Annotated in this window: 51 protein-coding genes and 1 pseudogene (1 of these 52 running past the window's edge); 26 read left to right on the top strand and 26 right to left on the bottom strand. The window is 73.7% G+C overall.

Annotated elements, in window-relative coordinates; translation table 11 throughout:
* Window positions 1-187 precede the first annotated feature (187 nt).
* The 8 genes from ACFVGO_RS13475 to ACFVGO_RS13510 all read right to left on the bottom strand — a co-directional run bounded on the left by ACFVGO_RS13475 (window position 188) and on the right by ACFVGO_RS13510 (window position 8,702).
* A complete protein-coding gene (locus ACFVGO_RS13475) occupies window positions 188-1,135 on the bottom strand; it encodes an ABC transporter substrate-binding protein (RefSeq protein WP_359900466.1) in 948 nt (315 codons plus the stop codon).
* A 45-nt stretch (window positions 1,136-1,180) separates the two neighbouring features.
* On the bottom strand, window positions 1,181-1,858 hold the full coding sequence (locus ACFVGO_RS13480) for an ABC transporter permease (protein ID WP_359900468.1): 678 nt from the start codon (window positions 1,856-1,858) through the stop codon (window positions 1,181-1,183).
* Complete coding sequence (locus tag ACFVGO_RS13485) at window positions 1,855-2,526, bottom strand: ABC transporter permease (protein WP_359900470.1); 672 nt, start codon at window positions 2,524-2,526, stop codon at window positions 1,855-1,857. Before ACFVGO_RS13485 ends, ACFVGO_RS13480 begins: the two co-directional genes overlap by 4 nt.
* The gene (locus ACFVGO_RS13490; protein WP_380631841.1) at window positions 2,513-3,727 is read right to left on the bottom strand and encodes an ABC transporter ATP-binding protein; all 1,215 of its coding nucleotides are present in this window, start codon (window positions 3,725-3,727) and stop codon (window positions 2,513-2,515) included. Before ACFVGO_RS13490 ends, ACFVGO_RS13485 begins: the two co-directional genes overlap by 14 nt.
* A gap of 214 nt (window positions 3,728-3,941) precedes the next feature.
* Window positions 3,942-4,328 (bottom strand): rhodanese-like domain-containing protein, encoded by a 387-nt coding sequence (locus ACFVGO_RS13495; RefSeq protein WP_359900474.1) that lies wholly within the window; start codon window positions 4,326-4,328, stop codon window positions 3,942-3,944.
* On the bottom strand, window positions 4,322-5,026 hold the full coding sequence (locus tag ACFVGO_RS13500; RefSeq protein ID WP_380631843.1) for a cysteine dioxygenase: 705 nt from the start codon (window positions 5,024-5,026) through the stop codon (window positions 4,322-4,324). The genes ACFVGO_RS13495 and ACFVGO_RS13500 overlap by 7 nt, the downstream gene beginning before the upstream one ends.
* A gap of 196 nt (window positions 5,027-5,222) precedes the next feature.
* Window positions 5,223-5,300, bottom strand: a complete 78-nt coding sequence (locus ACFVGO_RS13505; RefSeq protein WP_107086570.1) for a putative leader peptide — start codon at window positions 5,298-5,300, stop codon at window positions 5,223-5,225.
* Window positions 5,301-5,462: 162 nt separating this feature from the next.
* A complete protein-coding gene (locus ACFVGO_RS13510) occupies window positions 5,463-8,702 on the bottom strand; it encodes a hypothetical protein (RefSeq protein ID WP_380631845.1) in 3,240 nt (1,079 codons plus the stop codon).
* Between the two features lie 432 nt (window positions 8,703-9,134).
* Between ACFVGO_RS13510 and ACFVGO_RS13515 the strand changes: the two genes are divergently transcribed.
* The 4 genes from ACFVGO_RS13515 to ACFVGO_RS13530 all read left to right on the top strand — a co-directional run bounded on the left by ACFVGO_RS13515 (window position 9,135) and on the right by ACFVGO_RS13530 (window position 14,372).
* Window positions 9,135-9,977 (top strand): nitrilase-related carbon-nitrogen hydrolase, encoded by an 843-nt coding sequence (locus tag ACFVGO_RS13515; RefSeq protein WP_359900480.1) that lies wholly within the window; start codon window positions 9,135-9,137, stop codon window positions 9,975-9,977.
* A gap of 11 nt (window positions 9,978-9,988) precedes the next feature.
* Window positions 9,989-11,437, top strand: a complete 1,449-nt coding sequence (hydA, locus tag ACFVGO_RS13520) for a dihydropyrimidinase (protein ID WP_359900481.1) — start codon at window positions 9,989-9,991, stop codon at window positions 11,435-11,437.
* A gap of 155 nt (window positions 11,438-11,592) precedes the next feature.
* The gene (locus ACFVGO_RS13525; RefSeq protein WP_380631848.1) at window positions 11,593-12,606 is read left to right on the top strand and encodes a TIGR03842 family LLM class F420-dependent oxidoreductase; all 1,014 of its coding nucleotides are present in this window, start codon (window positions 11,593-11,595) and stop codon (window positions 12,604-12,606) included.
* Between the two features lie 209 nt (window positions 12,607-12,815).
* Window positions 12,816-14,372: an NCS1 family nucleobase:cation symporter-1 gene (locus ACFVGO_RS13530; RefSeq protein WP_359900485.1), complete on the top strand. Its 1,557-nt coding sequence runs from the start codon at window positions 12,816-12,818 to the stop codon at window positions 14,370-14,372.
* A gap of 142 nt (window positions 14,373-14,514) precedes the next feature.
* Here the strand turns inward: ACFVGO_RS13530 and ACFVGO_RS13535 are convergent, their stop codons facing one another.
* A complete protein-coding gene (locus tag ACFVGO_RS13535) occupies window positions 14,515-15,762 on the bottom strand; it encodes a glycosyltransferase (RefSeq protein WP_380631850.1) in 1,248 nt (415 codons plus the stop codon).
* Window positions 15,763-16,019: 257 nt separating this feature from the next.
* On the opposite strand from ACFVGO_RS13535, the gene ACFVGO_RS13540 reads away from it, so the two are divergent.
* Together ACFVGO_RS13540 and ACFVGO_RS13545 are read left to right on the top strand one after the other, a co-directional pair.
* Entirely contained in the window at window positions 16,020-16,286 is a 267-nt protein-coding gene (locus tag ACFVGO_RS13540) for a GlsB/YeaQ/YmgE family stress response membrane protein (protein ID WP_355254305.1), read from the top strand.
* A gap of 206 nt (window positions 16,287-16,492) precedes the next feature.
* Window positions 16,493-16,756 carry a GlsB/YeaQ/YmgE family stress response membrane protein gene (locus ACFVGO_RS13545; protein ID WP_359900491.1) on the top strand — a complete coding sequence of 88 codons (264 nt, stop codon included), beginning with the start codon at window positions 16,493-16,495 and terminating at the stop codon, window positions 16,754-16,756.
* Here ACFVGO_RS13545 and ACFVGO_RS13550 read toward each other — a convergent pair.
* The 5 genes from ACFVGO_RS13550 to ACFVGO_RS13570 all read right to left on the bottom strand — a co-directional run bounded on the left by ACFVGO_RS13550 (window position 16,743) and on the right by ACFVGO_RS13570 (window position 20,946).
* Complete coding sequence (locus ACFVGO_RS13550; RefSeq protein ID WP_380631853.1) at window positions 16,743-17,696, bottom strand: ADP-ribosylglycohydrolase family protein; 954 nt, start codon at window positions 17,694-17,696, stop codon at window positions 16,743-16,745. The two genes, ACFVGO_RS13545 and ACFVGO_RS13550, sit on opposite strands and share 14 nt — an antisense overlap.
* Window positions 17,697-17,803: 107 nt before the next feature.
* Window positions 17,804-18,391 (bottom strand): TetR family transcriptional regulator, encoded by a 588-nt coding sequence (locus tag ACFVGO_RS13555; RefSeq protein WP_359900495.1) that lies wholly within the window; start codon window positions 18,389-18,391, stop codon window positions 17,804-17,806.
* A gap of 84 nt (window positions 18,392-18,475) precedes the next feature.
* A complete protein-coding gene (locus ACFVGO_RS13560; protein ID WP_380538086.1) occupies window positions 18,476-19,411 on the bottom strand; it encodes an aldo/keto reductase in 936 nt (311 codons plus the stop codon).
* Window positions 19,412-19,707: 296 nt separating this feature from the next.
* Complete coding sequence (locus ACFVGO_RS13565) at window positions 19,708-20,010, bottom strand: GNAT family N-acetyltransferase (protein ID WP_359900498.1); 303 nt, start codon at window positions 20,008-20,010, stop codon at window positions 19,708-19,710.
* 9 nt (window positions 20,011-20,019) lie between these two features.
* Complete coding sequence (locus ACFVGO_RS13570) at window positions 20,020-20,946, bottom strand: class I SAM-dependent methyltransferase (protein WP_380631856.1); 927 nt, start codon at window positions 20,944-20,946, stop codon at window positions 20,020-20,022.
* Between the two features lie 197 nt (window positions 20,947-21,143).
* On the opposite strand from ACFVGO_RS13570, the gene ACFVGO_RS13575 reads away from it, so the two are divergent.
* The 8 genes from ACFVGO_RS13575 to paaE all read left to right on the top strand — a co-directional run bounded on the left by ACFVGO_RS13575 (window position 21,144) and on the right by paaE (window position 30,097).
* Window positions 21,144-22,493 carry a sensor histidine kinase gene (locus tag ACFVGO_RS13575; RefSeq protein WP_380631858.1) on the top strand — a complete coding sequence of 450 codons (1,350 nt, stop codon included), beginning with the start codon at window positions 21,144-21,146 and terminating at the stop codon, window positions 22,491-22,493.
* Entirely contained in the window at window positions 22,490-23,149 is a 660-nt protein-coding gene (locus ACFVGO_RS13580) for a response regulator transcription factor (RefSeq protein ID WP_359900504.1), read from the top strand. The genes ACFVGO_RS13575 and ACFVGO_RS13580 overlap by 4 nt, the downstream gene beginning before the upstream one ends.
* An 817-nt stretch (window positions 23,150-23,966) precedes the next feature.
* Window positions 23,967-25,643 carry a M20 family metallopeptidase gene (locus tag ACFVGO_RS13585; RefSeq protein ID WP_359900506.1) on the top strand — a complete coding sequence of 559 codons (1,677 nt, stop codon included), beginning with the start codon at window positions 23,967-23,969 and terminating at the stop codon, window positions 25,641-25,643.
* A gap of 186 nt (window positions 25,644-25,829) precedes the next feature.
* Window positions 25,830-26,987, top strand: coding sequence for a 1,2-phenylacetyl-CoA epoxidase subunit PaaA (gene paaA / locus ACFVGO_RS13590; RefSeq protein ID WP_380631861.1), 1,158 nt, complete (start codon window positions 25,830-25,832; stop codon window positions 26,985-26,987).
* The gene (gene paaB, locus ACFVGO_RS13595) at window positions 26,984-27,301 is read left to right on the top strand and encodes a 1,2-phenylacetyl-CoA epoxidase subunit PaaB (protein WP_359900510.1); all 318 of its coding nucleotides are present in this window, start codon (window positions 26,984-26,986) and stop codon (window positions 27,299-27,301) included. Before paaA ends, paaB begins: the two co-directional genes overlap by 4 nt.
* A gap of 13 nt (window positions 27,302-27,314) precedes the next feature.
* The gene (gene paaC / locus ACFVGO_RS13600) at window positions 27,315-28,253 is read left to right on the top strand and encodes a 1,2-phenylacetyl-CoA epoxidase subunit PaaC (RefSeq protein WP_359900512.1); all 939 of its coding nucleotides are present in this window, start codon (window positions 27,315-27,317) and stop codon (window positions 28,251-28,253) included.
* A gap of 44 nt (window positions 28,254-28,297) precedes the next feature.
* The gene (gene paaD, locus ACFVGO_RS13605) at window positions 28,298-28,873 is read left to right on the top strand and encodes a 1,2-phenylacetyl-CoA epoxidase subunit PaaD (RefSeq protein WP_359900527.1); all 576 of its coding nucleotides are present in this window, start codon (window positions 28,298-28,300) and stop codon (window positions 28,871-28,873) included.
* On the top strand, window positions 28,874-30,097 hold the full coding sequence (gene paaE / locus ACFVGO_RS13610; RefSeq protein WP_380631863.1) for a 1,2-phenylacetyl-CoA epoxidase subunit PaaE: 1,224 nt from the start codon (window positions 28,874-28,876) through the stop codon (window positions 30,095-30,097).
* 6 nt (window positions 30,098-30,103) lie between these two features.
* On the opposite strand, the gene ACFVGO_RS13615 is transcribed toward paaE, so the two are convergent.
* Both ACFVGO_RS13615 and ACFVGO_RS13620 read right to left on the bottom strand, forming a co-directional pair.
* The gene (locus ACFVGO_RS13615) at window positions 30,104-31,267 is read right to left on the bottom strand and encodes an NAD(P)-binding domain-containing protein (RefSeq protein ID WP_380348304.1); all 1,164 of its coding nucleotides are present in this window, start codon (window positions 31,265-31,267) and stop codon (window positions 30,104-30,106) included.
* A gap of 184 nt (window positions 31,268-31,451) precedes the next feature.
* Complete coding sequence (locus ACFVGO_RS13620) at window positions 31,452-31,823, bottom strand: YbjQ family protein (RefSeq protein ID WP_359900518.1); 372 nt, start codon at window positions 31,821-31,823, stop codon at window positions 31,452-31,454.
* Between the two features lie 124 nt (window positions 31,824-31,947).
* Here ACFVGO_RS13620 and ACFVGO_RS13625 point away from each other — a divergent pair, with 124 nt between their 5' ends.
* The 3 genes from ACFVGO_RS13625 (at window position 31,948) to ACFVGO_RS13635 (ending at window position 34,073) form a co-directional block, all read left to right on the top strand.
* A complete protein-coding gene (locus ACFVGO_RS13625; RefSeq protein WP_380348302.1) occupies window positions 31,948-32,877 on the top strand; it encodes a hypothetical protein in 930 nt (309 codons plus the stop codon).
* 94 nt (window positions 32,878-32,971) lie between these two features.
* The gene (locus ACFVGO_RS13630; RefSeq protein ID WP_380631866.1) at window positions 32,972-33,154 is read left to right on the top strand and encodes a hypothetical protein; all 183 of its coding nucleotides are present in this window, start codon (window positions 32,972-32,974) and stop codon (window positions 33,152-33,154) included.
* 148 nt (window positions 33,155-33,302) lie between these two features.
* The gene (locus tag ACFVGO_RS13635; protein ID WP_359900524.1) at window positions 33,303-34,073 is read left to right on the top strand and encodes a peptidyl-tRNA hydrolase; all 771 of its coding nucleotides are present in this window, start codon (window positions 33,303-33,305) and stop codon (window positions 34,071-34,073) included.
* Window positions 34,074-34,265: 192 nt separating this feature from the next.
* Here ACFVGO_RS13635 and ACFVGO_RS13640 read toward each other — a convergent pair.
* Together ACFVGO_RS13640 and ACFVGO_RS13645 are read right to left on the bottom strand one after the other, a co-directional pair.
* Window positions 34,266-34,541: pseudogene (locus tag ACFVGO_RS13640) on the bottom strand (DNA-binding response regulator); the annotation flags it as partial.
* 181 nt (window positions 34,542-34,722) lie between these two features.
* Window positions 34,723-35,226 carry a MarR family winged helix-turn-helix transcriptional regulator gene (locus tag ACFVGO_RS13645; RefSeq protein ID WP_380631868.1) on the bottom strand — a complete coding sequence of 168 codons (504 nt, stop codon included), beginning with the start codon at window positions 35,224-35,226 and terminating at the stop codon, window positions 34,723-34,725.
* Window positions 35,227-35,311: 85 nt separating this feature from the next.
* Between ACFVGO_RS13645 and ACFVGO_RS13650 the strand changes: the two genes are divergently transcribed.
* Window positions 35,312-35,818, top strand: coding sequence for a cupin domain-containing protein (locus tag ACFVGO_RS13650; protein WP_063352400.1), 507 nt, complete (start codon window positions 35,312-35,314; stop codon window positions 35,816-35,818).
* 44 nt (window positions 35,819-35,862) lie between these two features.
* The gene (locus ACFVGO_RS13655; protein ID WP_380631870.1) at window positions 35,863-36,282 is read left to right on the top strand and encodes a RidA family protein; all 420 of its coding nucleotides are present in this window, start codon (window positions 35,863-35,865) and stop codon (window positions 36,280-36,282) included.
* Between the two features lie 481 nt (window positions 36,283-36,763).
* Here the strand turns inward: ACFVGO_RS13655 and ACFVGO_RS13660 are convergent, their stop codons facing one another.
* Together ACFVGO_RS13660 and ACFVGO_RS13665 are read right to left on the bottom strand one after the other, a co-directional pair.
* Window positions 36,764-37,882 (bottom strand): acyl-CoA desaturase, encoded by a 1,119-nt coding sequence (locus tag ACFVGO_RS13660; RefSeq protein ID WP_359898638.1) that lies wholly within the window; start codon window positions 37,880-37,882, stop codon window positions 36,764-36,766.
* Between the two features lie 5 nt (window positions 37,883-37,887).
* Window positions 37,888-38,967 carry a ferredoxin reductase gene (locus ACFVGO_RS13665; RefSeq protein WP_380631873.1) on the bottom strand — a complete coding sequence of 360 codons (1,080 nt, stop codon included), beginning with the start codon at window positions 38,965-38,967 and terminating at the stop codon, window positions 37,888-37,890.
* 87 nt (window positions 38,968-39,054) lie between these two features.
* On the opposite strand from ACFVGO_RS13665, the gene ACFVGO_RS13670 reads away from it, so the two are divergent.
* Window positions 39,055-40,194 (top strand): helix-turn-helix domain-containing protein, encoded by a 1,140-nt coding sequence (locus ACFVGO_RS13670; protein WP_359898635.1) that lies wholly within the window; start codon window positions 39,055-39,057, stop codon window positions 40,192-40,194.
* A gap of 337 nt (window positions 40,195-40,531) precedes the next feature.
* On the opposite strand, the gene ACFVGO_RS13675 is transcribed toward ACFVGO_RS13670, so the two are convergent.
* The 3 genes from ACFVGO_RS13675 to ACFVGO_RS13685 form a co-directional block, all read right to left on the bottom strand.
* Window positions 40,532-41,275, bottom strand: a complete 744-nt coding sequence (locus tag ACFVGO_RS13675; protein ID WP_359898633.1) for a hypothetical protein — start codon at window positions 41,273-41,275, stop codon at window positions 40,532-40,534.
* A gap of 43 nt (window positions 41,276-41,318) precedes the next feature.
* Window positions 41,319-42,068, bottom strand: a complete 750-nt coding sequence (locus ACFVGO_RS13680) for a hypothetical protein (protein WP_380631875.1) — start codon at window positions 42,066-42,068, stop codon at window positions 41,319-41,321.
* A gap of 65 nt (window positions 42,069-42,133) precedes the next feature.
* Window positions 42,134-43,051: an ATP-binding cassette domain-containing protein gene (locus ACFVGO_RS13685; protein WP_380631877.1), complete on the bottom strand. Its 918-nt coding sequence runs from the start codon at window positions 43,049-43,051 to the stop codon at window positions 42,134-42,136.
* A 201-nt stretch (window positions 43,052-43,252) separates the two neighbouring features.
* Here ACFVGO_RS13685 and ACFVGO_RS13690 point away from each other — a divergent pair, with 201 nt between their 5' ends.
* Together ACFVGO_RS13690 and ACFVGO_RS13695 are read left to right on the top strand one after the other, a co-directional pair.
* A complete protein-coding gene (locus ACFVGO_RS13690; protein WP_380631879.1) occupies window positions 43,253-44,575 on the top strand; it encodes a sensor histidine kinase in 1,323 nt (440 codons plus the stop codon).
* A gap of 44 nt (window positions 44,576-44,619) precedes the next feature.
* A complete protein-coding gene (locus ACFVGO_RS13695; RefSeq protein WP_380349370.1) occupies window positions 44,620-45,279 on the top strand; it encodes a response regulator in 660 nt (219 codons plus the stop codon).
* 84 nt (window positions 45,280-45,363) lie between these two features.
* Here the strand turns inward: ACFVGO_RS13695 and ACFVGO_RS13700 are convergent, their stop codons facing one another.
* From ACFVGO_RS13700 to modA, 3 genes are all read right to left on the bottom strand, one after another.
* Window positions 45,364-46,440, bottom strand: a complete 1,077-nt coding sequence (locus tag ACFVGO_RS13700) for an ABC transporter ATP-binding protein (RefSeq protein ID WP_380631881.1) — start codon at window positions 46,438-46,440, stop codon at window positions 45,364-45,366.
* Between the two features lie 172 nt (window positions 46,441-46,612).
* Complete coding sequence (locus ACFVGO_RS13705) at window positions 46,613-47,428, bottom strand: ABC transporter permease (RefSeq protein WP_380349367.1); 816 nt, start codon at window positions 47,426-47,428, stop codon at window positions 46,613-46,615.
* 167 nt (window positions 47,429-47,595) lie between these two features.
* Entirely contained in the window at window positions 47,596-48,444 is an 849-nt protein-coding gene (modA, locus tag ACFVGO_RS13710) for a molybdate ABC transporter substrate-binding protein (RefSeq protein WP_380631883.1), read from the bottom strand.
* Window positions 48,445-48,888: 444 nt separating this feature from the next.
* Between modA and ACFVGO_RS13715 the strand changes: the two genes are divergently transcribed.
* From ACFVGO_RS13715 to ACFVGO_RS13730, 4 genes are all read left to right on the top strand, one after another.
* On the top strand, window positions 48,889-49,956 hold the full coding sequence (locus tag ACFVGO_RS13715) for an RNA ligase (ATP) (RefSeq protein WP_359898623.1): 1,068 nt from the start codon (window positions 48,889-48,891) through the stop codon (window positions 49,954-49,956).
* 119 nt (window positions 49,957-50,075) lie between these two features.
* Window positions 50,076-51,482 (top strand): cytochrome P450, encoded by a 1,407-nt coding sequence (locus ACFVGO_RS13720; protein WP_359898621.1) that lies wholly within the window; start codon window positions 50,076-50,078, stop codon window positions 51,480-51,482.
* Between the two features lie 378 nt (window positions 51,483-51,860).
* Entirely contained in the window at window positions 51,861-52,724 is an 864-nt protein-coding gene (locus ACFVGO_RS13725) for an MHYT domain-containing protein (protein ID WP_380349328.1), read from the top strand.
* 106 nt (window positions 52,725-52,830) lie between these two features.
* Window positions 52,831-55,415, top strand: the 5' portion of a protein-coding gene (locus tag ACFVGO_RS13730) for a nitrate- and nitrite sensing domain-containing protein (RefSeq protein ID WP_380631886.1). The gene runs 580 nt beyond the window's last position; 2,585 of the gene's 3,165 nt are visible here — the first part of the coding sequence; it begins with the start codon at window positions 52,831-52,833; its stop codon lies off the right edge, out of view.

Here is a 55,415-nt window from a genome sequence, read left to right on the forward strand (position 1 = left end):
GTTGGGGGGGGAGGTTCTTGTGGGTCCGCCGCGTTCATGATCCGCGGGCGTCCGCGGGCGTCCGCAGGTATCCGCGGGCGTCCGCGGGCGTCAGCAGGTATCCGCGGGCGTCCGCGGGCGTCAGCAGGTATCCACGAGCGTCCGCGCGCATGCACGGGCGTCCGGGGGCGTCCGCGCCGGACCGCCGTCAGCCGAGCCCGTTGGACTTCAGCCAGTCCTTGGCGACCGCCGACGGGTCCTCCTTGTCCACCGAAACGCGCTTCATCAGAGCCACCAGCCCGGCGGTGTCGAGCTTGGCCGACACCGCGTTGAGCGCCGCCGTCGCGGTCGCGTCCACGCCCGCCTTGTAGACCAGCGGGGTGACGTTCTGCGCGCCGAAGATGTTCTTCGGATCGGCCAGCGGGACGAGCTTGTACTGAGCGATCTTCGGGTCGGTGGTGAACACGTTGCCGACCTGGATGTTGCCGTCCTTGAGCGCGTTCGCGGTGGTGTCGGCGGTGGGCTTCCACTCCTTGAAGGTCAGTCCGTAGACGTCCTTGAGCTGCTGCTCGCGACGGTTCTTGAACTCCGGCGGCCCGCCGATGGTGAACTCGCCGGCCTTGGCGGCGAGGTCGGCGATGCTCTTGAGGTTGTCCTTGTCGGCCGTCTCCTGGGTGACGCTGAGCGAGTCCTTGTCCTCGGCCGGGGACGATTCGAGGAGGCCCAGCGAGGCGGGCAGCGTCGTGGTGAGCGCCGTGTTCACGTCCTGGGTGGTGGCGGCGGTGGACTTGGGGTCCAGGTAGGCGAGCAGCGAGCCGTTGTACTCCGGCAGGACGGTCAGGTTGCCGCTCTGCAGCTGTCCGTAGAGCACCTCGCGGCTGCCGATGTTGAACTTCTCCTGGACCTTGACGCCCTTGGCCTTGAGCGCCTGCGAGTAGATCGACCCGAGCAGGACGTTCTCCGGGAAGTTGGCCGAGCCGACCACGACCGTCGACCCTGAGCCGCCTGAGCCACCCGAGCCGCCTGCCGGGGCCGAGGCGCTCGACCCCCCGCCGAGCGGGTCCCCGCCGGAGGATCCGCAGGCGGTGGCGCCGAGGGCGAGCGCGGCGAGGGTGCCGAGGACGACGGCGCGACGGCTTCGGTTGATTGTCGACATGATGACAAATGTCCTTCCGGAACGGGAGGTGAGGGGAGACGGACGTCAGTGGGGCCGCTGCTGGGCGCGCACCCCGGGCGGGAGCGCGAACCGGGCGAGCAGGGCGAAGAACAGCTGGGCGGCGACCGCGAGCAGCACCACCAGCAGCGCGCCGCCCACGGTCACGGCGTACTGGCGGGTCGCCAGCCCGTCGATGACGTAGCGGCCGAGGCCGCCCAGACCGACGTAGGCGGCCACCGTGGCGGTCGCGATCACCTGCACGGTCGCCGTGCGGAAGCCGGCCAGCAGGGTCGGCGCGGCCGAGGGCAGGCAGACCTGCCGCAGCACCTGGGGGTGGGTCAGCCCGATGCCGCGGGCGGCGTCCCGGACGTCCGGGTCGGTGCCGCGCACCCCCTCGACGGCGGCCACCAGCAACGGCGGCGCGGCGAGGGCGACCAGCGGGATCAGCACGGCGGTGTCGCCGACCCCGGCGAGCAGCACGGCCAGCGTCACCAGGCCGAGGGTGGGCAGGGCGCGGGCGGCGCCCGCGAACGCGGTCACCACGGTGACGCCGCGCCCGGTGTAGCCGATCAACAGCCCGAGCGGGACGGCGAGCAGCGTCGCGCACAGCAGGGCCTCGCCGGAGAGCAGCAGGTGCTCGGCGACCCGGTGCGCGATCGAGTCCGGCCCGCTGAGGTGGTCCGGGGCGGTGAAGAAGTCGCCCAGCCAGTTCAGCCAGTTCACGAGCCGGCTCCCTTCTCCCGGACGGCCCAGGGCGCGAGCAGCCGCCGGGCGGTGACCAGCAGCAGGTCGACGGCCAGTGCCAGGACGGCGATCAGCGCGATGCCGGCCACGATCGGGGTCGGGAAGGTGCGCTGGAAGCCGTCGACGAACAGGTAGCCGAGCCCGCCGCGGCCGACCAGCGCACCCACGCTCGCCAGCGAGATGCTGGACACCGCGGCGACCCGCAGTCCGGCGATCAGGTACGGCACGGCGGCGGGCAGCTCGACCGAGGTCAGCCGGTGCCACGGCCCGTACCCCATCGCGGTCGCGGCCTGCCGGACGGCGTCCGGGACGGCGCGCAGTCCGTCCACGGTGGTCGGCAGCAGCACGGCGAGGGCGTAGAAGGTGAGCGGGATCATCACGGTCGCCTGGGTGGCGAGGCCGGTGTACGGGATCAGCACCACGAACACGGCCAGCGAGGGCAGCGCGTAGACGATGTTGAACACGGCGGACAGCGGCTGGTACAGCCGGGGGTAGCGGGCGCAGGCCAGGCCGAGCGGGACGGCCAGCAGCAGGCCGATGAGCACGGGGACGAGGGCGATCACGGCGTGGTCGGCGAGCAGGTGGCCGAGGTAGCCGAGGTGATCGCCGATCCAGTACCAGCGGACGATCGGTTCATCGTCCACCATCGGCTCCGTCCGTGCCGTCCGTGCCGTCCGTGCCGTCCGTGCCGTCCGTGCCGTCCGTGCCGTCCGTGAGGCCGGTGCCGCCCGTGCCGCCCGTGTCGCTCGCGTGGCTTCCGGCGATCGGGGACTTGTCGATGCGGACGGGGGCATCGGCGGGCGGCGAGCCGGAGGCGTCGGGCCGCAGCGCGGCGAGGACGGCCTCGCGGCTCGCGGTGCCGGTGACCCGGCCGTCGGCGTCCAGCGCCACGGCGACCCCGGCGGGGGAGAGGACGGCGGCGTCCAGCGCGGTGCGCAGGGTGTCGGTGTCCGGGTGGAAGCCGGCCGTCGGCTGGAGTTCGGCGACGACGGCGTCGCGGTCGATCCAGCCGATCGGACGGCGCTCGTCGTCCAGGGCCAACTCCCAGCCCCCGTAGCGGAGCCCGTCGCCCACCGGGCGGAGCTCGACGGCCCGGGCGGAGCGCAGGCCGAGGCCGCGCAGGCCCCGGTCGCGTCCGAGGAAGGCGGCCACGCCCTCGTCGGCGGGGGTGGTGAGCAGGGTGTGCGGGTCGGCCAGCTGGGCGATCCGTCCGCGCTCGCGGAGCACCACCACCTGGTCGCCGAGCCGGACGGCCTCCTCGATGTCATGGGTGACGAACAGCACCGTCTTGTGCAGCTCGGACTGGAGCCGCAGCAACTCCTCCTGGAGCCCGGCCCGTACCACCGGGTCGACCGCGCTGAACGGTTCGTCCATCAGCAGCACCGGCGGGTCGGCGGCCAGCGCCCGCGCCACGCCGACCCGCTGCTGCTGGCCGCCGGACAGCTGGAACGGGTACCGCTTGGCGGTCTCCGGTGCGAGTCCGACCAGTTCGAGCAGTTCGGCGGCGCGGGCGCGGGCCTTCTTGCGGTCCCAGCCGAGCAGGTAGGGGACGGTGGCGATGTTGTCGATCACCTTGCGGTGCGGGAAGAGCCCGGCCTGCTGGATCACGTACCCGATGCCACGGCGCAGCTTGGCGGGTTCCAGCTTCGCGACGTCCGTGTCGTCCAGCAGGACCCGGCCCGAGGTGGGCTCGACCATTCGGTTGACCATGCGCAGCAGGGTGGTCTTTCCGCAGCCGGACGGGCCGACCAGGACGGTTATCCGACCGGTCGGGACCTCCAGGTCCAGGCCCTCGACCGCGACGGTGCCGTCGGGGTGGCGCTTTCCGGCGCCCTCGAATCTGATCACGTGGGAGTTTCCTCGTCAGGGCGCCCCGGGGAGGCGGCGCCTGGGTCGTTCGGTCGTTCGGTCGGGTCGTTCGGTGACGGCGGTTTCAAGCGCCCGGGCGTACTTCCGCCCGCGTGGCTGCCCAGCTTTGGACCGGCGGAAACTCTGATCAGACTATGACCTGCATCATCTCCTGTCCTTGATTTACCGCCCGGCACGCGGTGTGACCGCGACCTCAGCCGCCCTGACGGGTCGGCAGACCGGAGGCCGCCCAGCCCACGAAACCGCCGTCCAGGTCGGTCGCCCGGTGCAGCCCCAGCTCGCGCAGGGAAGCGGCGGCCAGGCTGGAGGCGTAGCCCTCGGAGCAGACCACGATCACCTCGACGTCGTAGCCCGAGGCCTCGGGGATCCGGTGACTGCCCGTCGGATCGAGCCGCCACTCCAACACATTGCGCTCGATGATCAGCGAGCCGGGGATCTCCCCCTCGGCCGCCCGCTGCGCCGCCGGACGGATGTCCACCAGCAGCGCGCCGTCCAACTGGGCCTGGTAGGCCTCGCGGGCGCGCGGCCGGTGCACGCCCTGCCGGGCCCGCTCCACCAGGTCGTCGATCGTGGTCACCATTGTTCCGGTCCTTCCTCGGAGGTGCGGACGAGCCCGCCGGCCCGCAGGTCGTAGTGCGCCATCGAGCTCAGCGGCGGCGAGTAGGCGTGCAGGGTGACGGCAGGGCCGACGGCGGTGTTGCGCACGTCGTGCACGTACTCGGGGCCGAAGGCGCGGGCGGTGCCGGCCGGGATCCGCCGGATCAGCAGGCCCTGCTCCGGGCCGCCGAGGGACAGCTCCTCCAACTCGCCGAGGGCGACGGTGAAGGCGCCGCGCGAGCCGCCGTGGTCGTGGAAGCCGGTGGACTGGCCGGGCAGCCAACTGATCAGCCACACCTCGTGGTCCTCGTCGGCCGCCAGGCGGCGGTACCAGCGCTCCTCGGTGGAGAGGCGGACGTGGTGGATCCACTCGTCGGGCCGCTCGGCCAGCTCGCGGACGATGGTCCGCAGGGTGCTGGGGGTGAGCGGCGCGGGGGTGTCCCCGGCGGGCGGCGGCGGTGGTGGTGGCTCGGGGGCGCTCGCCGGGCTCGCGGAGCCGGCGGCGGTGGTTGTGCCGACGGTGTCGGCGGTGGTGATGCCGGCGGTGGTGATGGCAACGGCGTCGGCGTCGGCGTCGGCGTCGGTGCCGGTGGCGGTGCGGGTGTCGGAGCCGGTGTCGATGTCGGCTTCGGGGCCGGTGGTCGGGCGGGTGCGGCGGCTGATGCTCGGGCTCGGGCTCATGGGGCGTCCTCGGGTGCGGCGGGAACGTCGGCGGGAAGCGCCCGGCGTCCGGTGGCGTCGGACGGGCGCGGGCCGACGGAGCGGCTCGGCACGAACGGGTGCGCCGGGGCGGGGCAGGAGTCAGAACTGCGGGTGCGGGTGCGCGGCGCGGGACCTGGCGGACGTCACAGGGCGGGACCGGCGGGGGAGAGCAAGGTCAACAGGCACAGATGGAACTCGCCTGGCGTCGCAGATCGACGTGCAGGCGGCAGACCAGAGTGGCGCCGGAGTCCATGCGCCGGATCTTTCCCGAGCGAACCGGACGAAGTCAAGCCGAGCCGACGGCCCGCCGCCGTCCGTTGCCGGTGCCGGGCGGACCCGTCGGCCGCCGGTCGGACCGTCCTTCGAGCACTTCTCGACCGTCCTTCTCGACCGTCCCTCGTCCACTCCTCGGCCTCTATTCCTCGACCAGGTGGCGCGGAACCGGTGGACCCGTGGCGGGCGGCGCCGACGCGGTGTCGCCCGTCGGTTGCGCGGGCACCGACCCGCCGGCGCCCGGCGCCGGTCCGGCCAGTGCCTGGTCGGCCAGTGCCTGTTCGACCAGGGGCGCGGCCTGCTCGCCCAGGTGGCGGCCGAGTGTCTGGTAGGCGTCGAACTGCTGGTGGTCGAACCACTGGTCGCTGGTGCGGTCGTTCGGGAAGGCCCGGTTCGCCATCGCGTAGGCGTGCAGCTCGTACGGCATGTCGGGGGTCAGCACCGCCTGGAGGAGGACCAGCCGGCCGTGCCGGACTGCCCCGGGCCCCTCGTCCAGGTCCGGGTAGTGGATGTCCCCGGTGATCACCGCCCGGGCCGAGAGCCGGGCGGACAGCTGTGCCGCGAGCCCGCGCAAGGGAGGCCGGCGGCCCGCGCGGCCGTTCGTGCGGTCCTTCGCGCCGTCGTCCGCGCGATGGTCCGCGCCGTCGTCCGCACCGCCGCCCCCGGCGGGTCGGTCGGTGGGCCGGTCGGCGGCGCTGCCGGGGATCAGCAGTTCGGGCTCGTGCAGGGTGATGACGACGCCCAGCTCCTCGCGGGCCAGGGTGATCGCGGCGGCCAGCTTGACGGCGTAGCCCGCGTCCCCGCTGGCGTCGATGCAGACCGCCGTGCCCACCCGGTGCCGCAGCAGCTCGACCAGCCCGAGGTTCTCGTAGTGGCCGCCGTCGGTGGTGAGCAGGAAGCGGTCGTCGGCCGGGAACCGCCCGATCAGCTCCCGCAGTTGGTACGGGAGGCGGCGGACGGCCGGCTGCGCGGGGCGGCGCCAGTCCGGTGGGCCGGACCAGTCCGGGCCGAGCACCGCCGGGTTGGGCAGCCATGTGCCGAGGCGGGCGTTGGTCACCGCGAAGAGCCGCTGGTGGACCCGGGATTCCCGTCCCATCGCGGAGGAGAAGGCGGCGCCGGACACGGCCATCGCCGACTGCACGGTGAGGTCCCGGGCGATGTGCGGACGGGTGCGCCGCTCCAGCAGGTCGGTGCGCGCGTACCCGATGTCCGGACCGCCCACGTAGTCGTACGAGAGCGAGAAGGAGACTGCCGGACGACCCGGTGGCGTACGGGAGTTGCCCGACAGGTTGGCCGCCGCCGAGAAGATCACCTGGGGGAAGTCGGGGCGCCGGGCGCCATAGTGGCTCAGCCAGGTCTGCTCCCGGAAGAAGTGGTACGGGCGGGCCACCGACCCGCCGCTCTCGGTGGCGCGCCGGACCGCGAACGCCGAGGCCAGTCGCAACCGGTAGAAAGGGTGCAGGCTCATCCAGGTCTGGTCGAGGTTCAGCCCGACCGCGCCGAGCAGCAGCGGCAGCAGCACCTGGACGGCGGTCGGCCAGGCGTACCCGGTGGCGACCGCCCAGCCGAGGGCCAGCAGCGCACCGGCCGTCAGCGCCAGGAGGGCGGACCACACCACGAGGGTCCGGGGCAGGCCGGCGGCACGACCGTCGCGGGGACGGCCCGCGCCGTGACCGGTGCCGCCGTCCGCCGTGCCCGGTGGGGTGGCACCCCGGCCGGGCGACCGGCGGTCGCGCCAGAGTATGCCGAGCAGCAGCGCCAGGTAGCTGAGCGCCACGGTCAGGCCGAGACCCGCGCCGGTCAGCTGCGGCCCGGCCGCCAGCGCCTGCTGCAGCCGCACCGCGCCCCAGGCCAGCTCCGGCACCGCCAGTACCCCGACGGCCAGCAGGGCGGCCAGCCCGAGGAGGCCGAGGTTGGCCCGGCGCAGGGCGCGCGGCAGCACCGTCTGCCAGCCGAGCGACGGGAAGGCCAGCAGCCAGAGCAGCCAGCACCCGGCGGCCGTGGCCAGCAGCACGCCGAGGGCGGCGAGCGCGGGCACCCGGAACTCCAACGGGCCGGGTACGGCATCGGTGTGGCGCAGCCCGGCGGCCGCCAGCTGGCTCAGGTCGGTGAGCGGCACGGCCCGGTAGCAGCGGCTGAGCCCGAGGCCGAGCGTCAGGACGGCGGCCAGCAGCAGGGTGAGCGCGGACAGGACGCCACGCAGCAGCGTCCCGAGGGCGACCAGCCACTCGCCGGCGCCGTCGGCGACGTACTTGCCGTGCCGGCGGAGGTGGTCCTCCTCGGGGGAGCCGGGTTCCATCACGGTGTCGGCCGTCAGGCCCGAGGCGGCGTGCACGGGACTGCCGGGTGCCGAGTCGCTGAGCGCGAGCTGGAGCGCGCCGACGGTGTAGCCACCGCCCGAGACGGAGACGAGGTAGCGGGCCCGTTTCAGCCAGGGCCGCAGCGACTGGAGCGCGCCGAGGGTGACGCAGGCCGAGCGGATGCCGCCGCCGGAGGCGCAGAAGCCGAGTTCGGCGGGTTCGCGGCCGGGCGGCACCCGGGCGGCGTCGCGCCAGCGGGCGTGCCGGACCGGGGTGTCCCGGGCGCCCGGCGGGCCGTGGGCGTCCGGAGACGCGGCGGCGGCCGGTGGGGCGCCGTGCCGGGTGGCGATCGGCCAGGGCGGGATCAGCGCCGGGCGCTCGGGGGAGTCGGTGCCGTGGGCCTTCGCGCTCGCCCGCGCCGGTCGGAGCCCGCGTACGGCGCGGGTGGCGGTCACCACCAGGAGTCCTGCCGCGACCGCCCCGGCGGGCAGGAGCAGCAGCCATTTGACGGTGGCGAGCGCGGTGGCGGCGGCGAAGGGGGTGTCGGAGGGGGTGCCGGAGCCGCCCGCGCCGGGGCGGAGGCCGTCGAGCCCCGCGCGCAGCAACGCGTCCTCGCCGAGGTCGCAGCAGGCCGCCAGCAGTCCGGCGCCGCCGACCGCGAGCGCCGGCAGCCGTCGGCGTGCCGGTCCGAGCAGGTACCCACCGAGCAGTGCGGTGGCGAGCAGCGTCAGCGCGTAGCCGCCGATCAGCCAGCCGTCGGCGCGCAGTGCGGCCAGGTGGTCCGCGACGCGTCCCCCGACCACCGCCTCGGCGGCCGCACGGGAACCGGCCAGTTGGAGGGCGACGTCCTGTACCTGCGGTGCCAGGTGCCGGAACAGCAGCCCGCCGAGGACGACCGGGACCAGTGCGCCGAGGGCGAGCAGCAGGCCGGCCCAGGCGGGCAGTGCGGGCGACCGAGCCGCGGGGCTTCCGCCCGCCGCCGTACCGGCCGGAACCGTGCCTCCGGCCGCGCCTCCCGCCTCGCCTCCCGCGGTGCCTGCTGCTCCCGCACTTTCCGCCGTTTCCGCCGCGGAATTCCGCACCACCGTCATCGTCACCCCCGCTCGGTCGCCTCGATCCCCCGTGACCGAGCCGTCGAACTCGTATGAAACCAGCGAGGACTGACGGTCCATCGCGATCCACAGCGAAGTTCACGCGGCTCTTACCCGGCCATCGCCATGTGCGCACCCCGGGCGTTCGGTTTCACTCGAACGAGTAAGGAGGCGACTCTCGGGGTAGATCGTCTTTTCATCGCACCCGGGACCACCCGCGTGTCCGCGCAACAAGATCTCCCCAGACGCGTTTCCGTCAACGTATTGTCAGGCCACCGAGGCCGGGCCTACCGTCTACAGATCGCTTTCTACGCACGTAGACCCTGTGGTTCCCCGAGCGGAACCGCGGGTCAGACCCGCCCCGTCAACCCTCAGACCGCGGGCCCGACCGCACGGCCGGACCGCGGAGTTGCGGAGGTACCCATGTCGCAGATCGTCCGTGCCGCGCTCGTCCAGACCCGCTGGACCGGCGACCAGGAGAGCATGATCGCGCTCCACGAGCGGTACGCCCGCGAGGCCGCCGCCCAGGGCGCGAAGATCATCGGCTTCCAGGAGGTCTTCAACTCCCCGTACTTCTGTCAGGTCCAGGAGGCCGAGCACTACCGCTGGGCCGAGGCCGTTCCCGACGGCCCGACCGTGCGCCGGATGCGGGAACTCGCCCGCGAACTCGGGCTGGTGATGGTCGTCCCGGTCTACGAGGAGGAGCAGCCCGGCGTCTACTACAACACCGCCGCCGTCATCGACGCCGACGGCAGTTACCTCGGCAAGTACCGCAAGCACCACATCCCGCAGGTCAAGGGCTTCTGGGAGAAGTACTACTTCAAGCCCGGCAACCTCGGCTGGCCCGTGTTCGACACCGCCGTCGGCAAGGTCGGCGTGTACATCTGCTACGACCGCCACTTCCCCGAGGGCTGGCGCGCCCTGGGCCTGGCCGGCGCGCAGATCGTCTACAACCCCTCGGCCACCAGCCGCGGCCTGTCCGCCTACCTCTGGCAGCTCGAACAACCCGCCGCCGCCGTCGCCAACGAGTACTTCGTCGCCGCGATCAACCGCGTCGGCACCGAGGAGTACGGCGACAACGACTTCTACGGCACCTCCTACTTCGTGGACCCGCGCGGCCAGTTCGTCGGCGACGTCGCCTCCGACAAGGAGGAGGAACTCGTCGTCCGCGACCTCGACCTCGGCCTGATCGAGCAGGTCCGCCAGCAGTGGGCGTTCTACCGCGACCGCAGGCCCGACGCCTACGGACCGCTCGCCGAGGCGTGAGGAGCAGCGCGATGACCACCAACGACGTGCGGGCCGCCCGCGACCCGCACCAGCGCACCGTCGTCCGCGGCGGCCTCGTCATCACCGCGACCGAGGAGGTCCACGCCGACGTCCTGATCGAGGGCGAGCGCATCGCCGCCCTCGCCGCCACCGGCAGCTCCGCCGCCGGGGCCTGGACCGCCGACACCGTCATCGACGCCACCGGCCACTACGTCATCCCGGGCGGCGTCGACGCCCACACCCACATGGAACTGCCGTTCGGCGGCACCGCGGCCTCCGACACCTTCGAGACCGGCACCCGGGCCGCCGCCTGGGGCGGCACCACCACCATCGTGGACTTCGCCGTCCAGCCGGTCGGCGGCTCGCTGCGCGAGGGCCTGGACGCCTGGCACGCCAAGGCCGAGGGCAACTGCGCGATCGACTACGCCTTCCACACCATCGTCTCCGACGTCAACGACGCCGTGCTGAAGGAGATGGACGCCCTCGTGGACTCCGGCGAGTCCACCTCCTTCAAGCTCTTCATGGCCTACCCCGGCGTCTTCTACAGCGACGACGGCCGCATCCTGCGCGCCATGCAGCGCGGCGCCGCCAACGGCGGGCTGATCATGATGCACGCGGAGAACGGCATCGCCATCGACGTCCTGGTCGAGCAGGCGCTCGCCGCCGGGAGGACCGCCCCCCGCTACCACGGCGAGGTCCGCCGCGAACTGCTGGAGGCGGAGGCCACCCACCGGGCGATCAAGCTCGCCCAGGTGGCCGGCAGCCCGCTCTACGTGGTGCACGTCTCCGCCGCCGCCGCGCTCGCCGAAATCGCCCAGGCCAGGGACACCGGCCTCAACGTCTTCGGCGAGACCTGCCCGCAGTACCTCTTCCTCTCCACCGACAACCTCGCCGAGGAGGGCGCCGACGGCTTCGAGGGCGCCAAGTACGTGTGCAGCACGCCGCTCAGGCCGCGCGAACACCAGGAGGCGCTCTGGCGCGGGCTGCGCACCAACGACCTCCAGGTGGTCTCCACCGACCACTGCCCGTTCTGCTTCGTCGGCCAGAAGGAGCTGGGCCGGGGCGACTTCTCGAAGATCCCCAACGGCCTGCCCGGCGTCGAGAACCGGATGGACCTGCTCCACCAGGCCGTGGTGGACGGGCACATCAGCCGGCGCCGCTGGGTCGAGATCGCCTGCACCACCCCGGCCCGGATGTTCGGCCTGCACCCGCGCAAGGGCACGATCGCCCCGGGCGCCGACGCCGACCTGGTGGTCTACGACCCCACCGCGGTGCAGACCGTCTCCGCCGCGACCCACCACATGAACGTGGACTACTCGGCCTACGAGGGCCGCCGACTCACCGGCCGGGCAAGGACGGTGATGTCGCGCGGCACCGTCGTGCTGGACGACGGCGCCTGGCTCGGCCGGGCCGGCCACGGCGCCTTCCTGCGCCGGGACACCTGCCAGTACCTGGTCTGAGCCCTCTCCCGCTTCCCGCCCCTCCCGCCGTGCGGCGTCACCTGGCGCCGCCTGCTCGCCGTTCCACCGCTCGCCGTCCGACCGCTGTCCGCCCGCCGCTCCGATCCGGTCGGTGGCCGGTCGGCGGCGGGCAGAACCCTTACCTGGAGCCCTCCATGGACATCGGCCTCGTCCTTCAGACCGACCCGCCCGCCCGGCTGCTCATCGACCGGATGATCCGCGCCGAGCAGGCCGGTTTCAGCCACGGCTGGACCTTCGACTCCTGCGTGCTGTGGCAGGAGCCCTTCGTCATCTACAGCCGGATCCTCGCCGAGACCGAGCGGATGACCGTCGGCCCGATGGTCACCAACCCCGGAACCCGCACCTGGGAGGTGACCGCCTCCACCTTCGCCACGCTCAACGACATGTACGGCAACCGGACCGTCTGCGGCATCGGCCGCGGCGACTCCGCCATGCGGGTCGCCGGACGACGCCCCGCCACCCTCGCCCGGCTCTCCGAAGCCATGCACGCCATCAAGGAGTTGGCCGAGGGGCGCACCGCCGAGGTGGACGGAACCGAGATGCACCTGCCGTGGGTTCGCTCCGGCGCGTCGCTGCCGATCTGGATGGGGGCTTACGGCCCGAAGGCACTGAACCTGACGGGCCGTCAGGCCGACGGTTTCATCCTGCAGCTGGCCGATCCGTACCTCACCGAGTTCATGATCAAGGCGGTACGGGCCGCCGCCGTCGAGGCCGGCCGGGATCCGGGCTCGGTCACCGTCTGCGTCGCCGCCCCGGCCTACGTCACCGCCGACGACTCGCCCGAGGCGCTCGCCCACGCCCGGGAGCAGTGCCGCTGGTTCGGCGGGATGGTGGGCAACCACGTGGCCGACCTGGTCAGCCACTACGGCGAGCACTCCGACCTGGTGCCGGAGGCGCTCACCGAGTACATCAAGGGCCGGCAGGGCTACGACTACAGCCACCACGGGCGGGCCGGGAACCCGGACACGGCCTTCGTCCCGGACGAGATCGTCGACCGCTTCTGCCTGATCGGCCCGCCGGAGGCACACCGGGCCCGGCTGGCGGAGCTCCGCTCGCTCGGCGTCGACCAGTTCGCCGTCTACGCCATGCACGACGCCATCGAGGCCACCATCGACGCGTACGGGACGGACGTCATCCCGCACCTGTGACGCCGGCCCGCGCAGTTCCGTGTGAAGTCCTGCCCGTGCCGTCGATCGTGACCATCCTGTGCGCCTGTCTGTGAACCCGGCCGTGAAGCCGACCGTGTACCTGCCTGTGAACCCGGCCGTGTACCTGCCCGTGAAGCTGCCTGTGAACCCGCCCCTGACCCCAACCTGAGCCCGGCCGCTGATTCGGCCGCGGCGGACGGGAGTTGTCCGTGTCCGGAACCGAAACCAGTGGCAGCAGACAGCTGCACCACTCCGACGGCCGGGTCGAACTCGGCCCGGCCGACGGACAGTTGCCCCCCAACGGATTCACCAGCGACGACCTGCGGCCGGTCCCGGTGGCGCGGCGCACCTGGACCACGTACAACTTCCTCGCGCTCTGGGTCGGCATGGCCCACAACATCCCGTCCTGGACCCTGGCTTCGGGCCTGGTCGCGCTCGGCATGGACTGGAAGCAGGCGGTGCTGACCATCGCACTCGCCAACCTCGTCGTGCTGGTCCCGATGCTGCTCACCGGGCACGCCGGCACCAAGTACGGCATCCCGTTCCCGGTCTTCGCCCGCGCCTCGTTCGGGCTGCGCGGCGCCAACCTGCCGGCCCTGCTGCGGGCGGCGGTGGCCTGCGCCTGGTTCGGCATCCAGACCTGGATCGGCGGCGAGGGCATCTTCCTGCTGGCCGGCAAACTGCTCGGTGAATCCTGGCGCACCGCCGGTGAGTTCGGCGGACACCCGTGGACCCAGTGGCTCTCGTTCCTGCTGTTCTGGCTGATCGAGATGGCCATCATCGCGCGGGGGATGGAGGCCCTGCGGCGGTTCGAGAACTGGGCGGCGCCGTTCGTCATCGTCGGCGCGCTCGCGCTGCTGGTGTGGATCACCGTCAAGGCGGGCGGGCTCGGACCGCTGCTCGACCAGCCGTCCAGGCTGGGGTGGGGCGGCGGCTTCTGGAAGGTCTTCTTCCCGGCGCTGATGGGCATGATCGGGTTCTGGTCCACGCTCGCGCTGAACATCCCCGACTTCACCCGCTTCGGCGGCAGCCAGCGCGCCCAGATACGCGGGCAGGCGCTCGGCCTGCCGACCACGATGACGCTCTTCGCGTTCCTGTCCGTGCTGGTCACCTCTGGCTCCGAGGCGGTCTACGGGGTGCCGGTGTGGGATCCGATCCAGCTGGCCGCCAAGATGGAGAACCCGGTCGGCATCCTGTTCGCGCTGCTGACAGTGCTGGTCGCGACGCTGTCGGTGAACATCGCCGCCAACGTCGTGTCGCCCGCCTACGACCTCGCCAACCTGCTGCCCCGCCTCGTCGGCTTCCGGACCGGGGCGCTGATCACGGGGGTGGTCGGGATCGCGATCCTCCCGTGGCGGCTGATCTCCGACCCGCACGTGTACATCTTCACCTGGCTGGGCGTGGTCGGCGGCCTGCTCGGCACCGTCGGCGGAGTGCTGATCGCCGATTACTGGGTGCTGCGTCGCACCCGCCTCCGGCTCGCCGAGCTGTACCGGCCGGGCGGGGCGTACTGGTACGCGGCCGGTTGGAACTGGAGGGCCGTCACGGCGCTCCTGGTGGGCGGCGTGCTGGCGGTCGGTGGCTCGTACTCCACCCTTGACGCCGATGGGGCGAAGCAGGGTCCGTTCCCGGCGGACGGCCTGATCCCCGTCCTCAAGCCGCTCGCCGATTACGGCTGGGCCGTTGGGCTCGCGGCGGCGGCCGTGGTGTACCTGGGGCTGAGCGGGCTGTTCGGGAGGGGAGTTGCGCGGGCGGGGGAGGGCTGACGGATGACGGCGAACAGCTGACAGATTTTGAAATCTGTCAGCTGTTGGTTGTCGGCTGTTCGTCGTTCGCCGTCGTTCGCCTGTCGCCTGTCGCCTGTCGCCTGTCGCCTGCCGCCCGTCGCCCGCTGCCGCCGGTCGCTCCTCACCCGGCCGCTGCCGCCGCCCGGTCGACGGCGGCGAGGACTTTCGCGGTGCCGTCCTCGACGGCCAGGGCCGTCGCGACGGCCCTGGCGCGGGTGCGGTAGCGGGGGTCGTCGAGGGTCAGGCGGAGGGCGGTGGCGAGGCGGGCGGGGGTCAGGGTGCGCAGCGGGACGGGACCGGGGGAGACGCCGAGCAGGGCCAGCCGGGCGGACCAGAACGGTGCGTCGAGCTGGGCGGGTACGGGGACGGTGGGAGTCCCGGAGCGCAGGGCGGCTGCCGTTGTTCCGGCGCCCGCGTGGTGGACCACGACGGCGGTGCGGGGGAAGAGCCAGTCGTGCGGGGTGTCGCCGATGGTCAGGACGGAGTCCGAGTCCTCGGCGGCCAGTTCGCTCCAGCCGGACTGGAGGAGGAGGCGCACCCGGGCGGCGCGGGCGGCGGCGAGGACGGTGGCGGTGAGCCGCTCGGGGTCGGGGACGACCAGGCTGCCGAAGCCGACGAAGACCGGCGGCGGTCCGGCGGCGAGGAAGTCGAGCAGCCGGTCCGGGGGTGTCCAGTCCGGCCGCTCGGGCGGCCACCAGTAGCCCGCCACGTCCAGCCGGGGGTGCCAGTCGGCGGGCCGGGGCACCACCAGCGGCGAGAAGCCGTGCAGGACGGGGTGGTTGCGACGGGCCCGGGCGACGCCGAGCGGCGGCAGGCCGAGTCGCTGCCGCAGCCCGCGGACGGCCGGCCCGAAGAGCTGGTCCGTCGCGGCCTGGACGGCGTGCCCCGCCAGCAGGTTGCCGGACCGGCCGAGCGACCGGGTGCCGGTGACGGCGGGCGCGAACTCCCGGGTGGGGGAGAGGGGCTGGAGGTACAGCCCGATGCTGGGGATGCCGGCCGCCTCGGCGGCGACCTGGCCGAGCGCGCTGGTGGTGCTGGTGGTCAGCAGCAGATCGGTGCCGAGCGCCGTGGCATCGGCGATGCCCTCGCCGAGTGCGGGCATGAACCTCCTGGCGAGCCGCAGGAGTTGCAGGATTCCACTCGGTCCGCTGCCGGCCCGCAGCAGGCGCCGGCCCTCGGCGGAGGCGAGTTCGGCGCGCGGGTCGACCGGTAGCGGGCGGAACTCCAGCCCGGCGGCCCGTACGGGCCCGGCGAAGGTGTCGTGGGTCGCGACGGCCACCTGATGTCCGGCCGCCCGCAGGCGGACGCCGAGCCCGGTGAAGGGGGCCACGTCGCCCCGGGAGCCGGCGGTGGCGATCAGGATGCGCATGGTCGCAGTATTTCGGCGTCGGCGGCGGGCAGGAAGGGCGCCACGCGCGGGGGTGGCCCGGCCCCACCGACCGGTATCGAACGCCGGCCTGCAGGTGGCGGGCGCCGTGGCTGACCACGTGGCGGACCCCGTCCGATCCCTGCGGTGGGCCGGGCGGCCGAACCGGGCGGCGGAACCGGGTGGCGGGCGGAGGCGTCCTTCCGGGCAGAGCGCACGGGACGGGGCCCGGGGCGCCGCGGACGGGAGGGGATGTCGGAATGAGCATCGTCGCGTGGATCGTGCTGGGCCTGCTGGCGGGTGCGCTGGCCAAGCTGCTGCTGCCGGGGAAGGACCCGGGCGGCCTGATCGTGACCACCCTGATCGGCATCGCCGGATCGTTCGTCGGCGGCTGGATCGCGTCGCACTTCCTGCACCGCTCGGTCACCGCGCACTTCTTCGACGCCGCGACCTGGGTGTCGGCGATCGGCGGCGCCCTGGTGCTGCTGATCGTCTACCGGCTGCTGTTCGGCAACTCGCGCCGCTGACGGCCGGGTTCGTTCCGTCACCGGTACCCGGGAGGCCATGGGGCGGCCTGCCGTGAGGGGGTTCGCCGCCCGGAGCGGCCGCGCCCGGATGGCCGGTTCGCACCGGTCCTTCCGGGCGCTGGAACGGTGCGGGGCTCTCGTACGTCCTTCCGGTCGGACCCGGGGGCTCGACGGGGTCGTCACACCGATGACGCAAGGGGCGGCGGATGAGCTGGATGGCGTGGATCGTGCTGGGCCTGGTGTCGGGGACGCTGGCCAGGATGGCGATGTCGAGGGGTGAGCGCGGCCTGATCGGCAGCACCCTGATCGGGATCACCGGCTCCTACATCGGCACCTGGATCGTCTCGAACTGGATGCACGGGGCGGTGAAGGTGAGCTTCCTCGACATCACGACCTGGGTGTCGGCGATCGGCGGCGCGATGGTCCTGCTCCTCGCCTACAAGGTGTTCCGCTTCATCACCCGCCGCTGACCACCGGACCGCGGCCGGCGGCCCCGGCGGCCCCGGACGCCTCGGTGACCCAGTCCGGGAGCGGCTCGCGGGCGGTGAGCCAGCCGGGCGGTACGTCCGCGAGTCCGGTCCGGGCGGCGACCACGCCGGCGGCGATGGCGCAGGTGGTGTCCTTGTCGCCCCAGCCCTCCAGGGTGTGCCAGACGGCCTCGGACAGCGAGTCCAGGTGCCCGGCCGCGGACCAGAGGGCGAACGGCACGGTGTCCGGGGCGGAGATCAGCGTCCCCGAGCCGAGCACGCCGGCGGCGTGCCGGACGCTGGTGTGCCCGGGCAACCGGGCGGCGATCCGCAGCCCGGAGCGGACCTCGCAGTCCGGCAGCCGTCCGGCGACCTCGGTCAGCAACTCGGCCCGGCCGGGCGGGCTTCCGCCCCGGCTCCGGACCGCCAGCGCCGCCGCGAGGGCGACCGCCACCGCGCCGGCGACCGCCTCCGGGTGGAAGTGGGTGGTGAGCGCCTGCAGTTCGGCCTGCCGGACCACCGTGTCGAGGTCGTCGGCGAACCAGGCCCCCAGTGGGGCGACCCGCATCGCGGCGCCGTTCCCGTGCGAGCCCTGACCCTCGAACTGGCCCGCGGTGATGGCGCGCCAGTCCCCGCCGGCGCCGATCCCGCGCAGGACCCGGTGCATCGACGGGCCGTACTTGCGGCCGTACTCACGGGCGTACTCGGCGGCGAACTCCCGGGCGAGCGCGTCCGGCCGGACCTCTCCCGCAGCGAGCAGGTGGCGGACCAGCACGAGTGCCATGGCGGTGTCGTCGGTCCAGTGCCAGGGCGCGCGCCGGACCAGGCGGGCGGCCAGCGCGGCGGGTGCCTCGTCCGGCGGGACCGAGAACCAGCGGTCGCCGAAGGCATCGCCGAGGGCGAGTCCCTCCAGGCTGTCCAGGACCGGGCGGGCCGCACGCATGTCATCCTCCGAGTGAGATCAACTGTGCGCGGCAGTCTGCCGGACGGGCGGGGCGCCGGCGAACGGATTTCCCGCCGGTCGCCGGCGCCCCGGGTGCTGACGTGCCGTCACTTCGCCTTCAGGCCGCCGAGGACGAGCTTCCAGACGGCCTCGAACCGGTCGTCGACCCCGGGCGTGGACCAGGTGGACGCGTAGGCCGGGTCGTGGAAGGGGCCGGTGGCGTCGAAGACGGCGCGGGCGGTGTTGCGGATGTGGGCGAGCTTGAACTCCTTGCGCTCCGTGCCGTCCGTGACGATCTGCGCGATCTGGTCGACCAGGGTGTCGACATGGGCGTTCACCAGGCCGCTGTTCTCCTCGACCAGCACCATGTAGGTGGCGAACAGCTCCGGGTCGTCCAGCGCCTTCTTCCGCTTGGCCGTGAACAGCGTCCTCAGCCAGCGGTGCAGTCGCTCGGAGGCGGGGCCGCCCTCGTTGGAGACGGTCGCCAGCTCGTGGTGCGCCTGGTCCAGCCAGCGCTGGGTGACCGCCTCGCGCAGCGCGGCCTTGCTGGGGAAGTGGCGGTAGACGCTGCTGTGGCTGACGCCGAGGATGCGGGCGACGTCCACGACGGTGGCCTTGGCCGGGCCGAACCGCCGGAGGACGTCCTCCGCCGCGATCAGGATCTGCTCGGCGGTGAGTGTGGTGTCCGTGGTCACGGGGAGGTCCGTCCTTTGGATCGTGCGGTCGGGTCGTGCGGTCGGGTCGTGCGGTTGGGTCGTGCGGCGGCGCCGGTGGTGCGGTCAGTGCTCGCTGTCCAGGTGGGCCATCTGTGCGGCAGCGTACCGGTCACCTGCGGCGGCGCCGGCGGGTACGGCGGCCTCGACGGCGGCGAGATCGGGCCCGGTCAGCGTGACGTCGAGCGCGCCGAGGGCCTCGGTCAGACGGTCCCGGCGGCGGGCGCCGACCAGCGGGACGACGTCCTGCCCGCGCGAGGCCACCCAGGCGATGGCGACCTGGGCGACGGTCGCGCCCCGCGCGGCGGCGATCTCGCGCAGGGCCTCGACCAACGCCAGGTTGTGGGCCAGGTTCTCGCCCTGGAAGCGCGGACTGTGGCTGCGGAAGTCGGTGCCGGCGAGGGCGCGTTCCCGGTCCCAGTGGCCGCTGAGCAGGCCGCGGGAGAGCACGCCGTAGGCGGTGATGCCGATGCCGAGCTCGCGGGCGGCGGGCAGGACGGCGGCCTCGATCGAGCGGGAGAGCAGCGAGTACTCGATCTGGAGGTCGCTGATCGGGTGGACGGCGGCGGCCCGGCGCAGGGTGTCGGCGCCGACCTCGGAGAGCCCGATGTGGCGGACGTAGCCGGCCTTCACCAGGTCGGCGATGGCGCCGACGGTCTCCTCGATCGGGACGTCCGGGTCCAGACGGGCCGGGCGGTAGACGTCGATGTGGTCGGTGCGCAGGCGGCGCAGGGTGTAGGAGAGCGCGGTCTTGGTGGCGGCGGGGCTCGTGCTGTAGCCGAGCCACTGGCCGTCGGGGCCGCGCTGGGCGCCGAACTTCACGCTGATCTGCACGCTCTCGCGGTCGCGGCCGCGCAGCGCTTCGTGGATCAGCAGCTCGTTGTGGCCCATGCCGTAGAAGTCGCCGGTGTCGAGGAGGGTGATTCCGGCGTCGAGGGCCGCGTGGATGGTGGCGATGCTCTCGGCCTCGTCGGCCGGGCCGTACAGGTCGGACATGCCCATGCAGCCGAGGCCGAGGGCCGAGGTGACCGGCCCGGTGGTGCCGAGGGTGCGCTGGGCGGGGCGGGTGTGCGGGGACACGGGGACTCCAAGGGGCGGGTGCGGCGCCGGGAGGCGGGGGCAGGGTGGCCCGGATCCCACTGTGGCACGACAGCGAACAGATTTCAAAATCTGTTCGCTGTCGTCTGTTATCTGAAAGTTGAACTCTGTCTGTTGTCATTTGTTCGGACGAACGCCCCTGGATCAGCCACCCCCGCCGCAGCTGCCCGGACGGTCGCGGCACGGCTGCCCGCGGGCCGTCAGCGGGCGACCCGGCTGCGGTTCTCGTACGCGAAATCGGTGAACTCGGGGTGGCGGAGCATCCAGCCCTTGATGAAGGGGCAGGTCGCCAGCACGGCCAGGCCGCGGGCGCGGGCGTCGTCCAGGGCTGCGCGGGCCAGCGCACTGCCGATGCCCCGGCCCTCGAAGGCGGGCTCGACCACGGTGTGCGGATAGACCACCAGCTGGTCGCCGCGCAGGTACTCGGCGAAGCCCGTCGGCCGGTCGTCCTCCCAGGCCTCGAAGCGGTTGCGGGCTTCCACGTCACGTACCGAGAGGGCCATCGAGCCTCCTCACCGCCGGAGAGTCGCGGCCGGGCCCGGCCCCGGTCCGTCATCGGGCGACCGGGGCCGCCCCGCCCGTCGATCGCCGGTCGTCCCCGTGCCCGTCCCCGTCCCCTCCGTCTCCGCCCGCTCCGTCCACGTCTTCTTGGCGGCGGCCGTCGGCTCACCGGCCGCGCCCCCGACCGGCGCCCAGGCCTCGCGTCCGCCCGGCGCCCGCAGCAGGTAGGCGCGGGCGGGCGGCACGTTGCGCCACACCGTGCGCTCGCCCAGGCCGTACGCCGCCTCGAACCCCCGCAGCAGCCGCACCACCGCCCGGTGGCGGGCGCCCCGGCGGGGGCCCGAGGTGAGGATGCGCGCCGTCGTCGTGCCGAGGTACCCGAAGTACGTCAGCTCGCCGCCGGGCGCCAGCAGCCGCAGGTAGAGGTCGAGGATGTCGCGCACCCGCGCGGGCTCGAAGTTGGTGAACGGCAGCCCGGACACGATCGCGTCGTACCGCTGCGCGCAGTCCTCCGGCCGGGACCCCTCCGGTTCCGCCGCACGGGACTCCGGAAGCTCCTCGACCCGGCAGGCCGACAGCCGCAGCCCGATGCCGGGGTGGCGCGCGGCCAGGACGGGGTCCTCCCGGAGCCGCTCGGCGAACCGCGGGTTGGCCTCGACGACGTGCAGCCGGTCGCCCGGGCGCAGCACTCGGGCGAGCCGGCGGGTCACCACGCCCGTTCCGGCGCCGACCTCCAGCACCGAGATCGGACGGTTCGGGCGGCTGGTGACCGGTACCACCAGCGCGTTCACCAGCTCAGGGCCGCTCGGGGCCAGCGCGCCGGTGTCGTGGAAGGTGCGCAGGGCCTCGGCGAGGAACAGCAGGCGGTCCCCGCCGACGGACGAACCGTACCGGGGGGAAAGGGACTTGGGGCCGTGGTGGAGCCGTTCACTGGTCATGCCGTCGACGCTAGGCAGCACGGGGCCGCCGCGAATCGGCCGGTCAGTGGCGCCGACCCCCGACGAAAGTCGAGGGTGCGGTTACCCGGAAGACAGAGGTGTTCCACGGTCGAGCGCCCCTAGCATCGAGCCCGAGGTACCGAACACCGAACGTGCGGAAGGCTTTCGGGGCGGGGGGAGAGGAAAGGAGGAGCGTCATGCGCAGGAGTGTGCTCGGCTGGTACGGGCCGGACCACCGGGCCGGGACCGATACCTTGTTGCTGCTCGGAGTGCTCGGCCTGGGCATCGAGGAGGCGTTGGTCCAGTGGACGCACTCCGACGGTCCACTGCGCCTGCCGCGTACGGTCGTTGCCGCACTCGCCGCGCTCTCGCTCGTCTTCGCCCGCCGCTACCCGGTGGCCTCGGCCGTACTGCCGGTGCTCACCGGCGGGTCGTTCAACCGGGCCTTCCCCGGCCTGTTCAGCGTCTTCCACCTCGCCTACCTGGGCCGGACCGGCCCGGCGGTGGCGGGCGGCGCGGCCATCGTGGTGGGCAGTGCGGCGGGTGCGGATTCGCTGATCGGCTGGGCCGGCACCGCCGGGTCCCAACTCCTCGTCCAGGCCGCCGTCCTGGCGGTCGCCCTGTGGCTGCACGGCAGACGGGTGCTGATCCGCACCCTGCACGAGCAGGTCGACGCGCTGCGCCGCGAGCGCGAGCTGCGTGCCGACCAGGCCCGAGCCGCCGAACGCGCCCGGATCGCCCGGGAGATGCACGACGTGCTGGCCCACCGGCTCAGCCTCCTGGTGCTGCACGCCGGGGTGCTGCGCGACCAGGCCAGGGCCGGCACCGTCGCCGCGGACACCGACCGCCTCACCCACCGACTCGAACTGCTGCGCACCACCGCCGCCCGATCGCTCGACGATCTGCGCGACGTCCTGGGCGCGCTGCGGGCCGACCCTCCGGCCCCGCACGCCGCGGGAGGCGATCCGCCCGTGCCGGCCGAGGCCGGTAGCGTCCCGGCGCCCGCCCTGCGCGACCTCACCGAACTCGTCGGCGAGGCGAACCTGGCCGGCCAACGGGTCGAACTCGCCCTCTCGGGAGACCCGGAGACCATCCCGACCACCCACCGGCTGGCCGTGCACCGACTGGTCCAGGAGGCGCTGACCAACGCCCGCAAGTACGCGCACGCCGCGCCCGTCACCGTCCGGGTCGGCTACGGGGCGCCGGCGACGACGGTCGAGGTCCGCAACGGCCCGGGCGAGGCGATGCCGGACGGGCCGGGTGCCGGCGGCGGGTACGGGCTGGTCGGGCTGGCCGAACGGGTCGAGGCCCTCGGCGGCCACCTCGACGCCGGTCCGGAGGGTGGCGGCGGCTTCCGGCTCTCCGCCCGGTTGCCCGCGCCGGACCGCCCGCCGCAGCTGGTGCCCGACCCGGCTCCCGCCCCGGGCGAGGGTTCGCCACCACCGCCGGGGCGCGCGTCGTCGGACCCGGCGCGGGCGTCTCCGGGACCGGAGCGTTCGATGGAACCGGAGCAGGAACCGAAGCAGCAGCCGAAGGGTGCCGCATGATCCGAACAATGGTGGTCGACGACGACGCGCTGGTTCGCCTCGGCCTGGTCGACCTCCTGGCCCAGGACCCGGCACTCACCGTGGTCGCCGAGGCCGCCGACGGGTTGCAAGCCGTCGAAATCGCCGGCAGCCGGCGGATCGACGTCGCGCTGATGGACATCCGGATGCCCCGGCTCGACGGGATCGCCGCCACTCGGCGGCTGCGCGAACTCCCGGACGGCCCAAGGGTCATCGCCCTCACCACCTTCGATCTGGACGAGTACGTGTACCAGGCGCTCGCGGCCGGGGCGGACGGTTTCCTGCTCAAGGACACCCCGCCCGCGGAGATCGCCCGGGCCGTCCACGTCGTCGCGGGCGGTCAGGGGATGCTGCACCCGGCGGCCGCGCGGCGGCTGATCGACCGCTACCACCGGGTCGGGGCACCCCGGTCGGTGGCCGCCCGTCACCGGGTCGCCGGGCTCACCCCGCGGGAGACCGACGTGCTGCGCGAACTCGCCGACGGCCTCTCCAATGCCGAGATCGCGGGCGTGCTCGGAATGCGCGAGAGCACCGTCAAGGCGCATGTCAGCCGGATCCTGACCGGGCTCGGTGTCGGCAACCGGGTCCAGGCGGCGCTGCTCGCACGCGACGCCGGGCTGGTGGGCGACGGTGGCTGAGGACGAACGGCGGAGAGCGACTGCGGCCGGGACCGCGCACCGGGGTTCCGGTCGTTCGCGCACGCTCGCACACATTCGTGCACGTCCGTACCGGGCCTGCTCCCGCCGTGCAGGGGTGCCGCCCTGTCGTGTCCGGGAGGGCAACCGAGGCACGTCGAGGCTCGGAGGGGCACACCGGGGCACGGCACCGGCCGGTGTTCACGCGGGTGTTCCCCGGACGTTCCCCCGGAGTCGGGGTGGGCGGGGCAGCGGGCTTCCCTGAGCCGCCGCGTGCTCCCGGTTCGTATCGCATGCTGAGCCGCTGTCACCCATCCGGCGTGGAATTGCCGTGCCTTGGCCGTTTGCGCTGCCGAACTCGGGCGGCGGGTCCATGGTGGAGATGGGCGCGATCCGGCGACCGCGTCCGCGCGCCGATCCAGGCCCGCGCGCCGAGCGCCCGCGCCGATCGTGGACGGGCGGCCTCCGAAGCGGGGCCCGGTACCGGCACGCTGGGAGCAGGGCCACCTCGCAGGAAACCGAACGGTTCTTCTAGGCTCACATCTCGGCTTCCCTGCGGCGGTCCGGCCATTGCGCCCGCTGCCAGGAGGCCACCGTCCACGGGGGCTCCGGGCGGACCGGGGCCCCCGGATCGAGCGAGGAGGACGCACATGCCAAGCACGCCGCCCAGCCGTTCCACCATACTTGGGCCAGACGGGCCGATCCGGTGGGCCGCCCATCACACCGGTCGACCGGTGCGGTCCGGCCGGGCCTGGTACCCGGGTGGGAGCGGTCGGCCGGTACGGCCGCTGTATACCGGCGGTGGTCGCGGAGGCGAGCGTTGAGTCCCCAGATCGTCGGGGCGCCCGCCGTGCCGGGCGCCGCCGTGGAACCCGACCCGACGCCGGTCACCGTCCCGGCCGCCACCGACGGCGAGGCCCTCGCCGCGACCACCGCGACCACCACCACTGCCGCCACCACCGTCGGCGCCACCGGCACCGCCACCGCTGCGGGCGCCACCACCGGCACCGCAACTGCCGCTGCGGCTCAGGCCACTGCGGTTCCGGCCGCCTCGGCCCAGGCCGCCGCGGTAGCGACCGGTGCGGCGAAGACCGCCGTGACCACGGCAGCCGTCGCCAAGACCGCGGCAACCAGGACCGCAGCGGCCAAGACCACGGCAGCCAAGACCGCGGTGGCCAAGTCCGCCCTCACGAAGTCGTCCCTCGCCAAGGCGGTCGTCGCGAAGAACGCGGTGGCGACGACCGCGGTGCCGAGGAACACGGCCGGAAAGCCCACGGCGGGCCCGGCCGCCACCGCCACCCCCGGGGCCTCCACCGTCATCACGGCGCTTCCCGGTGTGCCGCAGGCGCTCAGCGCCCGGGCCCGTACCCTCGCCGGAGCAGTCCGGCGGCGCTGTGCCGATCTGGCGCGGATCGAGTCCCCCAGCGGGGACGCGCCCAGACTCGACGCCCTCGCCGAGGAGTTGGCGGCCGGCTTCCGTGCCACCGGTGCCACCGCCCGGCGTGAGCCCGGACCGGCCGGGGACCACCTCGTGCTGGAGTGGGAGGGCCGGGACGAGTCCCTGCCGCACCTGCTGATCGTCGGGCACCACGACACCGTCTGGCCGGTCGGCACCCTCGCGGACTGGCCGGTGACCGAGCAGGACGGTCGGCTCACCGGCCCCGGCGTGGTCGACATGAAGGGTGGACTCGCCGTCCTGGAGAGCGCGTTGTCGCTGCTCGCGGACCTGGGCGAGCGCCCGCACCGGACCGTCCGCCTGGTCGTGGTCTCCGACGAGGAGGTGGGCAGCCCGGACGGGCGGCGCCTGGTCGAGCGCCAGTTGCGCGGCGCCGCGGCGGTCCTGGGGCTCGAACCACCGCACCCCGACGGTCGGTTGAAGACCGCGCGGCGCGGCAGCACCCGGGTGCGGCTCACCGTGACCGGCCGCGAGGCGCATGCGGGCAACGACGCCCACGACGGGGTGTCCGCGGTCGACGAGCTGGTGGACCAGCTCGTGGTGGTGCGGGACCTCGCCGGCCAGCCCGGCACCGAACTGAACGCCGGTCGGATCAGTGGTGGTTCGCGTGCCAACGTGGTCGCCGGCCGGGCCGAGGCCGAGCTGGGGCTGCGCTTCGCCACTGTCGAGGCGCAGCGCCGCACGCTCGACGACCTCGCCCGGCTCGCCCCGTTGCGTCCGGGTGCCCGGGTTCGTACGGAGGTGCTGTCCAGTCGTCCGGCCTGGCCCGAGCGGACCGGCAACCCGCTGCTGCGGCACGTGCGTTCGCTCGCCGCGGTGCTCGGTCAGCAGCTGGACGGCGGTCCGGCGGGCGGGGCGGGGGACACCAACCTGCCGGGCTCGCGCGGGCTTCCGACCCTGGACGGCTTCGGGGCGGTCGGTGCCGGGGCCCATGCCCGGCACGAATACATCCGGCTCGACCAGATCGCCCCCCGGATCGCGCTGCTGGCGGCGCTGCTCGCCGTTCCGCTGCCGCGACTGCGTGACCGCGCGGAGGGGTGAGGCGTTGCGGTGAGCCGCTGACGGTCGGCAGCTGACAGCTGACAGCTAACAGCCGGAAGCAGACAGCGGACGGCCGACAGGCGCCGGCGAACAGATGACAGCCGACAGATAACAGCTGACAGATTCTGAAATCTGTCAGCTGTTATCTGTTTCGCACCTTGCCATCCCTCCGCCCCGCTGCGCAGAATGGTACCGACCGAACGGTCAGTCGGTTGGTTGATCGGGCACTCCGGCAGCCGACCGGGCAGGACGGGCAGGACACGAGAGGGGACTGTGGTGACAGCAGAGGTGGCCGAGGCGGTCCCCGCGCAGACGCCGGAGGACCGGTTCGAGGCGGTCGTCGCCGCCGAGCAGCGGATCGAGCCCAGGGACTGGATGCCTGACGCCTACCGGGCCACCCTGATCCGCCAGATCGCCCAGCACGCACACTCCGAGATCATCGGCATGCAGCCCGAGGGCAACTGGCTGACCCGGGCGCCGTCCCTGCGCCGCAAGGCCATCCTGCTCGCCAAGGCCCAGGACGAGGCCGGTCACGGCCTCTACCTCTACGCCGCCGCCGAGACCCTCGGCGTCGACCGCGCCGAGCTCACCGAGAAGCTGATCTCCGGCCGCCAGAAGTACTCCTCGATCTTCAACTACCCGACCCTCACCTTCGCCGACGTCGGGGTGATCGGCTGGCTGGTGGACGGCGCCGCGATCTGCAACCAGGTCCCGCTCTGCCGGTGCAGCTACGGCCCGTACGCCCGTGCGATGGTGCGGATCTGCAAGGAGGAGTCCTTCCACCAGCGCCAGGGCTACGAGCTCCTGATGACGCTGATGCGCGGCACCGAGGCCCAGCGCCGGATGGTCCAGGACGCGGTGGACCGCTGGTGGTGGCCGTCGCTGATGATGTTCGGCCCCTCGGACTCCGACTCGCCGAACAGCGCCCGCTCGATGGCCTGGCGGATCAAGCGGCACAGCAACGACGAGCTGCGCCGGCGGTTCGTCGACATGACCGTCCCGCAGGCCGAGCACCTGGGGGTCACGCTCCCGGACCCGGAGCTGCGCTGGAACGAGGAGCGCGGCGGCTGGGACTTCGGCGAGCCGGACTGGTCCGAGCTGACCAGGGTCATCCACGGCCAGGGCCCCTGCAACGCCCAGCGGATCGAACGTCGCCGTGCCGCCCACGAGGACGGCGCCTGGGTGCGCGAGGCCGCCGTCGCCTACGCGGCCAAGCGCGCCGCCGAGGCTGCCCGAGCCGTTGAGGCCACCGGGGCTGCCGAAACCGCCGGAGCCGTCGACGCCCCCGGAGCCGACCAAGCCCCCGGACTCACCGAAGCCACCGAACAGGAGAACGGAAAGTGACCGAGCCCCAGGTTGGCTCCCCGGCCGGGTCCAAGGCCGGCTGGCCGCTGTACGAGGTGTTCGTGCGCCCCCGGCGGGGGCTGAACCACGTCCACGTCGGTTCGCTGCACGCCGCCGACGACCGGATGGCGCTGCTCGCCGCCCGCGACCTGTACACCCGGCGCAACGAGGGCGTGAGCCTCTGGGTGGTCCGCTCGGACGCGATCACCGCCTCCACCCCGGACGAGCGCGACCCGTTCTTCGATCCCAGCGGCGACAAGGTCTACCGCCACCCGACCTTCTACGACATCCCCGAGGATGTCCCGCACATCTGACGGGGGAGCCACCGTGCACGACCACACCACCTCCACCACCGGAACCACCACCGGCGCCGGCCCGGGCGCCGGCCAGGACGACCACGTCTACCTCAGCCTCGCCGACGCCGCCCCCGGACCCGAGGGCGAGGGCCGCTGGGCGTACGGGACGGGCTTCGCCGACCCGCTGCTCGGCGTGGACACCACGCTGCCCGCCGGTCTGGACGGCGCCGACCTCGCCGCCTACTGCCAGATGCTGGGCGACGACGCCCTGGTCCTCGCGCAGCGGCTGATCGAGTGGTGCACCCGGGCGCCCGAGCTGGAGGAGGAGGTCGCGCTCGCCAACCTGGGCCTCGACCTGCTCGGCCAGGCCCGCCTGCTGCTCACCCGGGCCGGGCAGGCGGACGGCACCGGCCGCACCGAGGACGACCTGGCGTACTGGCGCGAGGAGCACGAGTTCCGCAACGTCCGCCTGGTGGAGACGTCGAACGGCGACTTCGCGTACTCGATCGCCCGGCTGTTGCTGTTCGCCACCGCGCGCGGCGCCCTGTACGAGGCGCTGAGCGCGCACCCCGATCCGGTGCTGGCCGCGGTCGCGACCCGGGGTGTCAAGGAGCTCGCCTACCACCGGGAGTACGCGACCGCCTGGACGCTTCGTCTCGGCGACGGCACGCCGTACTCGGCCGAGCGGATGCAGGCCGGGCTGGACGCGGTCTGGCCGCTGCTGGAGGAGCTGTTCACGGCGCACCCGGTGGAGCTGCGGGCGGGTGTCGACCCGGCGACCCTGCGCGAACCGGTGCTGCGCTCGCTCACCGCCGTCCTCGCCGAGGCCGGTCTGACCCTGCCGGACGCGCCGCCGCTGGCCACCGTCCTCGGCCGGGCCGGCCGGGACGGCGTGCACACCGAGGCGCTGGGCCCGCTGCTCGCCGAGCTCCAGGTGCTGGCCCGAGCCCACCCGGGGGCGACATGGTGACCAACGACATGGTGACCGACGAGGTCGCGACGGGTACGGCGGGCATGGCGGGCACGACGGGCGCGGCGGAACCGACGACCCGCGACGTGGCCTGGGCCGTCGCCGCGGCCGTCCCGGACCCGGAGCTTCCCATGCTCACCCTGGCCGACCTGGGCGTCCTGGCCGGGGTCGAGGTGGACGGCGGCAGCGGTACCGTCACCGCCTGGCTGACCCCGACCTACTCGGGCTGCCCCGCCGTCGCCGAGATGGCCGCCGACGTGGACCGCCGGCTGCGCGCGGCCGGCTACCCGGACGTCCGGGTGCGGCTGCGGCTGGACCCGCCGTGGTCCACCGACCTGATCACCGCCGAGGGCCGCCGCAAGCTCGCCGAGGCGGGCATCGCCCCACCGCGCCCGACCGCCGCCGTCGCGGCCGCGGCCGGACCGGTGGCGCTCACGCTGGGCCCGACCCGCTCCGGAGCCCCGACCACGGCCGGGCCGGGCACCGTTCCCCCCGTGCCGTGCCCGCAGTGCGGCGGGACCGACACGGAGGAGCTGTCCCGCTTCGGTTCCACCGCCTGCAAGGCGCTCTGGCGCTGCCGGGCCTGCCGCGAGCCGTTCGAACGCGTCAAGGAGATCTGAATGCCCGCCGCTTCCGCCGCCGCCGGCTCCGCCGTTCCCGCCGCCGCTGTTCCCGCGTCCGTCGACACCGGGTCCGTCGACACCGGGTCCGTGGTCTCCGCGTCCGTCGACGCCGGGTCCGCGACCGGCATCCGCCCCGCCCGCCGTCCGGCCTTCCACCGGTTGCGGATCGACCGGGTCGAGCGGCTCTGCGAGGACGCCGTCGCGGTGACCTTCGCGGTGCCGGACGGGCTGGCGGGGGAGTACGCCTTCCGCCCCGGGCAGACGCTGACCCTGCGCAAGCTGGTGGACGGCGCCGACGAGCGCCGCTCGTACTCGATCTGCGCCCCGGTCGGCGGGCCGCTGCGGATCGCCGTCCGGGAAGTGCCCGGCGGGTTGTTCTCGCGCTGGCTGGTGCGCGAGGCGAAGCCCGGCGAGGAGGTGGAGGTGCTGACGCCGTCCGGCCTGTTCACCCCCGAACTCGGGGTCCCGGCCGACCACGTGCTGCTCGCGGCGGGCTCCGGCATCACCCCGATGCTGTCGATCGCCGCCTCCGTGCTGGCCGCCGACCTCACCTCCACCGTCACCCTGCTCTACGGCAACCGGCGCAGCGACACCGTGATGTTCGCGGACGAGCTGGCCGACCTCAAGGACCGCTACCTCGGCCGCTTCCAGCTGGTCCACGTGCTCTCCCGGGAGACCAGGGACGCCGAGCTGCTCAGCGGCCGGCTGGACCCGGAGCGGGTACGCGCGCTGCTGGCGGCGCTGGTGGACGTCGGGAGCGTCGGGCACTGGTGGCTGTGCGGCCCGTTCGGCATGGTCACCGGGGCCAAGGACCTGCTCGCGGAACTGGACGTGCCGGGCGAGCGGGTGCACCAGGAGCTGTTCCACGCCGAGGACGAGCCGCTCCCGGAGCGCGACGAGGACTGGGACCGGACGGACGCCTCGGCCGACGGCGGGTCGGGCCCGCAGAGCGAGGTGACCGTCGTGCTCGACGGCCGCGGCAGCACGCTCTGCCTCCCGCGCGACCGCTCGATCCTGGACGGCGCCCAGCGCTCCCGGCCGGACCTGCCGTTCGCCTGCAAGGGCGGAGTCTGCGGCACCTGCCGCGCCCTGGTCACCGGGGGCGAGGTGGAGATGCGCCGCAACTTCGCCCTGGAGGAGAAGGAGCTGGCCGCCGGGTACGTCCTGACCTGCCAGGCCCGCCCGCTCACCGACCGGGTGACCGTCGACTACGACCGCTGAGCGAGCTCAGACGGCGGCGGGTTCCGCGACCCGGTCCGCGAGCGCCGGGCTCCCGCCGGTCGGTGCCGCGAGCGCCGGGTCCCCGAGGAGCTTGACCAGGTCGTTGACGGCCGCGCGGCCGGCCCGGTTGGCGCCGACGGTACTGGCGGACGGACCGTAGCCGACCAGGTGGACGCGCGGGTCTGCGGTGGCGCGGGTGCCGGTGAGGGCGATCCCGCCGCCGGGGGAGCGCAGCCCGAGCGGGGCGAGGTGCCCGACCTCGGGCCGGAAGCCGGTGGCCCAGACGATCGCGTCCACCGGCAGCTCCTCGTCGCCCCAGGCGACCCCGTGCTCGGTCAGGCGGTCGAACATCGGGCGGCGGCGCAGCGCGCCCAGCTCCTGGGCGCGCCGGAGGGCGACGGACGGGCCGAGCCCGGTCACGCTGACCACGCTGCGCACCGGCAGGCCCTGCCGGACCCGCTCCTCGACCTTGGCGACCACCGCGCGCCCGTACTCGGGGGTGAACGGTCCGTCGTGGTAGAGGGGTTCGGAGCGGGTGACCCACACCGTCTCGCCGACGGCGGCGACCTCCGACAGCACCTGGACCGCCGAGGCGCCGCCACCGACCACCAGCACGCGCCGGCCCGCGAACTCCTCGGGACCGCGGTACTCGGCGTAGTGCAGCTGGCGGCCCGCGAAGTGACCGGGGTAGTGCGGGAGGAAGGGCCGGGTCCAGGTGCCGGTGGCGTTGATCAGTGCGCGGGTGGACCAGACACCGTGGTCGGTCTCGACCAGCAGCCGGGCATCCGGTCGTTCGGACTCGGCGCGTACGGCACGCACCGCGACCGGGCGTACGACCGGGAGCGCGTGCCGGGCCTCGTACGCTGCGAAGTACTCCGGCACCACCTCGCGCGCGCGGGCCCCGGGGTCCGGCGGCGGGAGTTCGGCGTCGGGGAGGTCGTGGACGCCGTGCACGGTGGCCATCCGCAAGGACGGCGAGCGGTGCGCCCAGGCGCCCCCGGGGACGGCGTTGGCGTCGAGGACGACGAAACCGCCGTCGACGCCCGCCCGGTACGGGGCGAAACCACGGCGGCCCAGGTGGTAGGCGGCGGAAAGGCCTGCCTGCCCGGCACCCACCACCAGGACGTCCACGCGTTCCGGAACGCTGTTCGTTGCACCGTAAACAGTCACGCCGCTGAAACATCGGGGGGTCGACGGCTGTTCCCGTCGTTCCGCCGGGGCTCCGTCGGCGTCCGTGGAGGAGCGAACGGTGGTCGCGAACGGGAGTGCGCGGGCGGATGCGCGAAGGCGCGAAGGCGCGAAGGCGCGGATGCGCGGATGCGCGGACGTGGAGGAGCAGAGGCGCGGAGGAGCGTCAGGAGAGCGGGGAGATGACCGCGGCGGTGCCGTAGGCGCAGACCTCGGTGCCGACGTCGGCCGCCTCCGTGACGTCGAAGCGCATCATCAGGACGGCGTTGCCGCCGCGCGCCTTGGTCTGCTCGACCAGCCGCTGCATGGCCTCGTTGCGGCTCTCGACCAGGGTCTTCGTCAGACCGCGCAGCTCGCCGCCGATCAGCGACTTCAGACCGGCACCGATCTGGCTCCCGAGGTGGCGGCTGCGCACGGTCAGCCCGAAGACCTCGCCGATCACGTGGTCGACCCGGAAGCCGGGGATGTCGTTGGTGGTCACGACCAGGACGTCGGCGTTCGGGCCCTGCCCGCCGCCGTACTCGTTGATGTCAGCCATGGGACGCATCCTGCCAGTTCCTGCGTCCGAGTGACCGAGGCGTGGCCGGGCGGTGGCCGAGAACGCTTCCGGAAGCTGGTCCCGACCGGTGATCGGGGGGCCGAAAGGCCGTACCGTTAGCCCCATGGGCGAGCGAAGCGATCATCCACAGGGGCCGGGCGCGGCGGAGGACTCCGGCGCGCAGGAGATCGAGGCGACGGTGGTGCTGGGCCTGCGGATCACCGACTGGCCGGCCCTGCGCGCGGCCGCGATCAGGGCCGTCGAGGAACTGGACTTCGACGGCATCGACCCGGCCGGCCAGCGTCGCGAACTGCTGCGCGAGGTCGCCGAGGACGCCAACGCGGCGCTCGGCGCGCTGCTGCATCCGGACCGGCTGGTGGCCGCCATCCCCGGGGTCGAGGCGATGGGCGGGACGCTGGAGATCAGCGTCACGGAGGACTTCACACCGGACTTCGCCGACCTGTTCCCGCTGGAGGGCGACGAGGAGGACGGCGGCGCGGGCGCGGACTGGACGCTCACCCCGCGCACCGCCTGCCTGCTCCACGCCCAGCTGATAGGCCTGGCCGACGCCGCGTACGACGACTTCGACGAGCACGGGGACGAGGCGATCGTCGACGGCGAGGACGCGGACTGGACGGTGTTCGCCCGGCTCCCCGAACGCACCTGGCGGATGCACCGGAGCTGGCGCCGCGCGATGGCCCGGGCCTTCGACGACCTCGCCGACGACCTCGCGCTCGGCGAGTGGCCGCTGCCACGCTGCCTGGCCGAGGACGTGGCGCTGCGGATGGCCCTGGTGGATGCCCGGACGCTGCTCGGCGCCCAGCCCGAGTCGGTCGCGGACATGATGGGCGACCTCCCGGCCGACCTGTACGACTACGACTGGGACGGCTGCCACGACGAACTGTTCGGGGTCTACGGGCCGGACGACGGCGATCCGGAACTGGGGGCGGAGCAGCGCACGGAGGTGCTGCTGGCGGCCACCCACCCGGAGGGCTGGTTCCTGATGTACGAGGACGCCGAGGAGCGGGACCCTCAGCGCGGCTACCGGCGCTGACGGGCCGCTGCGCCGTAGGGCGGGCGTCGGCGTCGGGCGCCGGGCATCGGACGCCGGGTATCGGGCACCCGGGGCGTACGAGTCGGCCCTCCAGGTGCGCGCCTTCTACCCCTCGCTGCACCTCAACCTGGCCTCGGACCACCTCGAGCTCGGCGAGCCGGACCTCGCCCGTGAGCAGCTCGAACGCGCCGTGCGCAGTCTGGACGCGCTGTCGGAGGACGCGTACAGCGAGAGCATCCGGACGGCGGTGGACGAGCTGCGGCAGCGGCTGCGGTGAGCGTGGAGGTGGACGCTGCGGCGGTCGGGCCGGGCCGAGTCGTCCGGAGCGGGGCTGGCATCCTGGACGGGTGACTGATCCTTCCGATGCCCCGACCCCCACTGCCCCGACCTCCACTGCTTCGACCTCCACCGCTCCGACTCCGGCCGTGGTTCCTCCGGCTCCGGTCTCCGAGCCCCCGGCCCCTGCGGCCGACCCCGGCGAGGCCCCGGAGCGAGAGGACCGCGAGGACCGCGACGAGCGGCCGCAGTACGTGCTGCCCCTGGTCGTCCGGATGGAGCGGGCCACTCCGCCGAGCCGGACGGACGCGCTGGAGACCTCGGCCCGGGCGGTGCTCACCCTGCTGTCCGACCCCCGGGTGACCGGGGCGGACGGCGAGTGGGCGGAGCGGGTCGCGGCCTGGGAGGACGCCCGGATCCGCAAGGTGGTCCGGCGGGCCCGGGGTGGGGAGTGGCGCCGGGCGGGCGAGCTGCCGGGCCTCACGGTGCACGGCCGGGAGGCCGAGGTGCGGGTGTTCCCGCCGGTCCCGCTGGACGGGTGGCCGAAGGACCTCGCCAAGCTCCAGGTGTCCGGGACGGACCTTGAGGAGACGGCCGAGGTCACGGCGCCCGAGCCGGGGCTGCCGGTGCTGTGGCTCAACCCCGAGCTGGAGATGAGCGCGGGCAAGACGATGGCGCAGACCGGGCACGCCGCCCAGCTCGGGTGGTGGCGGCTGGACGAGGCGCAGCGCAAGGAGTGGGCCGAGGCCGGTTTCGCGCTCGCGGTCCGAACGGCCTCGCCGCAGGCGTGGGAGGAACTCGTCCGCAGCGGGCTGCCGGTGGTCCAGGACGCGGGCTTCACCGAGATCGCCCCCGGGCCGACTGTTGTCCTCGAAGGAGGCACGCGCTACTGCCCCACCCCGCGCCTTCGGCGCCCGTGAACGCACCAAGCTGACCCCGAAACAGCAACGTGGCAGGTGAGGCGCGTACGTTCCCGGCAGTCGCATGTCTCCGGCGGGTCTTCTCGGAGCGGGCCGGGGATGGCGCTCCCGCCAACGGGCAGGACGGGTAGGCATCGCGAAGGCCGCGGCCTGTTCGTCGGCGAACTGTCTGGCCGTTCGATGCCGGACCCGTTCGGCGACCGCGCTCAGCACATCCACCTCCCGGGTGGTCAGGGTCACCGGAGCTGGTTGCCGCATGCGGGCAACCAGCCGCTCCGCGACCCTCGGGGTCAGGACGGTCTCGCCGCGGGAGGCGGATCGGATGGCGTCGACGAGCTGATCGCGCGTGGTGTCCTTGAGCAGGTAGCCGATCGCGCGCTCGATCTCCGCGTTGCCGAGGTCGATCGTGCGGATGCCGGCCGCGGTTGCAGTAGTGGTGGTGATCGCGGTCCTGGCCTGCACGGACCTGGCCGCCGGCCGCAGGATGTGAGCCGGCCTCGGAGCCCGAGCTCGGAGGTGGCCGGTCGGGCTGGTGCGGAAGGAAGGAAAGAATGAATTAATCCGTGCCGGCTCAGTCGTCGTTCGTAATGGCTGCGAAGGTCAGGTCCGGGGTCGGTCAGTCGTCGGGCGGGGCCGTCGGGCGGGGCCGTCAGGGCGCCGGGCTCTCCGCGCCCTCGACGTCGGCGAGCAGTTTGCGCAGGAGCCCGTCCAGGGTGGCCCGTTCCTCCTCCGAGAGGGCGGAGAGCAACGCGGTCTCGTTGGCCGCGTGGTCGGTGAAGGCGGCGTCCACGAGGGCGCGTCCGGCCGCGGTGAGGGCGATGCGGACGCTGCGCCGGTCCGCCGGGTCGGTGCGGCGTTCCACCAGGCCCGCCGATTCCAGCCGGTCGATTCGGCTGGTCATGCCGGCCCGCGACATCAGCAGCAGCGCGGCGAGTTCGGAGGGCATCAGTTCGTACGGCGCGCCGGAGCGGCGCAGGGTGGCGAGAACGTCGAACTCGCCGCGCTGGAGGCCGTGTTGCTTGAACACCTCTTCGACGACCCGACCCGCGAGCAGCGCGAGGCGGCCGAGGCGGCCGACGGTGCCGACGGCCGCCAGGTCGAGGTCCGGGCGCTCCCGGCTCCACTGGTCGAGCATGACGTCCACGTGATCCATGGGGGCATGTTATTCGATGGGAGATAGTTAGACGTAGTACTATCAGCCAGGGAACTATCGAAGCGCTCACTGTGGGGAGAGGCCAATGACGTTGATCGGACCGGAAGCCGTGGTGGTGCGGGGCGACGAAGCCGAGACCGTCGGAATGCTCGGCGGCAAGGGGCGGCTGCTGGCGGACTCCAGCGCCACCGGCGGCGCCCTGAGCACCCTGCGCGTCACGCTGGGGCGCGGCAAGGACGGCGCCACTCCGCACTACCACGGGGGCTCCTCGGAGCTGTTCTTCGTCGTCGACGGCTCGGCCCAGGTGCTGGTCGGGAACGAGGTGGTCACCGCCCGCAGCGGCGACCTCGTGGTGGTGCCGCCCCATCTGCCGCACGCCTTCGCGGCGGCGCCGGACTCCGGGGCGGACCTGCTGATCGTGATCACCCCCGGCGTGGAGCGCTTCGACTACTTCCGCCTGCTGGAGCGCATCCGCGCGGGCGAGGCGACGGTCGAGGAACTGCTCGCCAAGCAGGACCTCTTCGACAACCACTTCCTGGAGTCGCCGAGTTGGCGCGACGCCCGGGAGGAAGCCGCCCGGTCCGAGCCGTAGACCACCCGGCACCGAGCCCGGCCCGACACCAGGGGAGGAACCCCGTGACCGACACCCGCACCATCACCAACCCGCCAGGCCTGCACGACCCGACGCCGTTCGGCTACAGCCACGCCGCCTCCGCGCCCGGCGAACCGGTGTTCATCGGCGGCCAGTACGCCTCCGACGCCGGCGGCCAGGTCGTGCCCGGCGACTTCGCCGCCCAGGTGGAGCTCGCCCTCGCCAACCTGCGCACCGCGCTCGCCGGGGTCGGCCTCGGCTTCGAGCACGTGGTCCGGCTCGGCTCGTACATCGTCGACCACGACCCGGAGAAGCTGGCCGTCCTCGGCGAGGCCCTGGCCGGGGCCTGGGGCGACCGGCTGCCCGCGCAGACGCTCAGCGGGGTCGCCTCGCTCGCCCTGCCGGGGATGCTCTTCGAGATCGACGCGGTCGCCGTCCGGCCGACGGCGGAGGCAACGGGCTGACCCACCCGCGCGCAGGGGTCCCACCGGTCGGTGGGACCCCTCGCCGTGCCGCCGCCGTTCGAGCCGGCGCGGACCGCCCACCTGGCCTGGGTCGCCGCGCGCAGCCGTCGTTCCACGGTGTCGGGGCCGTCGCCGAGGAACAGCACCCGCGGGAACGGGCCCTCGTCGTCCACAGATGCACGCCGACTGCTGCACGACGACTGCCGGCCGCCGCAGACCGGGTTGATGCGGATCCCGGATGCTTCCGCGACCTGCCGGTCAACCGCGAGGCGCGCGTTCCCGGCAGTCGCATGCTTCCGGCGGGTCTTCCTGGAGGGGGTGGGGACGGCACTCCCTCTGCCGGGCAAGGCGGGTAGGCGTCCCCGCAACGGTGTGACCCCGCCCCGACCTGTCCGTCGGACGGGCGCCGGTGGGCGGTGGTCACCAGGGGCTCGGGCTTGCGGCTTTCGGCAATCGCCGCCCGGAGAACCAGTACCGGGAATCAGGCCGCGACGAGCTCCTTCTCGCGGGCCGGTGTCTTGACCTTGGGCTTCTTGTTCGGCAGCGAGAGCCGGAAGACCTTGTGCCACGCGGAGAACACCTGCTTGGGCAGCGGCCCGGTGACGTACTCCAGCTCGTACTTTTCGAACAGCGCGCGCACCTTCACCGCGACTTCGGCGTACCGGTTGCTCGGCAGGTCCGGGAACAGGTGGTGCTCGATCTGGTGAGACAGGTTGCCCGTCATGAAGTGCATGGCCCTGCTGCCGCTGATGTTCGCCGAGCCCATCATCTGGCGCAGGTACCACTGGCCGCGCGTCTCGCCCTCGACCGACTGGCGCTCGAAGACCTGTACGCCCTCGGGGAAGTGCCCGCACATGATCACCGAGTGGGACCAGATGTTGCGGACCAGGTTCGCGGTGAACGTGGCGGCGAGCGTGGTGAGGAACGACGGGCCCGACAGCAGCGGGTGGATCACGTAGTCCTTGAGCACCTGCTTGCGGATCTTGCGGCCCACGGCCTTGGCCCGCGCGCGGAACTCCGGGTTCCTGCGGCGGCGCTTGTGCAGGTTCTTGCCGAGTTCGAGGTCGTACGCCGCGATGCCGTACTCGAAGAAGCAGGCGTTGACGAAGTTCCACAGCGGCTGGCCGAGGTGGAGCGGGTGCCACTTCTGGTCCTCGTCGACGCGCATGATGCCGTAGCCGAGGTCGTTGTCCTTGCCGATCACGTTGGTGTACGTGTGGTGCAGCTCGTTGTGCGAGTGCTTCCACTGCTCGGCCGGCGAGACGTGGTCCCACTCCCAGGTGGTGGAGTGGATCTTCGGGTCCCGCATCCAGTCCCACTGGCCGTGCAGGACGTTGTGGCCGATCTCCATGTTCTCCATGATCTTCGCCACGGACAGGCCGGCGGTGCCGATCAGCCACGCGGGCGGGAAGATCGAGAACAGCAGCACGCCCCTGCTGGCCAGTTCGAGCTTGCGCTGCGCCGAGATGACCTTGCGGATGTACGCGGCGTCCTTCTCGCCCCGGTCGGCGAGCACCTCGTCGCGGATCGCGTCCAGCTCGCGGCCGAGCTCCTCGATCTGCTCGGCGGTCAGGTGGGCGGTGGGGTCGATGGCGGTCAAGGTGCCTACCGTTCGATGTCGCAGGGGCCCGCCGCGGCGGACACGCAGGTCTGGATGAGGACACCCGGCTCGGCCTCGGTGATCTCGCCGGTGCGCAGGTCGCGGACGGCGCCCGCCTTGAGCGGCGTGACGCAGCCGAAGCAGATGCCCATGCGGCATCCGGAGGGCATGAGCACGCCGGCCTCCTCGCCGATGTCCAGCAAGGGTGTGGCGCCGTCCGCGTCGACGGTCTTGCCGCTGGCGCTGAACGTGACCTCGCCGCCGTCGCTGCCGCCGTCGCTGTTGCCGTTGCCGTCGCCGGCGATGCGGGGGCGGAAGCGTTCGGTGTGCAGGCGCTCTTGGACGCCGTTCTCGGTCCAGTGCTCCTCTGCGGCGTCGAGCAGGCCCGCAGGCCCGCAGGCCCAGGTCTCGCGCTCGGCCCAGTCGGGCACGAGTTCGCCGAGACGGGCGATGTCGAGCCTGCCGTCTGTGTCGGTGTGCACCTCGGTGAGGCGCAGCTTCTTGTCCGCGACCAGGCCGTGCAGTTCGTCGCGGAAGATCACGTCTTGCGGCTGTGGTGCGCAGTGGACCAGGACGACGTCGTCGACCTCGGTGTCGCGCAGCATGCCCATCACGGGCGTGATGCCGCTGCCGGCCGTCAGGTAGAGCACCTTGGCGGGCTTGGCACGCGGCAGCACGAAGTCACCGGTCGGCTGGTCGAGCTGGATCAGCGTGCCCGGTGTCGCCCTGTGGACGAGGTGGTTGCTGACCTTGCCGTCCGGGATCGCCTTCACGGTGATCGTGATGCGGCCGTCCCGGCGGTCTGTCGGTGAGGTGATGGAGTAGCCACGCCACAGGCGCCTCCCGTCGACGTCGACCCCGATCCGCACGTACTGACCGGCTGTGTGGCCGCGCCAGCCCCGTCCCGGCCTGATCACGATGGTCGCTGCGTCAGCCGTCTCGGGGTGCACGGCCTCGATGCGCCCACGCAGGTCGGCGCCCGCACGCAGCGGGCTGACCAGGTCGAGGTAGTCCGACGGCAGCAGCGGCGTCGTGACCATCTCCAGCAGCTTCCATGCCCTGCTGCGGAGGGCTGCACTCGTCATGACCCCAGCTTGCTGCGCCTCAGGGCGTAAAGTCCTGACCGTAGGATGTGAATCTGGTCGGCTGAATTGTTCGTAGGGAACAAAAACGTGAGCCATGCAATCAGGAGGGCCGCCGAACTGGTCCTGGATGAGACGACGGTCACCGCTCTTCGGGCCGCGCTGACGGCCACCGCCGACGAGGTCGTCCAGGCGATCATTGACGAGGTCCCGCCCTATGCCAACGCGCTTTCGGGCCGCATGGGCGGCACCATCCGCCGGGCCGTCCGCACCACCCTGGGTCACTACCTGGACCTCGCGAGCGGGAACGCCACGAGTGGCGACGCCGGCGACGCGGCCTACGAGCTCGGCCGCGGCGAGGTGCGCGACGGCCGCTCGATGGACGCCCTGCTCAGCGCCTACCGCGTCGGCGCCCGCGTGGCCTGGCGATGCCTGGCAGCGGGTGCCGTACCCGCGGGTCTGCCCGCCGCCGAGGTCGCCAAGTTCGCCGAGCTGACCTTCGCCTACATCGACGAGCTCTCCGCCGCGAGCGCCGCGGGCCATGCCGACGAACTGGCCGCCCGGGGCAGGGCCCACGAGCGCCACCTGGAACACCTGGCCCGCGACCTCCTCGCCGGCGCGAGTCCGGACGTGCTGCTGGCCGCTGTTCAACGGGCCGGGTGGCAGCCCCCGGTTTCGCTGACCGTGGTCCTGCTGCCCGCCGCCCAGGCCCGGCCTGCCTACCGCGTGCTCGACCCGGGCACTCTCGTCCTCGACGACCTGCCGGACGCCACCGGTGTGCTGCTCGTCCCCGATGCCGACCGGCCGCACCTCCTGCGGCAGCTGACCGGCCGCACCGCCGTGGTCGGCCCGGCACGGCCATGGACTCGTGCGTCCGCCTCGTACGCCCGGGCCGTACGCGCGCGCTCCCTTTCCGCTGAGATTCGCGACACCGAGGACCACCTGCCCGAGCTGGTGCTGAGCGCCGACGTGGACGCGTTCGCAGACCTGCGTGCCCGAGCCCTCGCGCCGTTGCGGGCCTTGCCCGTCGCGACCGCGGGGCGGCTGGAGGAGACGTTGCGGGCGTGGCTGCTGCACCAGGGCAGGCGGGACGAGGTGGCGGCGGCGTTGTTCGTCCATCCACAGACAGTCCGGTACCGGATGTCGCAGCTGCGGGAGCTGTTTCCGGATCTCGCCTCGCCGGACCGCGTCCTTGAACTGACCATGGCGGTGGGTCTTCGGGGCAGCTGACGCGTACTTCGACCGTCCACGACTGCGTCCGCGAGCGGGCCAGGAATCCTGCCTCGTTCTCGGTGTCGGTCCGGGTCCTGCATCCGGGTGCAGGACTCGGGCGCAGGGAGATCGCGCCGGGCAGCTGCACGGTGATCGCGGAGCATCCGGCGCTGCGGTGGCGGCGGGGCCGGGCGGGTGTCGGGTGGCTCTCGGGTGGCGGGTGTCGGGCGGGCGACGGGTGGCGGCGACGAACGGCGGCGAACAGATGACGGCCAACAGATAACAGCGAACGGATGACAGATTTTGAAATCTGTCATCCGCCATCTGTCATCCGTCCGCTGTTCCCCGTCGCCCGTCAGCTCGGCTCGTACCGCCGCATCGCCCGCAGTCCGCCGTACGCCGCCAGGGCGGTCCAGAGCGCCATGATCAGCAGCCCGGTCCAGTGGCCGTAGTGGACGCCCGGCTCGGGCTGGGTGCGCATCGCGTACAGGCCGGCCCGGTCGGGCAGGAACTGGCCCAGTTCGCGGACACCGGGGATGGCGGCCAGCCAGGTGGTGCCCAGGAACACCATCGGGGTCAGCAGGCCGAGCGCGGCGCTGAAGTTGCCCAGCATCGCGGTCAGTCCGAGGCAGATCAGCACCATCATCGGGTGGTACAGCACGCCGGCCAGGAAGCTGCGGGTCAGGCCAGGGGTGGAGAGGTCCAGGCCGACGGTGGCGCCGACGACCAGGAACGAACCCGCCGTCGAGGCCAGCCCGAGCAGCAGGCCCAGCCCGGTGCCGAGCGCGAGCTTGGCGCCGTACAGTCGGCCGCGCCGGGGGACGGCGGTGAGCGAGGTGCCGATCATGCGGGTGTTGAACTCCTGCCCCACCAGCAGGATGCCGAGGCAGGCCACCGCGACGTGCCCGAAGAGCAGTCCGTAGAAGATCCCCCCGGCCGGGTCCTCGCCGGCCGTGTGGTCCTTCGCCCCGTAGGCGGCGTTGACGGCCGCCGTGACGCCGACCGTCAGCGCCAGGGCGACCAGCGGGGCCGCCCACTGCGAGGGCAGGGTGGTGAACTTGACCCGTTCGGCGCGAACCGCGTCGGCCATCGTGCTCATCGTCGCTCCCATGTCCCGTCTCCCATGTCCTGTTCGCCCGTGGTCACTTGGCGCGCCGCATCGCCCGCAGTCCGCCGTACGCCGCCAGGGCGGTCCAGAGCGCCATGATCAGCAGCCCGGTCCAGTGGCCGTAGGCGATCTGCGGGTCGTCGACGTACCGCAGGGCGTACTGGCCGGCCCGGTCGGGCAGGAACTGCACCATCCGGCGCACCCCCGGGACTCCGCCGAGCAGTGGTGAGAGCAGGAAGAGGGTCGGGACCAGCAGCCCCATGGCGGCGGTGAGGTTGCCCAGCACGGCGGTCGTTCCGAGGCAGAGCACCACCACCAGCGTCTGGTAGAGCACCCCGGCGACGGCGGTGCGGACGAAGGCGGGCCCGTCCCAGTCGGCGGGGACGGAGGCCGCGTACCCGGCGAAGGCGCCCGCCGTGCCGACGGCGCCGACCGCCAGGCCGACCAGTGCGCCGAGCGTGAGCTTGGCGCCGTAGAGCCGGCCGCGTCGCGGGACGGCGGTGAGCGAGGTGCCGATCATGCGGGTGTTGAACTCCTGCCCGATCAGCAGGATGCCGAAGCAGGTCAGCGCCGCCTGGCCGAAGTTGAGGCCGTAGAAGACGCCGACACCGGGGTCGTCGGTGATGTTGTGGTCCTTGCCGCCCAGGGCCGCGCCGACGGCGGCGGTGACGCCCGCGGTGAGCACCAGGGCGAGCAGCGGGGTGATCCAGAGCGAGCGGAGCGTGGTGAGCTTGATCCACTCGGCGCGCAGGGCGTTGACGGCAGGGGACCCGGAAGACGTCACGACGGATGTCGCGGCGGATGCCACCGCGGATGTCGCGGCGGACGTCACGGCAGGGGTCGAGGCGTTCACGCGGCGGCCTCCGCACGGTACTCGACGCTGTCGGCCGTCATCCGCATGAACGCTTCCTCCAGGGAGTCCTGTTGCACGGCGATCTCGTACAGCACCACGCCGTCGGCGGCGGCGAGCGCGGCGATCCGCTCGGGTTCGGTGCCGCTCACCTCCCAGGCGCCGCCGGCGACTTCGGTGGCGTCGAGGCCGTGTCCGGGGTCGCGGAGCAGGGCGGCGAGCTTGGTCGGGTCGACGGCGCGGACCCTGATCCGGGTCCGGCCGTGGTGGTCGATGAACTCGGAGGTGGCGGCGTCGGCCAGCAGGCGGCCGCGCCCGATCACCACCAAGTGGTCGGCGGTGAGCGCCATTTCGGTCATCAGGTGGGAGGAGACCAGCAACGCCCGGCCCTCGGCGGCCAGATCGCGGAGCAGGGTGCGGATCCAGCGGATGCCCTCCGGGTCCAGGCCGTTCACGGGCTCGTCCAGCAGCAGCACCGGCGGGTCGCCGAGCAGTGCGGCGGCCACCCCGAGACGCTGGCGCATGCCGAGCGAGAAGCCCCGGATCCGCCGTGCGGCCGCGTCCGCCAGGCCGACCTGGCCGAGCACCTCGTCCACCCGGCGGGCCGGCAGCCCGTTGCTCGCGGCGAGCCAGCGCAGGTGGCCGTGCGCGGTCCGGCCGCCGTGCAGTGCCTGGGCGTCCAGCAGCGCTCCGACCGTCCGCAGCGGGTCGGGCAGTTCGACGTAGGGGCGGCCGTCGACCAGGGCGTACCCGGCGGTCGGCCGGTCGAGGCCGAGGACCAGGCGCATGGTGGTGCTCTTGCCAGCGCCGTTCGGGCCGAGGAAGCCGGTCACCACGCCGGGTCGCACCTCGAAGGTCAGGTCGTCGACGACGCGCCGGCCGTCGTACTCCTTGGTCAGGCCCTGGATCTCGATCACGGCCCGCTCCCCTCGTCTCGTCGTCTTGGCGGTCTTCGCCGGTGCTCGCTGTGGTCGGCCCCGGGCGGTGGTTCCATTCGACCGGAGCGGGCCGGTGCGGCGGATCCCGCCGGGGCGGGGAGCCGCCTCCCTCCCGGGAGGGAGATCGCGGGCGACCGGAGCGGGAGCCGGGAGCCGGGGGCGGACTGGCAGGATGGCCCGATGTCCAAGATCGCAGTGCTGAAGAGCGCGGTGTCCGGGCTCTTCGCGCCGCTGGTGGCCGGCGCCACCTACGCACGGATGCTGCACCTGCTGGTGGGGTGGTTCTTCGCGGGCATCGTGCTGATGGTCTATCCGGGGACGTACCACAAGGGCCTCGGCGAGATCCTGATGGCGGGCGTCTCGGTGGACGTCGTGCTGCTCGCGCTGGCCGCGCTCATACCGGCCGCCCGCCGGGCCGAGGGAGTGCAGGCGCGGCTGCTGCTGGTGCCCGACCGCGAGGAGGACATCGCCACCGAGCCCTCCCTCACCTGGGCCGACCGGCGGCGGACGGCCGGCTGGCTGATCGGGCGGGTCGCGCTGGGTTCGGCGGTCGGGTTCCCGCTGGTCTTCGGGATCACCGGGGCCTTCGACCGGCTGACCGGCCCGGACGCTCTCCGGTACGTCCCGCTCGTACCGTTGGCGGTCCTCGGCTTCGGCTGGTTCCTGGTGTGCGCGGGCCGTCTCCAACTCGCCATGGCGATACGGCTGCTGGGCCCCTCCCCCGCCGAGCGGCTGGCCGAGGCGGAGCTGCGGGCCGAACGGCTCCTGGAACGCAACCGCCTGGCCCGCGAGCTGCACGACTCGATCGGCCACGCCCTGACGGTGACCGTCCTTCAGGCGGGCGCGGCGCGCGAGGTCGGGGACCGGGACTTCGTCGCCAAGGCGCTCGAAGTCATCGAGGAGACCGGCCGACAGGCCATGGAGGACCTCGAACGCACCCTCGTGCTGCTGCGCGAGACCCCGGCCGGGGCGAACGGCGTGGCCACCGAACAGCCCGGGATCGACCAGCTGCCCACGCTGTTCGACACCGCCAGGGCGGCCGGCAGCCCGGTGGAGGCGCGGGTCGACGTGAAGCCCGGCACCCTGCCCGGAGTGCTCTCCCGCGAGTCGTACCGGATCGTCCAGGAGGGCGTCACCAACGCGCTCAAGTACGCACCGGGCGAGCCGATCGACATCCGGATCGCCGTGCGGGACGGCCGGTTGGAGCTGCGCTGCGCCAACCGGCTGCCCGGCGCCGGACGTTCAGCGAACGGAGCGACGCGGCCTCCGGCGGGCGGAGCGGGCGGGGCGGGCAGGTATGCGACGCGCAAGGGCGGAAAGGGACTGCGCGGAATCCGCGAACGCGCCACGCTGCTCGGCGGGGAGGCGGAGGCGGGGCTTTCGGCGGCGGGCACGGCGGCAGGGGCCGTGGCAGGGGCCGTGGCGGGGGTGGCCGGGCCGTTCGAGGAGGGGAGCGGGGAGTGGGTGCTTGCCGTGCGCCTGCCCCTACGCTTGGGCTCGTGACGAACGATCTTGCGATGGCAGGTCCGGCCGGAGGAGCCGCCGGGATGACGGACATCCTGCTCGCCGACGACGAGGAACTGGTCCGGGCCGGTCTGCGGGCCGTCCTGGAGGCGCAGGGGGACCTGCGGGTGGTCGGCGAGGCGTCCGACGGAGCGGAAGCCGTCGCCCTGGCCCGCGCGTTGCGTCCGCACGTCGTGCTGATGGACGTCCGGATGCCGGTGCTGGACGGCCTGGCCGCCACCCGTGAGCTGCTGCGCCCCGGCGCACCGGGTGAGCGCCCGCCGCGGATCCTGGTCGTGACCACCTTCGAGAACGACGACTACGTCTACCAGGCGCTGCGCGCGGGTGCGGACGGCTTCCTGCTCAAGCGCACCCGCCCGGCCGAGATCGCCCAGGCGGTACGGCTGGTGGCGGCGGGCGAGTCGCTGCTGTTCCCGGCCGCGATCCGCCGCCTGGCGGCCGGGCACGGCAACCCGACCGCCCGTGCGGCGATGGAGCGGGCGGCGCTGACCGAGCGCGAGGCGGAGGTGCTGCGGCTGGTCGCGCGCGGCCTCAGCAACGGGGAGATCGCCGAGCGGCTGTTCCTCGGCGTGCAGACCGTGAAGACGCACGTCAGCAGCGTGCTGGCGAAGCTGGGCGCGCGGGACCGCACCCAGGCGGTGATCGCGGCGTACGAGTCGGGGTTCGTCGAGCCGGCGGAGTGATCGCGTCGGGGGGCGAGACCGCGCCGAAATGACCGCGCCGTAGTGAGCGCGCCGGGGGCGCCGGAGTGAGACCGCCGTGGGGCGTCAGGCCGGGTAGGCGTGGGTCTGGGTGGCCTTGACCGAGGCCCAGACCGCGGCGCCGGGCGTCAGCTCCAGCTCGGCGACGGCGGCCGGGGTGAGGTCGGCGGCCATCGGCAGGTCGCCGGCGAGCTCGGCGCGGACCCGGTCGCCGTGCAGTTCCAGCCCGGTGACCTCGGCCTTCCACAGGTTGCGCGCGCTGGTCTGCGGACGCTCCCGGTACAGCGTCACGGCGGAGGGCGGGAAGGCGACGAAGGCCGGGCCGTCCAGCTCCTCGGCGGTGGCCAGGACCGCCCCGTCCGGGAGTGTGACGCGGGTGCCCTCGGCCCGGCCCTGGTACAGGTTCAGCCCGACCAGCCGGGCGATGTAGTCGGTGCGCGGGTGCCGGGCGACCTCCGCCGGGCTGCCGGACTGCACCTGCCGGCCGTCCTCGATCACCACCAGCCGGTCGGCCAGCACCATGGCGTCCAGCGGGTCGTGCGTCACCAGCACCGCCACCGCCTCGAACTCGGCCAGATGGCGCCGCAGTTGGGACCGTACGTCGAGCCGGGTGCGGGCGTCCAGGGCGGCCAGCGGCTCGTCCAGCAGGAGCAGCCGGGGGCGCACGGCGAGAGCGCGGGCGAGCGCCACCCGCTGGGCCTGGCCGCCCGAGAGCCGGCCGGGACGGGCCGAGGCGTGGTCGGCCAGGCCCATCCGCTCCAGCCAGCCGGCCGCCTCCGCGCGCGCCTCACGCTTGGGGCGGCCCTGGCAGCGCGGGCCGAACGCGACGTTGTCGAGCGCGCTGAGGTGCGGGAACAGCAGGTAGTCCTGGAACACCACCCCCACCGGACGCTCCTCGGCCGGGGTGTGCACACGCTGCGCCGGGTCCTCCAGGAGGTGGCCGTCCAGGCGCAGATGGCCGCCGGTGAGCGGGAGCAGTCCGGCGAGGGCGCGCAGGGCGGTGGACTTGCCGGCGCCGTTGGGGCCGAGTAGCGCGACCACCTCGCCGCGGGCGGCGGTGAGCGCGAGGTCGAGGGAGAACGCGGCGCGCTCGACCCGCAGGCGGGCGTCCAGAGCGGGGCCTGGGCGGCTGTCGGTCTTCATCGGGATGGCGTCCAGGTGTCCAGAGTGCCCGGGAGGTCCCTCGGGTCCCTCGGGTCCAATGCGCCCGCTGGGTTCGCTGGGTCCGCTGGGTCCGCTGGGGCCGGGGGAGTGTCGCGGGAGATGTGCGGGGGAGCGTCCGCAACGGTGTCCGAGGCCGTGCGCGCGGGCCGGGTCACGGCGTCGACAGCCAGCGGTCGCGCAGGCCGACCAGGACGGCGACGGAGACCACCAGCAGCACCAGCGACAGCGCGATCGCCGCCTGCGGGTCGGACTCCATGGCCAGGTAGACGGCCAGCGGCATGGTCTGGGTGCGGCCCGGGAAGTTGCCCGCGAAGGTGATCGTCGCGCCGAACTCGCCGAGCGCCCGGGCCCAGGCCAGGACGGCACCGGCGGCGATCCCCGGGGCGATCAGTGGCAGGGTGACCCGCCGGAACGCGGTCAGCCGGGAGGCGCCCAGGGTCGCGGCCGCCTCCTCGTAGCGGGGGTCGGCGGCCCGCAGCGCGCCCTCGACACTGATCACCAGGAACGGCATCGCCACGAACGCCTCGGCGATCACGACCCCGGTGGTGGTGAACGGCAGCGTGATGCCGAAGGCCGAGTCCAGCCAGGAGCCGACGATGCCGCGCCGCCCGAGCACCAGCAGCAGCGCCACACCGCCGACCACCGGCGGCAGCACCAGCGGCAGGGTGACCAGCGCCCGGATGATCCGGCGGCCCGGCAGCTCGGTGCGGGCGAGCAGCCAGGCCAGCGGGACGCCGAGGACCAGCGACACCGCGGTGGCCGCGGTCGCGCTGATCAGCGACAGGCGCAGCGCGTCCCAGACGGCGGGGCTGGTGAGCTGCTCGGACAGGCCGCTCCAGGGGGCCCGGATCAGCAGACCGACCAGCGGCAGGATCAGGAAGGCCAGTCCGAGCAGCGCCGGGAGCAGCAGGGTGACCGGGACGCGGTGCGTGCGCGGGCGGCGGCTTCGCGGGCGCCGCCGCGGCAGGGCCTGCGCGGGTCCTGCCTGCGTGGGTCCTGCCTGCGCGGGACCTGCTTGTGCGGGCTCCGCCGGGTCGCCGTCGGCGGTACGGGCCGAGTGGCCCTGGTCCGGGCGGTCCTGCTCCAGGCGGTCCTGGTTCGGGCGGTTCGGCCCGGAGCCGGTGGTGCGGTCGCTCACGGTGCCTGGAAGCCCGCCGCGGTCAGCACCTGCTTGGCCTCGGGCGACTGGATGTACGCGACGAAGGCGGCGGCGCCGTCCTTGTTCGGGGCCTTGGCGAGGGCGGCGATCGGGTAGTCGTTCACGGCCTTGGCGGCCTCGGGGAAGTCCACGCCCTCGATCTTCGCAGCATCGGCCTGGACATCGGTCCGGTACACCAGGGACGCGTCGACCTCGCCCAGTTCGACCTTGGTGAGCGCACCCTTGACGTCCTGCTCCAGGGTGACCGGGGTGAGGTCGAGGCCGGCGGCCTTGAGCGCGGTCTGGGCGGCGGCGCCGCACGGCACCTCCTTTGCGCACAGGGCGACCTTCACGCCGGAGGCGGTGAGGTCCTTGAGGCCCGCGATGTGCTTGGGGTTGCCCTTGGGGATGGCGATGGCGAGCGTGTTCTTGACGAAGGTCGTCGGCTGTCCGCTCGCGCCGCCCGCGTCCGTCACGGTCTTCATGGTGGCCGGGCTGGCGGCGGCGAACACGTCGGCCGGGGCGCCGGAGTTGATGCTGGTGGCGAGGCTGGAGCTGCCGCCGAAGTTGAAGGTGACCTTGGCGCCCGGGTTGGCGGCCTCGAACTTCTTGCCGAGCTCGGTGAAGGTCTCCTTGAGCGAGGCGGCGGCGAAGACGGTGACGGTGCCGGAGGCCTTCGGGACGCCGCTGCCGGCGGCGGAGGCGTCCGGGGAGGTGGCCGAGGAGGCCGTGGAACCGGAGGACTTGCCGCCGTCGCTGCCGCAGGCGGTGACTCCGAGGGTGAGCGCGAGGACCGCGGCGGCGGCGACGGCGAGCCTGCGGGTGGTGGGCGTGCGGGTGCTCATCGGTGGTTCCCCTCCAGGGTGCGCGCCGGAAGGGGCGCGAGGGACTGGCCGCAGCTGCGGCCATTACGGCGATCATAGTGCCGCATATGCGAGCGATAAATCCCCTGTCGGTTTGCACAGGCGGGAGCCGGCGCGGGCCTCCGGACTGCTGTGGGATGGCTCAAAACGGGTGCGGGGGCACATGGCGGGGGCGCTCGGCGGGGTGGGTCGTGCGGGTGTGAGGCGGGTCGTGCCGGTGGGGCGGGGCGGGGCGTGGCGGGTCGCGCCGGTGGGGCGGGGCGGGGCGTGGCGGGTCGCGCGGGTCATGCCGGCGGGGCCGGAGGGGGCGCGCGGAAATTGCGTCGCGCCGTCGGTGGTCGAACGGACAGAGTGGTGGCCGTCCGTACACGCGGCCGGGTTGGTCGCAAGCACCGCCGCGGCCGAACCGAGGGGAGGAGTCCTTCCATGTCCACGCTGCGCGTCACCGCGGAGAAGCTGACCGTCCTGGAGCACCCGAACGCCGATGCCCTGGAGCTCGCGCAGGTCGGCCTCTACCGGGCGGTGGTCGCCAAGGGCATGTACCGGACCGGGGACCACGCCGTCTACATCCCCGAACAGTCCGTCCTGCCCGATGAGTTGATCGAGGAGCTCGGCCTGACCGGCAAGCTGGCCGGCGCCCGGGCGAACCGGGTGAAGGCGGTACGGCTGCGCGGCGAGCTGTCCCAGGGCATCGTCTGCCGGCCCGCCGCACTCGCCGGCACCGACCTGGCCGCCGCGGCCGAGCGCGGCGAGGACTTCGCCGAACTGCTCGGGGTCGTCAAGTGGCAGCCGCCGGTGCCCACGTCGATGAGCGGCGACGTGGTCAGCGCGCCCGACCTGCTGCCCTGGGTGGACATCGAGAACCTCAAGCGCTACCCCGACGCCTTCGAGCCGGGCGAGCCGGTGGTGCTGACCGAGAAGCTGCACGGCAGCTGCTGCCTGGTCACGTACGTCGCCGCCACCGGCGAGGTGCAGGTGTCGTCCAAGGGCATCGGCGCGCAGGGGCTGGCGCTGGTCGAGGACGAGCGCAACCTCTACTGGCGGGCGGTGCGCGCCTACGGCATCCCGGCCGCCGCCGCCCGGCTGGCGGAGCGCCTCGGGGCGGAGCGGGTCGGCGTCTTCGGCGAGGTCTTCGGCGAGGGCGTGCAGGACCTGGGCTACGGCTCCTCGGCGCGCACCGAGCGGCCCGGCTACGCGGCCTTCGACGTCTCGGCCGTGGTGGACGGGCAGCTGAACTGGTTCTCGGCGGCCGAACTGCTGGACGGCGAGCTGCCGTTGGTGCCGGAGCTGTGGCGCGGGCCGTTCGACCCGGAGACCGTCCTGGGGTTCGCCCGGGGCAAGGAGAGCGTCTCCGGGCGTGAACTGCACCTGCGCGAGGGCGTGGTGGTGCGGCCGGTCACCGAGCGCTGGAGCCCGGTGCTCGGCGGGCGGGCGATCGCCAAGGTGGTCAGCGACGCTTACCTGACCCGCAAGGGGGGCACCGAATACGAGTGAGACGGGTCCGGATCCGGCCGGGCAGGTCGGCCCGTCGGTGGGTCCGGGCGCGGCTCCTTTCGGTGCTGACCGCCCGTCGGAAGCGGCGGCGGGCACACCCCTGTACAGAAGGAGTGCCGATGACCATCGAACTCGTCCCCGTTCGGGCCCCCGGGCTCGCGCCCGCCCCCACCTCCGCGATACCCGTCCCGGCGGGGAACCGCCTGGTCGGCTCGCTGTTCGACCTCACCCGCCGCCCGCTGCGCAGCTACCTCGCGGCCCGCCGCGACCACGGCGACGTGGTGCGCTTCCAGGCCGGGCCGCCCGGGCTGCGCGCCGACTTCTACGGCGTGTTCTCGCCGGAGGGCGTCCGGCAGGTGCTGGCCGTCGAGGCGGCCAACTTCCGCAAGGAGGACCCCTTCTACGACGAGTTGCGGACCAGTGTCGGCAACGGGCTGCTGACCAGCCAGGACGCCGAATACCAGCGCCAACGCCGCATGGTGCAGCCGCTGTTCACCCGGCGCCGGGTGGACGGCTACGCGGACGCGCTCGCGCAGGAGGCGCAGTCGCTCGCCGAGCGCTGGCGGGCGGTGCCCGGCGGGGTGGTGGACGCGGCGGAGGAGACGTCCCGGTTCGCCCTGCGGGCGGTCGCGCGGATCCTCTTCGGTGCCGACGTGGAGGAGGCGATAGCGGTGGTGCACCGCAGCTTCCCGGTGCTCGGCGAGTACGTGAAGGAGCGCGGCTACGCCCCGGTCCGCCTCCCGCGCACCTGGCCGACCCCGGCCAACCGGCGCGGTGCCGAGGCACAGCGGGCGCTGTACGGGGTCTGCGACCGGATCATCGCCGAACGGGCCGCGCGAGGCGGCGGCGACGAGGACGCGGACGACCTGCTCACCCTGCTCGGACGGGCCCGCGACGAGGACGGCGGGCGGCTGGACCCGGCCGAACTCCGCGACCAGGTCCTGGTGTTCCTGCTCGCCGGGCACGAGACCACGGCCACCGCGCTGGCCTTCGCGCTGCACCTGCTGGCGATGCACCCCGAGCAGCGGCGGCTCGCCCGGGAGGAGGCGCGGACCGTCCTGGCGGGGCGGGCACCGACGGCGGCGGACCTGGAGGCGCTGCCCTACATCACCCGGGTGCTGAAGGAGGCGATGCGGCTCTACCCGTCGGCGGCCCTGGGCGGGCGGCGGGCGGTCGCGGAGACCGTCATCGACGGGTACGTGATCCCGGCCGGGGCGCAGGTCGTGGTCGCGCCGCTGGTCACCCACCGGCACCCGGACCACTGGGTGGACCCGGAGCGCTTCGACCCGGACCGCTTCCTCCCGGAGGCGGAACGGGCCCGGCACCGCTACGCCTGGTTCCCGTTCGGTGGCGGACCGCGGGCCTGCATCGGGCAGCACTTCTCGATGCTGGAGGCGGTGCTGGCGTTGGGGGTGCTGCTGCGGGACTTCGAGGTGGAGGCGGTGGACCGGCGGGTGGCGCTCGCCCAGGGGATCACGCTGCGGGCGGCGAGCCCGATGCGGATCCGGGTGACGGCGAGCCGCTGACGGCCAGCGGCTGACAGTCTGACAGCGTGCGGCCGACAGCCAACAGCCGACAGCCGACAGAGTTCAGCGGACAGATGACAGATTTCAAACTCTGTCATCTGTCCGCTGTCGTTTGTGCACAGCTCCCCGCACGCCGTCCGCCGCGCTGGACGCCCTCTGGGTAGACGACAGGGCCATCGGAACACATCAACCGCTCCCTGCGGGCAGCTTTTCAGATCTTTGTCTGACCGATTCCGGCCCCTCGGTAGCGTCCCACGCACCCCAGGCCGGAAGCGCACATGTGGTTGGCATATGCCATTCGTGTGCAGTCCGCCCGGCCCGGGGCGCCCGGGCGCACCGCGTACCGCCCCCGGGCCCGACCGGTCGACCGGAGGTCCCATGGGCACTCTCAACCATCTCAGCCTCGGCTGGCTGACCCCCGCCCTCTCGTACCTGATGGCCTGCACCGGCGCCGCCCTCGGCCTGCGCTGCACGCTGCGGGGACTGGCCGCGAGCGGTCCGGCCCGGCGGAACTGGCTGATCACGGCTGCCGCCGCGATCGGCTCCGGCATCTGGACCATGCACTTCGTCGCCATGTTCGGCTTCACCGTCGACGGCACCGAGCTGCGCTACAACGTGCCGCTGACCGTCCTCAGCCTCGTGGTCGCGGTGCTGGTCACCGGCCTCGGCCTGACCGTGGTCTGCTACGGCCGGCACCGCGGCCTCTCCCTGCTCTCCGGCGGCGTCACCACCGGTCTCGGCGTCGCCGCGATGCACTACCTGGGCATGGCCGCCCTGCGGATGCACGGGGGACTGCACTACGACGCCGGGACGGTCGCGCTGTCCGTGCTGATCGCGGTCGGCGCCGCGACCGCCGCGCTCTGGGCCGCCGTCACCATCCGCAACGTGTACACGGCTGCGGCCGCCGCGATGGCCATGGGCCTCGCCGTCAGCTGCATGCACTACACCGGCATGGCCGCCGTCCACGTCCGACTGGAGCCGACCCGGACCGTTCTCGGCGGGGTCAGCCCGATGGAGTTCGTCTTCCCGCTCGCCGTCGGCCTCGGCTCGTTCCTCTTCCTCGCTTCGGCCTTCGTGGCACTCTCGCCGACCGCCCAGGAGCGGGCCGGCTACCGGGAGGCGGGCGAACTGGCCGTGGAGGAGGTCCCCGCCGCGCCCCCATACCCCGAACGCGCGTGGCACGAGCCCACCCCGGCGGCCGGCGGGCGGCGCGACGCCGAGCGGCACGACCGCGCAGCCTGAGCCGCACCTTCGCGCCCTCGCACCGCCCGCCCGCCCGCTCCCGGTCCGGCCCCGCAGCCTCCGCCCACCCGGCCTCCGCCCTCCCCGCCCGAAAGGCTCCTCACCCATGCGAGAAGACCGCGGTACCGCCCCCGGTACCCGCCGGGGTGCCCATGCCGGGCCGCCCGCCCGTTCGCCGCGCCCCGGCCCGTGGTTGCGCGGGCTGCGCCCCCGGACCGTCCGCGCCCGGATCATCGCCCTGCTGATGGTCCCGGTCGTCTCCGTCATCGCCCTGTGGGGGTTCGCCACCGTCACCACCGCCCAGGGCGTCTGGGGCCTGATGCGCCAGCGCGACGCCCAGCGCACGCTGCTCACGCCGGTCGCGGAGACGGTCGCCGGGCTGCAGGCCGAACGCACCGCCGTCGGTCAGCTGTTGGCGGCCCCAGCGGCCCCAGCGGCCCCAGCGGCCCCAGCGGCTCCGGCAGCCCCAGCAGCCCCGGCGGCGATCCCGGCGATCCCGGCGACCGCCCCCAGCGCCGCCCGGGAGAGCGCCCTGCGCGAGGCGGCGGCGGCCACCGACCGGGCGCTCGCCCCGCTCTTCCCGGACCCCCGCCGACCCGACCGGGGCTACAACCGCGCCGACGCCCAGGGCCTGGGCGGTGAGGCGGCCGCCCGGCTGGACGCCCTCGGCGGTTCGCTCGCGACCCTGCCCGCACTGCGCGACCGGGTCCTGGCCAGGAGCGTCGGCTGGCCCGAGGCGTACGCGGCGTACGGCGAGGCGGTGGACCGGGCGCTCGCCGCCGCCGGCGCCGTCGCTCCCTTCCAGGAGCGCCAGGCGGCCGCCGACGCGCGGGTGCTGCTGGAGCTGGCCCGGTCCCGCGAACTGCTCTCCCGCGAGGACGCGTTGCTGCGCGCTGCCCAGCTGTCGGGCGGGCTCGGCGACGACCAGCTGCGGGAGTTCTCCGGCGCGGCCTTCGCCCGGCGCGAGTTCGAGCGGGGCGCCGCCGCCGACCTGCGCTCCGTCGACCGGGCGGAGCTGCTCGCCGTCACCGGGGGCCAGGACCACCGCGAGCTGGCCGGGTACGAGGACAGGGTGCGGACGGCCGCCGACGGCCGGGCGGCGGTCGCGGCGGTGCCGGCCGACCGCTGGGCGATGGTCGCGGGCAACGTGGCCGGTGCCCTGCGGGGCGTCGAGGACCGGGCCGGAAGGCTTGCCGCCGAGCGCCAGGACCCGTACGCACTGGGCCTGTTCACCCCGGCCGGGATGGCCGTGTTGCTCGGTCTGGTCGGCGTGGTGGCCTCGCTGGTGATCTCGGTGCAGATCGGGCGCGGGCTGGTCACCGAGCTGATCGGCCTGCGCAACTCGGCACTTGAGCTGGCCGGGCGCAAACTGCCCGCGACCATGCGGAAGTTGCGTGCGGGCGAGGAGGTGGACATCGAGGCCGAGGCGCCCCGGCCGGTGGGGCGGGGCGACGAGATCGGCCAGGTGCACCGGGCGCTGGGGACCGTCCAGCGGGCGGCGGTCACGGCGGCGGTCGAACGGGCCGAGGTGCTCTCCGGAGTGTCCGGGGTGTTCGTCAACCTCGCGCGCCGCAGCCAGGTCCTGGTGCACCGCCAACTCACCCTGCTGGACGCGATGGAGCGCCGTACCGAGGATCCGTCCGAGCTCGCCGACCTGTTCCGGCTGGACCACCTCACCACCCGGATGCGCCGCCACGCCGAGGGCCTGATCATCCTCTCCGGGGCGGCCCCCGGTCGGGGCTGGCGCCGTCCCGTCCCCCTGGTGGACGTGGTGCGCGCGGCCGTCTCGGAGGTCGAGGAGTACGCCCGGGTCGAGGTCCACCCGCTGCCGCGCGCCGCGGTGGTCGGCCACGCCGTCGCCGACCTCACCCACCTGGTGGCCGAACTGGTCGAGAACGCCACCGGGTTCTCGCCGCCGCACACCCGGGTGCACATCCGGGGCGAACGGGTCGGCAACGGCTTCGCGCTGGAGATCGAGGACCGCGGCCTCGGCATGGGCCCGGAGGTGCTGGCGGCGGCCAACCGCCGGATCGCCGCCGCCGAGCAGACCGACCTCTTCGACAGCGACCGGCTCGGCCTGTTCGTGGTCAGCCGGCTCGCCCGGCGGCAGGACGTCAAGGTCTCGCTGGTCACCTCCGCGTACGGCGGCACCACGGCGGTGGTCCTGCTGTCGACCGCGCTGCTGGCCGACGAGGCGGCGGCGGTGGGGGCCGAGGACGTGCGGTACGGCTTCGAGCCGGTCGCGCCTCCGCTGCCTTCGGCGGCGGCGTCGGGCGGCACGGCGTCGGGTGGCACGGTGGCGTCGGGTGCCGCCCCGACCGGCGCGTCGGGTGCCGCGTCTGGTGCCGCGGCGGTCGGAGCAGGACCGGTGGAGCCGGTGCTCGCCGATCGGGCGGATCACCGCGCTGTCCCGGAGCGGGAGTTCACCCCGGAGCACGGCCGTGCGGAGCGGTCGGCGGGCGGTCCGGGCAGTGGCCCGAACGGTGGCTCGCCGGGTCTCCCGACCGGCGTCTCGGGACACCTGGGACACCTGGGACACCCGGGGCACCCCGGGCGCCGGGATGAACCGGGGCACCGGGAGCACCCGCAGGGCGGGACGAGTGACGGGCTTCCGGCGGCGGGTGGGCCGCCGCCGGAGGGTGGGGCGCTGCTGCCGTTCGGTGTCCGGGGCAGTGCCCCCGGGCCGGTGCG

This window comes from Kitasatospora sp. NPDC057738, from assembly GCF_042798815.1.
In the GTDB taxonomy this organism is placed as follows: Bacteria; Actinomycetota; Actinomycetes; order Streptomycetales; family Streptomycetaceae; genus Kitasatospora; species Kitasatospora lactacystinica.

Excerpts from the sequence above, each read along its gene's own strand:
- ACFVGO_RS13475 (WP_359900466.1), bottom strand. The coding sequence starts at position 1,135 with ATGTCGACAATCAACCGAAGCCGTCGCGCCGTCGTCCTCGGCACCCTC.
- ACFVGO_RS13485 (WP_359900470.1), bottom strand. The coding sequence starts at position 2,526 with ATGGTGGACGATGAACCGATCGTCCGCTGGTACTGGATCGGCGATCAC.
- ACFVGO_RS13495 (WP_359900474.1), bottom strand. The coding sequence starts at position 4,328 with ATGGTGACCACGATCGACGACCTGGTGGAGCGGGCCCGGCAGGGCGTG.
- ACFVGO_RS13500 (WP_380631843.1), bottom strand. The coding sequence starts at position 5,026 with ATGAGCCCGAGCCCGAGCATCAGCCGCCGCACCCGCCCGACCACCGGC.
- ACFVGO_RS13505 (WP_107086570.1), bottom strand. The coding sequence starts at position 5,300 with ATGGACTCCGGCGCCACTCTGGTCTGCCGCCTGCACGTCGATCTGCGA.
- ACFVGO_RS13515 (WP_359900480.1), top strand. The coding sequence starts at position 9,135 with ATGTCGCAGATCGTCCGTGCCGCGCTCGTCCAGACCCGCTGGACCGGC.
- hydA (WP_359900481.1), top strand. The coding sequence starts at position 9,989 with ATGACCACCAACGACGTGCGGGCCGCCCGCGACCCGCACCAGCGCACC.
- ACFVGO_RS13525 (WP_380631848.1), top strand. The coding sequence starts at position 11,593 with ATGGACATCGGCCTCGTCCTTCAGACCGACCCGCCCGCCCGGCTGCTC.
- ACFVGO_RS13535 (WP_380631850.1), bottom strand. The coding sequence starts at position 15,762 with ATGCGCATCCTGATCGCCACCGCCGGCTCCCGGGGCGACGTGGCCCCC.
- ACFVGO_RS13540 (WP_355254305.1), top strand. The coding sequence starts at position 16,020 with ATGAGCATCGTCGCGTGGATCGTGCTGGGCCTGCTGGCGGGTGCGCTG.
- ACFVGO_RS13545 (WP_359900491.1), top strand. The coding sequence starts at position 16,493 with ATGAGCTGGATGGCGTGGATCGTGCTGGGCCTGGTGTCGGGGACGCTG.
- ACFVGO_RS13550 (WP_380631853.1), bottom strand. The coding sequence starts at position 17,696 with ATGCGTGCGGCCCGCCCGGTCCTGGACAGCCTGGAGGGACTCGCCCTC.
- ACFVGO_RS13560 (WP_380538086.1), bottom strand. The coding sequence starts at position 19,411 with ATGGGCATGTCCGACCTGTACGGCCCGGCCGACGAGGCCGAGAGCATC.
- ACFVGO_RS13565 (WP_359900498.1), bottom strand. The coding sequence starts at position 20,010 with ATGGCCCTCTCGGTACGTGACGTGGAAGCCCGCAACCGCTTCGAGGCC.
- ACFVGO_RS13570 (WP_380631856.1), bottom strand. The coding sequence starts at position 20,946 with ATGACCAGTGAACGGCTCCACCACGGCCCCAAGTCCCTTTCCCCCCGG.
- ACFVGO_RS13575 (WP_380631858.1), top strand. The coding sequence starts at position 21,144 with ATGCGCAGGAGTGTGCTCGGCTGGTACGGGCCGGACCACCGGGCCGGG.
- ACFVGO_RS13580 (WP_359900504.1), top strand. The coding sequence starts at position 22,490 with ATGATCCGAACAATGGTGGTCGACGACGACGCGCTGGTTCGCCTCGGC.
- paaA (WP_380631861.1), top strand. The coding sequence starts at position 25,830 with ATGGTACCGACCGAACGGTCAGTCGGTTGGTTGATCGGGCACTCCGGC.
- paaD (WP_359900527.1), top strand. The coding sequence starts at position 28,298 with ATGGCGGGCACGACGGGCGCGGCGGAACCGACGACCCGCGACGTGGCC.
- paaE (WP_380631863.1), top strand. The coding sequence starts at position 28,874 with ATGCCCGCCGCTTCCGCCGCCGCCGGCTCCGCCGTTCCCGCCGCCGCT.
- ACFVGO_RS13620 (WP_359900518.1), bottom strand. The coding sequence starts at position 31,823 with ATGGCTGACATCAACGAGTACGGCGGCGGGCAGGGCCCGAACGCCGAC.
- ACFVGO_RS13625 (WP_380348302.1), top strand. The coding sequence starts at position 31,948 with ATGGGCGAGCGAAGCGATCATCCACAGGGGCCGGGCGCGGCGGAGGAC.
- ACFVGO_RS13645 (WP_380631868.1), bottom strand. The coding sequence starts at position 35,226 with ATGGATCACGTGGACGTCATGCTCGACCAGTGGAGCCGGGAGCGCCCG.
- ACFVGO_RS13650 (WP_063352400.1), top strand. The coding sequence starts at position 35,312 with ATGACGTTGATCGGACCGGAAGCCGTGGTGGTGCGGGGCGACGAAGCC.
- ACFVGO_RS13665 (WP_380631873.1), bottom strand. The coding sequence starts at position 38,967 with ATGACGAGTGCAGCCCTCCGCAGCAGGGCATGGAAGCTGCTGGAGATG.
- ACFVGO_RS13675 (WP_359898633.1), bottom strand. The coding sequence starts at position 41,275 with ATGAGCACGATGGCCGACGCGGTTCGCGCCGAACGGGTCAAGTTCACC.
- ACFVGO_RS13690 (WP_380631879.1), top strand. The coding sequence starts at position 43,253 with ATGTCCAAGATCGCAGTGCTGAAGAGCGCGGTGTCCGGGCTCTTCGCG.
- ACFVGO_RS13695 (WP_380349370.1), top strand. The coding sequence starts at position 44,620 with ATGACGGACATCCTGCTCGCCGACGACGAGGAACTGGTCCGGGCCGGT.
- ACFVGO_RS13700 (WP_380631881.1), bottom strand. The coding sequence starts at position 46,440 with ATGAAGACCGACAGCCGCCCAGGCCCCGCTCTGGACGCCCGCCTGCGG.
- modA (WP_380631883.1), bottom strand. The coding sequence starts at position 48,444 with ATGAGCACCCGCACGCCCACCACCCGCAGGCTCGCCGTCGCCGCCGCC.
- ACFVGO_RS13715 (WP_359898623.1), top strand. The coding sequence starts at position 48,889 with ATGTCCACGCTGCGCGTCACCGCGGAGAAGCTGACCGTCCTGGAGCAC.
- ACFVGO_RS13720 (WP_359898621.1), top strand. The coding sequence starts at position 50,076 with ATGACCATCGAACTCGTCCCCGTTCGGGCCCCCGGGCTCGCGCCCGCC.
- ACFVGO_RS13725 (WP_380349328.1), top strand. The coding sequence starts at position 51,861 with ATGGGCACTCTCAACCATCTCAGCCTCGGCTGGCTGACCCCCGCCCTC.